Here is a 51,318-nt window from a genome sequence, read left to right as displayed (position 1 = left end):
TTTTTAAATGCTGTGAATTTTATACTATTATTATTTAATATTCCATTATCATTAATAAATCTATATGCAATCATATAATCAGTACGGTAAAACCTTTGAAAAAACTTTAACATAACTATCTCCCTCTAAAGAACAATTATGTGTTTCAACCATTCTATACTAGAATTTTTTAAGTACTAGCTAACCTTTGTTAAATCATATATTTTTTTCATTATCACTTCTGGACTGTAATTTTTTAGAACATCACTTTTTTCCTTTTTCAAAAGGTTATAAAGTTTTTCATCCTCTATTAAAGATACAATCCCTTTATATAATCCTTCTGGAGTTGGATCTACGAGTAAACCATTTACTTCGTGCCGAATAAACTCCATTGGTCCCATAGACTTTGCAACGATAACGGGCGTATTTAAAGCTAGTGCTTCTAATACCGAAATCGATAATGACTCAACAATTGATGGATGAACATATATATAGGCATTTTTAATATATGGATAGGGATTTGAGATAGCACCTAATAGAAAGAGATGATTTTCTAAGTGATATTCTTTTATATATCTTTCCATTTTTCTACGCTGTGTACCTTCTCCTATGAGATACCATTTCACGAAATATCCATTGTCAACCAACTTCTTACAAGCATGAACACAATTAATCATACCTTTTTCAGGTGATAATCTGCCTACACTCACTAGCGTTAGATTATGATTAAATTTAATGTCATAACTGATTCCTTCAATTGATTTGTCCCTAATTTCATCAACGTTAATAATATTGGGTATTGTCAGGACTTTATTATGGATTCCATGAATATTGTTTATTAGTAATTCTTTGCTGCTATCCGAAACAGCAATTATCTTGTTAAATTTCTTGTAAACTTTCATCCAACGTTTTGTTTCATTTTCTGAATAATCGTATGACCCATGATGCCACCAAGTGATCTTTTTTTTACTGTTAATGATATATCCAACAAAATCTGTGCAAAATCCTATACGGTATGCAATGGCACAATCATAATTTTTATGCAGATTAAAAAGTGGCTTTGCAAAAGTTAAGGCCTTAACCCCAATTATTTTCTCTAGTAGGAAAATTAGTCTGAGACATACCGCGAACCAATTCCTTTTCCTTATGGACGCTAAAATACTCTGGATGATCGGTCCATATGCTTTTGATAAATCGAAGTAAATAATATTTACTTCTTTAGGAACTTCCTTTGCATAATCCCCAAGTCCTTCAAATAAGATCAAATCAACTTCATAATAGTTAAAATCTATACCTTTTAGCACGTTTATAAGTGAGTTCTCAACTCCGCCTACCATTAAATGACCATTTACAAACAATACTTTCTTTTTCAAAATATAACCTCACAATCAACCAATGATTTTGAATTTATTGTGGTTTTTTCAATAATTCGTCAGTAAAATGTAATGTGTTTAGTCTTCTTTTATTCAGTACAAATAAGCTGTATAATCTAACAAATTTAAACTTTATAAGAAGGATAGCAACTTTCATCTTCCAAGAAACATTCGGTAATTTAAAGTCTTCAAATATTTCCGTAACTTTCGGGTGAAGAATTATCTTTTGAATCCTACTCAACCTTTCTTTGCTATCGTACCCGGAATATTTCAATTGCCCTAACGTATTTAGTGTAAAATACAGCATATTAATTTTTATTTGTCTTGTGAAATCATATTCAAAAGTATTTCCAAAGTATATTTTTAATCTTTCATTTATTTTAAGGTAAGCATTCCACTTATTTTCATTATATGTATTCGTTGTTGAAGCAGGATTGTAAAAGTAATTGTAATAATAATGATTTTTAAAATAGTAGAAACTTGCTGCATGATACATAATCTTCGAGCCTAGAATTGAATCTTCACAGTAGTGTATATCCTCGTCATAGTATAAATTGTTTCTTTTAAGGAATTTTATATTAAATAAACAAACCCAGTTTGATATAGTTGGTGGAAATTCGATATTTTCAAACATGATTAAACATCGGAACAGCTCATTCTTTATGTCATCTTTTGAATAATACCCTTCTCGAATAGGCTGTGTTCGTTTATATTCATAATTGTTTGATTTTTTTTTGTAATCACACATAATAACATCAAGATTTAACTCCTCAGCTTTGTTAACCATCACCTGATACATCTCAGGTTCAATCCAATCATCTGAGTCAATAAAACTTAAGTATTTTCCTTTTGCTATTTTAATGCCATCGTTCCTGGCTGCTGAAACCCTGGCATTTTTTTTGTGGATAACTTTTATTCGTTTATCCTTTTGTGCATATTCATCACATATTTGGCCAGAATTATCTTTTGAACCATCGTTTATTAATATAATTTCAAAATCTTGAAATGTTTGATTTAGTATACTATCAACACACCGTTGTAAATAACTTTCAACATTATAGACCGGTATTACCACACTGACTTTTGGAAGCATCTTTTGCCTCCTTTCTAAATTATTTTGGTTCTTACATCGACTGTCTAAGTTTATTATCAGCTGATATTAATTTTCCTTTATCCACTTTAAAAACAATGTCGCAATTATCAATTGTACTTAATCTATGAGCAATAATAATTAACGTCTTTTCTCCTTTAAGGCCGTCTATTGCTTTCATAATCTCTTTTTCTGTCTCGTTATCTAAAGCAGATGTTGCTTCATCTAAAATAATAATTTCCGGGTTATGATACAATGCTCTGGCAATTCCAATACGTTGACGTTGTCCTCCTGAAAGCCTAACTCCTCTTTCCCCTACGACAGTATTTATTCCTTCTGGGAGAGTATCAATAAAATCCTTTAACTGTGCATCTTCAATTGCCTTTTGAACAGCAAACTCATCAATGTCCTGATCGTTTATTCCAAAAGCCACATTGTTCCGAATGGTTTCATCTGATAGATAAATGGATTGAGGGATGTAGCCAATCTTATTTTTCCATATTGGCATCAGTTCATTTAAATCTTTCCCATCAACTACTAAGCGGCCCTTCTCGGGTTCGAATAACCCTAATATGATATCAACAATAGTTGTTTTGCCAGCGCCAGAAGTTCCAACGAAAGCAACAGAATGCCCAATCGGAATGGTTAAGGACAAATTTCTAATGGAACACTCTTTTTGATTTGGATAACGAAAATAAACATTTTCTAATTTAATAGAATTACGAAATATTTTTTCACCTTTATTTTGCTTTTCATGTTTTAGCTCCATGGTTGCATCTTCTTGAATTGGACTTTTTCCGTTATTATCTTTAATTAAATCATCATAGACTACCGTCAATGCCGGCTGACTAAATCGAATGGAGGTTATTGTGGCGACTATTCTATTAATAGAAGGCATTAATCGAAATGCAGCCATGGCAAATAGTGACATGGTGGCCACTAATGTAGATTTCTCAGTACCTTGGAATACAATAATGACCATCGTAATAAGGACAACTGATACTAATAAAGTCTCGATAAAAAGTCTAGGAATTTGATCGAGCGTATTTTTATAAATAGTATTATTTGCCATGATCTGACTTTGCTTAGCATACGATTTCACAAAGTAACTTTCTTTTCCCGAAACCTTGATTTCTTTACTTGCCCCTAATCCTTGATTTACCCACTTAATCATCTCACGACTAACTTTTTGATTTTCTATTCCTAAATGAGTAATTTTTTTCCGAAAGATCTTAAAGAATAATAGAACACTCCCGCCCAATAAAATACCAGACGTTAACGTGGCTAATGGCGCAGTAATAATTAGTAACGAAAGTATAAAAGTCATGATTAATATCTCTGTTAGCAATTGAAAACTTGCTAATAAAATACCATCAAATACCTTCCCTACTTCTCCGTTTACATTCCTTAATAATTCAGCAGAATTTCGCTGCAGGTGAAATGTATAAGGTTTTGTTAAATACAACTTGAACATCGTTCTGGAAAGTTTTACTTTTTGATTTAAGATGACTCTATATTGTACCGAATAAAAAAATAATAAATAAGCATTTTTAACAATATAAACGATCAGTAAGCAGACAACAGCAAACAAAATAAACGTGTTGGTTGATTGAAAGTTTAAAAATTTGTATACGTTTGATAAAAATGATTGCTTCTGAATAATTGTAGGATTTGTTACAATTCCGACAAAAGGAACGATTAAACCAATTCCTACTGTTTCAAATATGGCTGCAAGGATCATCATAAAAAAAAGCAATAATAATTTTTTCTTATCCTTTTTAGTTAATAGAACCCCTAGTTTTTTTATCGTGTCCCTCAATTTGTTCACACCTTAAAATATTATTTATATGAATTAACCAACATGTAGTAACTCAGATGATAAGATTTGTTTTCAACTTCTTCACTAACAGCCTCGTTCATTATAATGAACATTTTTACTAAAAAATTTTTGATTAGTTTTTGTTCACTACTTTTTTAATCTTTTTTTACATTATAACTTACGATTATTTCTTTTTAAAGAACAACCCTTCGACATAAATCTACAGCATACAACGTCCTACATAATTTGTTCAATTCATCTTATTTTTCTAACTAATGATTTTATAAAGCTTATCTAGTTCATAACTATTGCTATAATCTTTATTACTAATGTTTTTCATTAATATATTTTTCATTTCTTGATTTCTATAAAACTCCTCTATCGCTCTCGCTAAGCCTGGAACACTTAGATCACAAATCAGGCCTTCAACTCCATTCTCAATTTGACTAGGCGCTGTTGGATAATTTGTTATTAGAATAGGCTTCCCAAGTATTTTTGCTTCAGAAACAGTTACTGCTTTCCCTTCATATCTAGACGGTTGAACATAGAGGTCACAATTTTTTATATAAGGATAGGGATTAGTTTTTTTGCCTAAAAGGACAAAACTATCCTCTAAATTATGCTTAGATATTAAATCCTTCATTTCTTTCTCATATCCACCGTAGCCAATAATGTACCACTTGATATTAGTTAACCCTTTCATATGAAGGAGTTTAAGAGCCTCTATCGCCAGATCAAACCCTTTAACATAGGATAGTCTGCCTACAGAGACTAGATTAAAAGTTTGAGATTCTTCTTGATAAAATGTCAACTCTTCCCCCGCCATTTTTTTTATAAAAATAGGTGAAGTGATATTTTCTACAACTAATACTTTTTCTTTCAATGTTGGATAGGTAGTTAGAAAGGCATCCCTACAAGCATCCGATACTGCAGCAATATTATCAAATTGATTCCAAACTTTAAGGTCCAGCTTATTATCAATTTCCAACTTACTATAATCGGTATGAACCCATGCAATTTTTTTCTTAGCTTTCACCTTGTTTGCGATTATATCGTGTGGCCAAGCATAGCTGATTGCTACATCATATTCCTTTTCAAATTTTGGTAATAAAAAGGAGGAGTATTTTTGTGTTAGCTGCATTTGTATATACCCAGCACCCTCTTCTAAGTTTCTAGACTTTGATTTTATTTCTGCCATATACTTCGAAAGAACCCTAATAAAAGCTAATGAATATTGTCTTTCTTTAAGGCAAAGAATCACTGGCTTTCGAAATACGGAATACTTTGCTACCTGTGGCAAAATATTCACCGACTTTGGAATCAAACTCATAAACTCGCCTACATGATGAAAGATTAGCAGATCAACATTGTATTTTTGATAATCAAAGCATTCCAGCATATTTATTAAACTTCGCTCAATGCCTCCAATTTCCATATTATAAACAGAAATTAAAATATTCTTTTTCATCCTCTATCCTCACCTAAAAGAAGTATTAAACACTAAACTGCACGACCTTGTCTTTACCTTTATATGGTTTAAGTTCTGTCTCTCTTTTATTTAAAAATATTGTATTAGGTGGTACGATTCCTTTAACTACACTTCCAGCCGCAACCACCACATTATCACCAATATGGGTATCCCTTAAAATGACGACATTTGACCCTATCCAAACGTTATCACCAATACTAACTTCCCCTCTAATTAAATGGTCAGAGGTATTCTTTTTATAATTATGATCATGATCGTTAATACAAACATTGGGAGCTATTTTGGTGTTTTTTCCAATCGTAATTCGATTGACACAATTAATATTACAATTATCATTAATAAAAACATGATTACCTATATTTAGAACTCCATCAAAATCAATCCGAATGCTCGCATTCTTCCTTACAAAAACAAATTTACCAATAATAATATTTGCCTTATTATTGAAGATTTCTATTTTACTATTGGCTTGAAGAGAATAGATAGAGGATTTAATGTTATTAAAATATAAAATCTTATAAAACAAACCCCTTAAAATACCAACCAAATGAGAGAGATTCATAAGAATGGTAATAAAAATACCACGTTTTTTGCTTTCGGAAATAAAAGTCATAACTATTTTCATCCCTGTGTTAAACATACTCAATCCCCTTGCAACAGCTTAATTTATCGATAAATTTTTCTTAATTTAGCAATATTGTGACCACCAATAAGTTTTGATAAAACAAATTTCACTTTTCCTTTTATTCGTTTCCTTAGGGGCAGCCAACTTTTATAAAAAAGATGGATGGTATAAGTATTTTCGGTAATAAATGATTGGCAATTTATATAATCATAGGGAGAAAAGTAAGTCTGGGGGTAAAAGACACCTAGATCATTAATTTCCTGGTATTGACCATTTGATTTTAATCCCTTATCCTCCAGTAACTTCGTAATAATGGCCACATTAGTTAATTGATTAAAGGTGCCATCATTATTAATGAACTTTTTCATACTATACGAATCTAAAAATTCTTTTATTAAAGAATTTCCCTTTTCTGCTCCAATCGTGCTGGTTGCAATAAAGTTTTCTTGTTCAAATCCCCAAAAGGAAGGATGTTTCAGCAAATCATTAAAGGGTTTATATACCTCAACATCTGTATCTAAATAAATCCCACCGTAATTATAGAGAGCGTAAACGCGAACATAATCGCTAACAAATGCAAATTTCCCCGCATTATAAGCTTCTCTCACATAGGAATTTATTTCGATATTAAAATTACTTTCATTCCATTCAATAATTTCATATTCTGAAAGATGCTTTTTCCAGGTTTCCATACATTCTTTTACAATCCTAGGTTTCTCTTTTCCACCAAACCAACAATAATGAATTATTTTAGGAATTTTTATATACTCCATATCATGACCTCATGCTTTCTCAACACTAGCCTTTTGATGCTGCCACTTAATAAATTCAATTAATGTTCTGTAATCCTTGATTTGTTCTTTTTCAATTCCTGTTTCTTTTAATTCTTTTACTAGATCCAGCAAATCCTGATCTATTTCTTGTTGATTATTGATATTCTTCCCTGTATCAAAAAAATCGTCTAATTCCACACCTAAGACAGCAGCAATTCTATTTACTACTTGAATAGAAGGATTTTGATTCAGGTTACGTTCAATATTACTTAGGTAAGATTTTGATACTTTTGCCCGTTTGGCTAATTCGGACAATGTCAACCCCTTTTGCTTTCGTATTTCATGTATAATTTTCCCTATCACGATTCATACCCCGTTTTCATAAAATAAAGTATTATTACTTACACATATCCCGCTCGTTCCTTCCTTTATTAACTGTTTGTTTAATATGGTCAATAACAGTTTCTATGTCGATATCCGTCATATTTGATCCTGATGGTAAGCACACCCCATTATTAAAGAGTGTTTCTGAAACACTTTCTTGCTCGCTATGTTGAAAATATCTCAGACCATTGAAAACTGGCTGAAGATGAAGCGGCTTCCAAACTGGCCGTGCTTCAATGTTTTCCTTACTTAATGCACTCAATATCTGTGAGACAGATATTCCCGCCTCTTTCTCATTAATAGTTAATGCTGTTAGCCACCGATTAGACAAGGTATCTGTTAATTCAGGCATAAAGGTGAAACCAGGTAGGTCGGAAAGTTCCTTAAAATAATATTGGAAAATTGCCCTTCTAGCAGCAACCCGTTCATCCAATACCTCTAATTGCGCCCTTCCAATACCGGCTAAGATGTTACTTAATCTATAATTGAATCCGATTTGACTATGTTGGTAGTGTGGGGCCACATCCCTTGCTTGTGTGGCTAAGAATCTTGCCTTTTGTAAAGCTTCACAATCATCTGAAACCAGCATTCCTCCCCCAGAGGTAGTAATAATCTTGTTCCCATTAAAGGAGAAGACCCCAAATTTTCCAAACGTTCCACTTGCTTTTCCTTTATACATTGCCCCAAGTGACTCTGCTGCATCTTCAATAATAGGAACTCCATAGTAATTGCATATAGCAGTTATTTCCTCCATTTTGGCACTTTGACCATAAAGATTTACAACAATTACTGCCTTCGGAAGAGTTTTATTCTTTAATGCAGCACTAAACGCTCGTTCTAATGCTTGTGGGGACATATTCCAGGTTTCAGGTTCGGAATCAATAAAGACTGGTTCAGCTCCCTGATAAATAATTGGATTGGCACTCGCTATAAAGGTAAGACTCGAGCAAAATACCTGATCACCCTTTCCCACTCCTAATAAGGAAAGAGCCAGATGAATGGCTGCCGTTCCTGAACTTACGGCCACCGCCTCACTGGCTCCCACGTATTGAGCTATTTCTGTTTCAAAAGCATCCACATTTGGTCCAAGAGGAGCAATCCAATTGGTTTCAAATGCTTCATTTATATATTTATGTTCATTCCCACTCATATGGGGAGAGGATAGAAAAATTCTTTTATTATAGGTTGCTTGCTCCAATATCTTCACCCCACATTCATTTTATTAATCATCTTCACCTTGGCAGGTGTTCCCATAGCTAAACAATTGGAGGGAACATGGTCAATTACTGTTGCTCCTGCACCAATCATTGTCCATTCACCGATACTTATATTGGGAATAATTGTTGCTCCGCTTCCCACACATGAACCCTCACCCATTTCCACCGTGCCTGCTATAGTACTATTAGGACAGAGGTGAACATAATCCTCTAGTCTACTATCGTGTTCAACTACAGAGCATGAATTAATGATGCAATGATCTCCAATAACCACATCTGCATTTATTACTGCCTGAGGCATGATAACCGTGCCATGCCCTATTTTTGCACTCGGGCTTATATATGCAGAGGGATGGAAAATTGTTATAAAATCACTTTTAGAATATCCAAGTTTTTCAACGACTGATTTCCTTACTTTGTTATCTCCAATAGCCATAACAAATTTTAGATTGTTATACTCTTGTTTAAGTTGATTTGCTGCTTCAACAGGTCCATATATGAAGTTATTCATAAGTTGAATTCTTTCATACTTATTATCTAGATATCCAATAAATTGTAGTTCCTTGTTTGCCCGTATAATATCAGAAACTACTTTACTATGACCTCCATGACCTATGACAACAACATTCATGGGTTCCCCCCTCCTACTGTTGAATTAGAACCTTTAAAGCTTTCTACAGTTGCATTGCCTGGTTGATTAATTCCATCCGATATAATAACTTTATAAGCAGTAAAAAAAAGAATTTTGATATCTAAGAAGAAAGATTGGTTCTTTACATACCATATATCAAACTTAAATTTTTCCTCCCATGAAATAGCATTCCTTCCATTCACTTGAGCCCAGCCCGTAATTCCCGGTCTTACGTTATGCCTTAATGATTGTTCTTTTGTATACAGCGATAGGTATTCAACGAGAAGGGGACGGGGGCCAACTAAACTCAAATCCCCTTTTATTACATTCCATAATTGAGGATATTCATCTAAGCTGTATTTACGTAGAAATCTTCCAAAAGACGTCAACCTGATATAATCTGGCAGCAATTGACCTTTTTCATCTTTCTCATCCGTCATAGTTCTAAACTTATACAAGCTAAAAGGTTTGCCATATAAGCCAGGACGTACCTGTTTAAAGATAATAGGAGAACCGAACTTTATTTTAACTAAAATGGCAATACAGATAAAAATAGGGGAAAGACAAACGAACAGAATCAAAGAAACCGTAAAGTCAAATAGCCGCTTCATATTTAACCTCCCATGCTATTTGGAATCAGCTAATAATTGTTTTTTTATTTCTTCGATTAAATCCTCGACTTGGATGTTTTTTGTCTCCATTCCACTTACATAAGTATTTATTAAAATTTCCTTTAATTTATGTTGGTTTAAACTTTCAGAAATAGCCATTTCATTTACCTCTCTTACGAAATTTCTTTCCTATAAAAAAGTCCCCACTTAGAATAATGTGAGGACCTTTTATATCTTTATTTTTTTCGTGACCGTGTTGATTTAGTTTGGTATCACCAAAGTCACAAGTTATTAAACCATTTAACCCAAGTAATTACTTTTATAGATAATATTTAAATTAAGGACACTTTCGTAGAAATAATAGGCAAAGTAACATAATAATATTGCATAATATACAATCTTTTGGTCCTTTTTTCTAAAGACCTTGACTATCCACGAGATTAAGATGATTTGGTAAAGTTCAAAATAAATATTAAATCTAGCAAAAATCCAATTTCCCATAGAAATAATCATAAACATTAAACCAATAATTGCCATATTTACAAAAATGTCACTTTCTGGATATAATTCTCTCAGTTTGTCTCTGCCAAAAAATGCAATTACCAACGGAATAGCAAACACTATTACCCTAATAATATTCGCGCCCCCTTCATTAAATTGGCTATATACACCGTATTGACTATTCTCAAGGGCAGAGAATAATAACTTTGAAAACTGATTAAAACCTAAAACAATGATTATTGAAGAAAGTAATAGGAGTAAAGTGGCCTTTGACCAAGCCTTATATCTTACTAAAAAATAAATAGGAATTAGTATTAAAGCACTTTGGTGGAAAAGAGATGCAAAAATTGCTACTAACAGATATCTAAACCAATTGCCCTCAATTAAATATTTAGTAGCAGTAAATATAATTGCTGTTGCTAAACATTGTCTAATCCCATTCATGGTGACTATAAATAAGCCTCCTGTTATATAAACATAGACACTTAATTCAAATAATCTTGAATACTTATATAAACCAATTATTATCAGTACATTAGTTATTAAAGCAGTTGTAAATATTAATATTTGTGGATCGGTTGAATATCTTTTTAATATCATTTGAAGCACTGCAAAGCCAATTTCATCTTGAGATTTAACTAACTCCCAAGTAAAATCAGTAATATTGTAGGTATGTATATAGAAGGGGGTATCTCCTATATTATTCCGAAGCCCAGAAACTAAAACAAAGGAAATCATAGCACAAAAGGCAAATAATTTATTGGGTTTTATTTGCACCAGGGAACCATTTAATACTAAAGTTTTTGAAAAGTATCGTGAAAAAAGTGAAAATAAAAATACTATAGCAAGATTAATCCAGAGGATCGTCATACAATAGTTCCTTTCAGATTATTATAAAAATTAATACCACACTTAGTCTAATAGAATTACTGCTCGATTTATTTCGGAATAATTTTTACAAGCACGCTGCAAGGTGTCACTAAATTAATTACCATGCAATCCCTTATACTGGGACAGATAATTTTTTATTTTTAACTATTTTATTGTTTGCCAAATAAAGAAGCTTTTCCCTTATTTCTTCATTATTCAAATTGGAATATGTGGAAATTAGCGTATCAATCTCCTGAATAAAAAGCTCCGATGTTTTTCCAATGTAAATCTTCGGATATATCTGAGTTTCTTGGACCTCATCCTCTTTTAATAATTCCTCAAACAGCTTTTCTCCAGGACGAACCCCTGTATATTCAATACCGATTTCATCTATTGAATTCCCAGATAGTTTTATAAGATTCTTTGCTAAATCAACTATTTTTACAGGATCACCCATATCTAGCACAAAAATCTCTCCTCCTTTTGCAAGAGACCCTGCTTGGAGAACAAGTCTTGAGGCTTCTGGAATGGTCATAAAATAACGAACCATATCAGGGTGAGTAACTGTCACAGGCCCCCCCTTCTCAATTTGATTTTTAAAACGTGGAATAACACTACCCCTACTCCCTAAAACATTGCCAAAGCGAACCGCAACAAATTTGGTGTCACTTCCTTTGTCCATATGCTGTACAATCATTTCTGCCAATCTCTTTGCTGCTCCCATCACACTTGTGGGGTTAACTGCTTTATCCGTTGATATCATGACGAAGGTTTTGACTCCATTCCAGCTAGCCGCATTAGCAAGATTCATTGTTCCAATGATATTGTTTTTAATCGCTTCTTCTGGGTTTGACTCCATTAGAGGAACATGCTTATGGGCGGCAGCATGATAGACCATGTCAGGTTGGTAGGTGCTCATTATCGCCATGAGCTTCTTTGCATCCTGAATATCCGCTATGACTGGTATAAATTCAATCTTTGAATTCCGAAAAGTCTCTTTTAATTCCATTTCAATTGAATAAATGCTATTTTCTCCATGTCCTAATAATATAAGCGTTTTTGGGTTAAAATGGGCTATCTGACGGCAAACCTCAGACCCAATTGATCCCCCTGCACCAGTAACTAAGACTACTTTATCAGTTATATTTTCCGAAATGCTTTCAATATCGAGTTGAACAGGTTCTCTACCAAGCAAATCTTCTACCTGAACATCACGGAATTGATTGACAGAAACCTTACCTGTCATTAAATCCTCTAACATCGGTAAGATTTGTGTTTTTGCATTCGTTTTGGCACACTCTTGGAATATCCGATTTAACTCTCTTTTATTTAAAGAGGGGATCGCAATCACAATGTTGTCGATTTCATACTTTTTTACCGCATCTTCTAATTTGGATATTCCACCAATGACTGGTATTCCTAGAATATCTAGCTTTTTCTTTTTCTCATCATCATCAATAAAGGCAACTGGAAGTAAATCGGATTGGAAACTATTTAACAACTGTCTTACGACCATGGTTCCGGCAGAACCAGCACCAATAATCAAAATCCTTTTTTTATTCTCAATTGGACTAAGATGGGCATCACGGTACATTCTCCAGGAAAAACGAGACCCACCTATTAGTGACATATTCAAAAGCCAGGTAACAACCAATAAGCGGAAGGTGATTTCTTTTATTAATAATTCTTGAAAAACACCTGCAATTATGACCGAAAATGTAACAGTTTTTAATATGCTTAGCAATTCTCCAACACTAGCATACTGCCATACTCTACGATATAAATGGAATTTAAAGGAAAGAATATGATGACTAATAATCATTACAATTGAAGTAATTATCATCCTACCCGTTATTACCTGTAACGTTCCATCCACAAAGAATTTACTTAAGTAGATAGCCACTAATACAATACATGAGTCGATTAAAACAAAAAATGAAAGTCGTTGCCGATATGTCATAACTATCCCCTTTCTTCCTTTAATCGACTCTTTTATGTCGTATCTTGATGGCACTGTCGATTATTTTCTTAATTTCTACTATTTGCTCCTTTGACGCTTCTTGTTTAATGTATCTTACAGCCTTTTTTATTGATTTCGGAAAATAATCAATATTATTATTCATCCCTTCAACCCCTTAAAAAAGATAAATATGGGCAATATTATTTCTATAACCCATATTTATCCTTTCTAATGAAATTGGGCATCCAACCCATCCTCACATCACACTCTCGACGACAAGCGTCTAAGGCCTTTTACCCACAGCATGACCGAGTGCCCCCATTGATAATGGAAAGGAGACATCTCCAACATAGTAAGTCCTTTACTTTGTTCTGAATTAAGAACAGTTTGATTAAAAAAAGAAGCTATCGATAGCTATTGATTTAAAATAACACCTATAAGTTTTGCTTTTGAGAATTCAATCATCTTTTTAGCCTCAGTAGCACTCTGAAGCTTTGTTTTTCCGTTTTTAACTACCAAAAGGACACCATCACATAGGCTTGCCAATAACTTTGTATCCGGAAGTTTTAGAAGAGCCGTAGAGTCTAGTAGAATAACATCATAAGATTCTTTTACTTTTATTAACAAATCCTTCATCATACTTGAACCTAATAACTCAAATGGATTTATTGGAATTGAACCACTTGCCAGTAAGTCAAGTCTCCATATCTCGGTATGATAAACAGCTTCATTAAAGGACATCCTTCCAGTTAGTACATCTGTCAAACCAGATGAATTCGTAGTATGAAAGAAGTCATGTAATGCAGGAGTTCTTAAATTGGTATCTATTACGAGAACCTTCTTTTTCTGCTGCGCCATTGATACAGCTATATTTGCCAACAATATCGATTTTCCATCTCCCTCATCAGGAGAGGTAATCATAAGAGTTTGGGTCATTTTTTCAGACATAAGAAAATTAATATTTGTTTGAATCATTTGGAATTGATCTGCTAATGCAGATTCGGGGTAATAGTAAGTAACAAAGGGGTTTTTTCTTTTTTTTTGCTTAGATATTCGTTTATTTATAATCAATTGTCTCACCCCTCATTTTTACTTCAAATTTTGTTTTATTCCCTGGTTTTTTCATATTTTTCCTGTTAATCTTTGGTATTTTTCCTAACACGGGGATATCTAATATTTCTTCAATTTCTTTTTTAGAGCGGATTCTATCATCGAATGATTCTAAAAAGAATGCTAATGCTATCCCAATCACCAAACCTCCTATTATTCCATACACCACCTTATTATTTGTCTTAGGATTAATTGGGACTGGGTTTACCTTTGCCTTGGATAAAATCTGAATATAGTCCTTCCCGACAATTTTTGGAACTTCCTCTTTAAAGGTCACCGCCGTGGTATCAGCAATTTTAGCTGCCCTTTCCGGTTCAGAGTCCACGATACTTATACTTACCACCTGAGAGTCCTCTAAACTTGCTACAGAAATTTGATTTGCCAATTGATCCGCTGTTTCTTTTAAATCCAATTTCTTTATAACTATGTCTAGAATTGAAGAATCTCTAACAATAACCTGTAGAGTCTTTCTAAATTCTCCGTCAGCACCAATAATGATTCGGGATGAAGACTGATATAACGGGACTACCGTTGCTTGGTTTAGGACATATCCTGCCACTCCACCTATGAGGGTTACCAATGCAATGACCAAGGCACGTCTTTTTAGCAAGAGGAATAATTCTTTCAAATTCATTTCTTTTGCTCGTTTTTGATTTCCTTGATTTACTTTACGAAAACTATCCATATAACCACCTTTTTCTCAAGAATTTTTCAAGAAAAACGTTTCTTTATAAAGAACAATAAAAGAAAGATAAGTTTATAACTTAAGAAAACATCTAGTAAAAACTTAAAATTACATATTATACATCTTATATTAGTTCATTATAAAGAACGAGTCAATTCATATTTTCTAGAAAAACTTACATCCTAAGAAAATAGAATACTAACCTAACCTAATTGCTTTTTAAGTAAATGACTTAACATTCCTTTCTTTTCATTAGCGAGCTGGTTGAACTGCCCGTGTTGGATAACTTTACCTTGATCTAATACTACAACCTGATCTGCATTTCTTATGGTTGATAGGCGGTGTGCAATAACAATAATGGTCATTGTTCCCTTAAGTCCTTCAAGTGCTTCTTGAATCAAAGACTCATTTTCTGTGTCTAAGGCGCTTGTTGCTTCATCTAAAATTAGAATGGATGGTTTTCGTAAAATTGCTCGTGCTAGAACAAGTCTTTGCCTCTCCCCTCCAGAAAGCTTTATTCCCCTATCGCCGATGAGTGTATCAAGTCCATTAGGTAACTTTCTAACAAAACCAGCTCCTGCTGCAAATTCTAGTGCTTCCCAAATTTGTATCTCACTAGCATTTTGATCGATAAGCAATAAATTTTCTCGTATTGTAGCATTAAATAGAAATGGATCCTGGGGTACATAACTGATTGAACGTCTCAATTCAAGTATATTTTCATTTGTTAAAGTTTTCCCATCAATTAAAACTTCACCCGTTTCAGGCTGATTAAGCCCCATTAAAAGATCTATTAATGTACTTTTACCTGCACCTGATGGGCCAACAATGGCTGTCATCTGATTAGTCGGAAATTGTATGTTAACATTCTGTAATGCAAAAGTTTGCTCTGCTCTATTATATTTAAAATATACGTTTTTACACTCTAATCCGTGTTTTATAATAATTGGCTTTACCATTTTAATCATTTTTTCATTAAGTTCCTGCTCTTCTAGACATTCCTTTTGCAGATTTAGGAGTTTTTTAAATGCAGGAAATACTGAACCTAACTGTTCTAAATTTGACTGGATCCCAGTAATCCTAGGCCATAATCGAGAAAATATGATAAGAATTAGGAATAATGAGGCTGATTGGCCTTTGAACATTTTTATAGAAATAAATATAAAAATACCCATCAAAAGTGCTGAAACTACTTTATAGATAAAGTTTGATTTTGTTTTTAAATCCACTGATTTAATTACGTTATTTTCCATTTTCAAGTTAAGATTTTGGAACCAGGAAATATGATGTTCTTCTAGGTTATTACTTTTTATATCTTTTATACCGTTGAAATGATCGGTTATACCTGCCATATATGTTTGTCCTAGTTCAATATTATCCTTACCTAATTTACTTGTTTGTTTAATGAACTTGCGCGTAAAAAAAACCAATAACAATCCAAATGTAGTAACAAATACGGTCATCTTTATTGACAATAAACAGGCAATCCCAACTTGAATTAATGTAAATACAATGGAAGAGATAAAATTAAAAAACAGATTTACTCCACCACTAACTCGACCTGTTTCCGTAATCATAGAGTTAATAAGATCAGACTTCCTATTTTTAAGGAAAAATCCCCATTTAGCTAATAATATTAATTTATACGTTTCTTCCCTTAAATAACGGGCAAAGCCTTGTTGTATTCTTGTATTCAATATCGTTTGATTTCTTTGAAAGAAACTTTGCCCTATTATTACTAAAATGAAGATAACCAAGATTATTGAAAAGCTTGTTGTTTGGGACATCCCTTGGAAAAGGAAAAAAAACTTATTATTTAAATAACTATCATTTATATTTAGATTTACGATTTTTGTTAAATTAATTAAGGGAAGAAGCAAAAAAATACTTACGCCTTCAAATAGGCTAATTAATATCATTGCAAAAAGGTTGATATATAGAATTTTCCCTGAAAAGGAATGGATTAGCTTTACAAAATGCAATGCATCTTTCATTTCGGATCCTCCAAGGATAGTTCATGCTTTCTAGGCTCTTTGGCAAACTTACAAACAACAACAAATCTTCCCATTTCCTCAGCACCTGTCAAATAAATCGGACCACTTCTTAACCATGCATGGGCAATCATTTCTCCCATCTCATTCTTGGCAGTTCCTAAATAGAGTGTACTATCTATTTGACGCCTTTCCAGCATTCTCATCGAAGCGATTGCCTTTACCAAACATTGACTTTCCCAAAAGGTGTATTTACTCATAATATGGATTGAGTGTGAAATTTGTTTGACTATTTTTATGTTAACCGGATCAATTTCAAATGACGTTTCACTCATTTGAGAGCCAAGATAAGGAGAAACTCTGCTGAAAGGAATGGCTTTTAATACGCGTGCCCAGGCTAATAGAAGATAGGCTTCAATTAATAATTTTTTCAATTGAACCTCAGAGGTGAAGAATAACCATATCTTTTTCACTTTTCACGAATCCTTCCACACAATCTATTCAATTTTGATTTAAATACTTTTTTCAATCATAATTAATCTTTCGTTTAATAACTGCTCTAGAAAAGGGATTACTTCTTTCTGGCACTCACTAATTTCCACATTAAACTCGCTAGTTAATTTTGAGATTAAATCACCAATAGTAATAGGTATAGATAGATTTTTCCAAACAGCCCCTCCGATTTCACCTAAATTGTAGTATTTTCCGTTTTCAATACTCATCATGACAGTTTCTCCATCCATATCACTGATAATATTTCCTGGACGTTGAACGATTGTAGTTTCCATTGTGAGTTTATCTACATTTAATATTTTCATCTTTCATTCTCCTTCTTTATGCAACTTAGAATTTGTAAAACCAACTCATTCGCTGTAAATTTTTTTTTCGGTCTTTGTAACTGATACATATTTATCTGATTAACAATTTTTGTTGAATTTGTAAAATGCCAGTTGGTAAGCCCTAGATTTTTGATAAGCAGATTCCTGTAAGTATGAATTAAAAGTGTCTGTAAACGATACAGACCTTCTATTTGCTTAAGCTCTACGTCTTCCTTTTCAGTTATTACTAATTCGAATAATCCACTAAGAGGTAATGGGATAGATGAGAATTGGTTTTTAATTGGAATGGCAAACTTAGTTTCTCTCTGATAAATAGGTCTGAGTTCCCTGTTGTTTATTCCGAATTCATCTAAACTATTCTGCCAAAGTTTCTGTTGGGGATAGGATGGAATCACCATAGGTTCATTTTCTTTCGTAAAATATATACCTATTACATCATCTGTTAATAATTGATAACCTTTATGTAGAAATGCGGATGCCAGAGTAGATTTCCCGGCTCCGGAATCACCAATAATAGCGTAAGCTTTTCCATTAATTGCAACTGCGCTCCCATGTAGCGGAAGGATTCCTCTTTGCATCAAGACAGCACCCATGCAGCTTCCTAATAAATAGAGACGTATGATATCTTCTTTATATTGATTTATTGGTGAAACAGTAATTCGTTTACCCTTTTCAATAAGAAAAATTGCAGTATCAGCAACCTTAAACATGACTAGCATTTCGTTCATTACAAGTGTGCTTTTCGAGTCAGATAGTTCTAACCATAAATTTGATAAATCCTTTAATTCTATCTCTATATCTATAGAGTCACTATTGTTTTCGACTATTAATAATTCAGGGAAAGATATTTTACTTCTCACCGAAAACCCAAAAGCCTTATAGATCACTTCATTTGCTACTGTCTCCATCGTATTCACCCCAATAATCCCTGATTATATAAAAGGCCCCTATATCATCCTCTATATAAGGGCACTTTTTTTAGCCAAACAATACTTGTCAATGTACTCTAATGATAAAATTTTAAACAGATTTATTGCATCCTTTACAAAACTACTAACTTTTAGCATCCATATGCTGACCAGTAATTGGGTCTGTTGGTATAGTCTCACCATCAGCATAGTGAGAATCATAAAAATTCCCAGCAGTATTGTGCATTGTCAACTTCACATCCAACATTGTTAATACCGGTTTTCTCCATTCTCTTTTCATCTAATCACCCCCTTTCAAAGTATTTTTTTAGTAAACGAAAGACTATTACTGCTCTCATTAGAATTCTGTAGTCTGGGTCAGACATACTTTCTGTATTTAGACCCTTTTCGCTTTTGATGAGTGCCGACCTTATTACCTCTTCATTAAAAAAGTCTATCATCCTAGGCTCTTTGAGAAGGTTATTAACCTCTTTAATAAGCATATTCCAATGTGGAACCATACGATGGAGCCAATCTGCAGCTTGAATACCTCTAACTTTTTGATTTAACCTAATTTGATCTGGCAGCACATGTTCTGTTGCTCTTCGGATTAGCGCTCGATCTACCCCATTTTGAACAAATTGGTCTTCTGGAACTGAAAAACAATAGCGAACGACTCGAATATCATTAGTGGGATCACGCTTCCAGAGTTTATATCGTAAGGACAACTTAGCATCAAGTGTATTCCCAGAATTCCAAGTGGCTATATTTTCAAAAACAATTCTTCTTTGTTCGTAAATATTTTGTGAGGTTAACCAGCCAGTCTGATCAATTCCATACTCTTTTAACTTTGAAAATACACCAGTACTCCTTGCAAGTTCTCGGTTAATTAGAGTCGGAGGGTTAAACCCATTGTCATTTGCTTTAATTTGATTAATAAGTGGAAATCCTTTTCTAACTATTTGCGGCAATAACCGAAATCTAGCACCACCAGTATTTATACTGTATTTATGTAATTCAGTAATAAGACGTAGCCATTTCATCTGCTTTAACAGAATCGCATAATAATGTAACGCAGAGCCCCAAGAGATTGTCGAATTACCTTTATCTCCATTTAGCAGGATTCCAACGCCTTTTTCATTTGCCTTTTCAAAAACGCCCCTAAACCAGAAAGAATTTTCAGCAAATTTGTACGGCATTTCCATCACTTCAAGAAAGTCATCGATTTCACTATAAGAACTTCGCCCATCAAAATCATAATAATGGTCAGAGATTCCACCAACATGTTCAACGGTTTTCTTAATATATGGCCGTTCGTCAGGCATTAATTTTCTATGGGTAAAATCAACAAAGTCCTTTGGTGGAATATAACTAAAAGTATGAAGCATTCTATTCTCTTTTCGCAGTTCTTTTGCTGCAAATCCGACAACTGCTCCCGAATCCAGCCCACCGCTTAATTGAGAACCTACTCCTTGAAAAGTCCTTAACCTACAGTTTACCGCCTTCTGAAAAACGTCTTGAAAAGCTTCAACATATTCTTCATTTGACTTAAGTATTAACTGTTTATCGGAATAGAAACTACCGTATCTATTAATCATTTTTTTATCTCTAGTTATCTTAATTGAATGAAATGGAGGTACTTGTTCAATATTTTTAAAGGGAGTGATCCGAGCATCCACTGTATCAATCATTCCTGTAATTGCTAGAAACTCAGCAATATAATGTTCATTTAGCTCCTTTTCAATATATGGTAAAGCTAACAATGGCTCTATAGTTGTACAAAATGCAAATCTTGATGGATTTTGGTAATAATAAAGCATCCGATAACCTGAGGGATCTCTAGCACCAAAGAATTGGTTTTTCCTCTCATCCCAAATCATAAACGCAAAATCACCAACTAGATATTTCGGAGAGTCTTCTCCCCATTTATGATAAGAAAGTAAAATAAGTTCACTGTCAGTGATTTTTTTTCTATCCCTTTTATCCACTTGTAATTTCTCGAACAATTCATCCCGATTATCAATGATTGCATCGGCTGTAATGGCTAACTCCCTTTCATGATCATAGTAAGGAAGTTTTTCACCCCGAGACTCCGGGGTTATCCATTGCGCGTGGCAGCCAAGAAAGACTTTGTCATTATGCCAGGTTAAAATATCATCTGCCGGATATTTTTCTAGTTTCTTCATTATTCGATTTCCATGCTCTAAATTGATAGGTTCATCGTTGAAATGATAAATACCGGCAATTGCACTCATTCTTTCCTCCTGCTATGTTAAAAAAGTTTCAATGCAGTTCACTAAATAGAACACCTAAACCATGCTTAAATATAGGAAATTATTCAAAATCTAAATTCCCCTTTTTTTACTCATAAAACAGCTTAAATCTAGCTAATAATATAACTTTTCACCTATGTAATACACAATTGGTTCTTTATCAAGAACAACTTATAAATCCATAATAAATCCTTCAACTATTAGTGTCAATGTATTTTCTTCAAAACAAAGTGATTATTCTTTCTATTATATAAACCTAACCAAAAAATATTTGACACTCTCATTAATTTGTAGTAAATTTTATAAATAATCTAAATATTAATTTTCTTATCAAGAGAGGTTGAGGGAAGGGCCCGAAGACACCTCAGCAACCATCAATGGTGATATTCATTGAAAAGGTGCTAAGTCCTGCAAATTACCTGCTAATTTGCAAGATAAGAAGAATGACTTTTTGGTCGCACTTACAAAAGCCTTCTTCTTATGAAAAAGGCTTTTTTTATTTATCCGACATTAACTGGCAGTAAAAGCCCGATTGGTTCAACTAACCATCAGGTGGGGATGGAACCCCCCACTGATGGAAGTTTCACTTTATTATTTTTTATACAACACAAGGAGTGGTCGTTATGTACAAAATTGATACGAAACTTGCCCAAATAGGAAACCGCAGTGAAACAACAACAGGAACAGTGAATCCACCAGTATACTTTTCAACGGCCTTCCGGCACGAGGGTATTGGGCAATCCACCGGATTTGACTATACACGAACAGGAAATCCAACACGCCAGCTCCTTGAGAAAACAATCGCTGATTTAGAAAATGCTAACCAGGGATTTGCATGCAGCTCTGGTATGGCTGCGATTCAACTGATTCTTGCTCTATTTGAATCTGGTGACGAATGGATTGTTAGTGAAGATTTATATGGAGGGACCTACCGCTTATTAGAAAAGGGCTATAAAAAATGGGGCTTAACAACTCAATATGTGAATACCTGTTGTCCGGAAGAAATTGAAAAGAAAATCACCCCGCAAACAAAAGCCGTTTTCTTAGAAACACCAACCAATCCGCTTATGCAAGAATCTGATATTGCGGCAGTTTCAAAGATTGCAAAACAACACGGATTAATATTAATTGTGGATAACACTTTCTATACACCACTCCTGCAGCAGCCGATTACCCTTGGCGCAGATATTGTCATCCATAGTGCAACGAAATACCTGGGAGGACATAATGATGTCCTAGCCGGTCTGGTTGTGGCAAAAGGAAAAGAACTTTGTGAAGCATTGGCCTTCCACCATAACGGTGCTGGAGCTGTGCTAAGTCCATTCGACTCGTGGTTATTAATGCGCGGAATGAAAACATTGTCCCTTCGAATGGAACGACATGAACAAAATGCAAAGGCTGCGGTCGAATTTCTATCCCAGCACGATGCTGTTACCGATGTCCTCTACCCCGGCCGAGGCGGAATGGTATCTTTTAGGATTAAGGACGAAGCATGGGTGAATCCATTTTTACAAGGCTTACAACTAATCAGCTTTGCGGAAAGTTTAGGTGGGACGGAAAGTTTCATTACGTATCCTGCAACGCAAACACACGCAGATATCCCGGAGGAAATACGGATTCAAGCAGGTGTCTGTAATCGATTATTGCGTTTTTCCGTTGGAATTGAAGATTCACACGATATTATTTCAGACCTTGAGCAAGCCTTTGCGAAAGTAAAAGAAGGAGTGATTGCATAATGGAAAAAAAAGATTATACCTTTGAAACCAGGCTCCTTCATAATAAGCATAAAATTGATCCGACAACCGGGGCAGTCAGTGTACCGATTCAACATGCATCCACCTTCCATCAGGCTGATTTTGACCAGTTTGGTAAGTACGATTATGGCCGCAGTTTAAATCCAACAAGAGAAGCCTTGGAGGATGTGATTGCCGAACTCGAAGGCGGAATTAAAGGATTTGCTTTCTCATCTGGTATGGCTGCTATTTCAACAGCATTTCTACTCCTTTCTACTGGTGACCATATTGTGATTACAGAGGATGTCTATGGCGGGACGTTTCGGATGGTCACTCAGGTTCTGACTCGGCTCGGAATTGAACACACCTTTGTCGATATGACTAATTTAGCTGAAGTAAAACATGCCATTCAGCCCAATACCAAGGCTTTTTATGTAGAAACTCCTTCCAATCCGTTAATGAAAGTAACTGATATTCGCGAGATTAGCAGACTTGCTAAGGAGACAGGAGCGTTAACCTTCGTTGATAATACCTTCCTCACACCTTCCCATCAAAAGCCGTTGGAGTTAGGTGCCGATGTTGTTCTGCATAGCGCGACGAAATTTTTATCCGGTCATAGTGATGTCGTTGCGGGACTTGCCGTTGTCAATGATGAAGATTTGGCAAAAAGATTAGGCTTTTTGCAAAATGGGTTTGGAGCGATCCTCGGTGTTCAAGATGCATGGCTCGTTTTAAGAGGAATTAAGACGTTACATGTTCGTTTAGAACAATCACAAAAGTCAGCTATTAAACTAGCAGAGTTTTTAGATTCTCATCCGCTCGTTGAAAAGGTCCATTATCCTGGGCTCAAAAGTCACCCGCAATATCAAATTCAGAAGGATCAGGCGGCCGGACCTGGAGCAGTTCTATCCTTTGAATTAGCGAATGAAGATACGCTCCGAACCTTTCTTGCAAACGTAGAAATCCCTGTGTTTGCTGTCAGCCTTGGAGCAGTTGAATCGATTCTTTCCTACCCTGCAAAAATGTCCCATGCAGCTATGCCTCAAGATGAGAGAGAAAAGCGTGGGATTACCAATAGCCTTGTTCGTTTGTCGGTTGGACTTGAAAATCCTGACGATTTGATTAAGGATTTTTCGCAAGCTTTAGAACATGTTCGCAAGAATCAATTGGTTTTACAGCAAGGAGAATGACCATGAGCTTTTTAGAAAAATTAAAAAATCAAATCTTAATAGCGGATGGCGCGATGGGAACTCTGTTGTATTCCTACGGAAAGGATAGCTGTTTAGAGGAATTGAATCTATCCCAGCCAGAACACATCCAATCGATCCATAAAGCCTATATTGCTGCCGGGGCGGATGTCATTCAAACGAATACCTATGCAGCCAACTACTTAAAACTGCAAAGGTATGGTTTAGAGGATTCCGTAAAAGAAATTACCAGTGCGGCTGTCCAATTAGCTAAACAGGCTGCTGCAAAAACCAATACGTACGTTCTTGGAACCATTGGCGGTAATCGCGGAATTAAACCTGATTCTATATCTATTGAAGAATTAAAACGCAGTTTCCGTGAACAATTGTATTGCCTCCTTCTTGAAGGTGTTGATGGCTTATTACTCGAAACCTTCTATGATTTTGAAGAGCTTGAGACCATTCTTACGATTGCTAAAAAGGAAACAAACCTGCCAATTATTGCCCAAGTCTCTCATCAAGAGCCTGGATTTTTACAAGATCGTACTCCTGTCAATGACGCCTTAAAACGACTCGAAAGTCTTGGGGCTGATGTCGTCGGTCTTAATTGCCGTCTTGGTCCCCATCATATGTTAGTCGCTTTGGAACAGATTGAATTGCCTGAGCATGCTTTCCTATCTGCTTATCCCAATGCTAGTCTCCCGGCTTATACGGACGGTAAATTTCATTATGAAGGGGATGCTGATTATTTTCGAAATTCAGCAAGAGCCTTCCGAAGCCAAGGGGTCCGTTTACTTGGGGGATGCTGCGGGACAACGCCGGAACATATAAAAGCCTTTGCGGCTGAATTAAAGAATAGTGTCCCAATAACTGAAAAAATAGTAAAATTAAAACCAAAGAAGATCATAATTGACTCGCTTTCTCCTATAAGGGAGTTCGCTCCCCTTCATGAGATCGTGAAAGAAAGACCATCGGTGATTGTCGAATTAGATCCTCCTCGAAAACTAGATACCACTAAGTTCTTCGAAGGTGCTAAAGCCCTAAAAGAAGCTGGAATCGATTCGATTACCTTAGCGGATAATTCTCTTGCCACCGTGCGGATTTCTAACGAATCTTTAGGTTATTTAGTGAAAGAAAAGTTAGGAATGCGGCCGCTCATTCATGTTGCCTGCCGTGACCGTAATATTATTGGCTTACAATCCCATTTAATGGGCTTGCACACTCTTGGGATGAATGATGTCTTAGCGATCACAGGCGATCCTGCAAGAGTAGGCGATTTCCCTGGAGCTTCGTCTGTTTACGATGTTTCTTCTTTTGAACTAATTCAAATGATTAAGCAATTAAATGAAGGTTTATCTTTTTCCGGAAAGGATTTGGGACAAAAAACGGCTTTTAGTATCGCTGCCGCCTTTAACCCTAATGTCCGCTCGGTTGAAAAAGCGGTCAAGCGATTGGAGAAGAAGGTACAATACGGAGCAGATTATTTTATCTCCCAGCCGGTTTTTTCAGAGGAAAAGTTAATTGAAGTCTATGAAAATACGAAACATCTTAAGGCACCAATTTATATTGGCCTGATGCCGCTGACAAGCAGTAAAAATGCCGAGTTTCTTCATAATGAAGTGCCAGGGATTAAAATTGCCGATTCGATCCGTAACCGAATGGCAATTTTGAACGATAATCCGCTGCAGGCAGCGCGAGAAGGAATTGAAATTACTAAATCATTAATCGATACCGCTCTTGATTTATTTAACGGGATTTATTTAATCACACCATTTTTACGCTATGAATTAACTGCTGAATTGGCATTATATGCTCGTCAGCGTGCAAGTGAATTGAGGGGGAGCACCTATGCCGAAAACACCATTTACTGAACAACTCAAACAACGAATCCTCGTCATGGACGGGGCAATGGGAACAATGATCCAGCAAGCAAACCTAACAGCAGATGATTTTGGCGGAGAGCAATTTGAAGGCTGTAACGAAAACTTAGTGCTAACCGCACCCTCTGTTATTGCTAATATTCATCGTCAATATTTAGAGGCTGGGGCAGATATCATTGAAACCAATACATTCGGCGCGACAAGTCTAGTTCTCGATGAATATGATCTAGGATTTAAAGCTTATGAGATAAATAAAATAGCTGCCTTTCTCGCTGTGAAAGAAGCCTACAAATTTTCAACCGATGAGTGGCCACGGTATGTAGCAGGCTCGATGGGACCGACCACCAAAACACTAAGTGTCACCGGTGGAACAACCTTTGATGCATTAGCAGCAGCCTATGAGGAACAAGCAATCGGCCTCATTGATGGCGGGGTCGATTTACTTCTACTTGAAACAAGTCAAGATATGTTGAATGTGAAAGCTGGCTATGTTGGGATTGAAAGGGCGTTCGAAAAAACAGGTAAAACCCTGCCGCTGTTTATTTCAGGGACCATTGAACCGATGGGCACAACTCTTGCTGGACAATCAATTGAATCATTTTTTATCTCCGTTGAACATATGAATCCTGTTGCAGTGGGACTTAACTGTGCTACTGGCCCAGAGTTCATGCAGGACCATGTTCGTTCATTAGCAAATTTGGCCTCAACAGCTGTCAGCTGTTATCCAAATGCCGGTTTGCCTGATGAAGAAGGTCATTATCATGAAACACCAGAGACCTTAGCTAAAAAGCTGTCTGATTTCGCTGCCCATGGCTGGCTGAATATTGTTGGCGGCTGCTGTGGAACCACCCCTGACCATATTAAGGCGATTGCCGATGCAATGAAGGAATTCCAACCAAGAGAATTTAAGCCAAACGCGGTCCATATGGTATCCGGGATTGAACCATTTATCTATGATGATCCGACGCTACGGCCAATCATGGTTGGCGAACGGACAAATGTCATTGGCTCACGCAAATTTAAACGTTTAATCACGGAAGGAAAATTTGAGGAAGCAGCAGAAATTGCCCGTGCCCAAGTTAAAGGCGGCGCCCATGTGATTGACCTTTGCCTTGCCGACCCTGACCGTGAAGAAATGGTCGACATGGAAAATTTTATTAAAGAAGTCGTTAAGAAAGTAAAGGCGCCGCTTGTCATTGACTCAACAGATGAAAAGGTCATTGAGAGGGCCCTTAAATATTCTCAAGGTAAAGCAATTATTAATTCGATTAATCTGGAAGATGGCGAAGAGCGGTTTGAAGCGGTTGTTCCATTAATCCATCGCTACGGTGCAGCTGTGGTTGTCGGGACAATCGATGAAAAAGGCATGGGAGTAACTGCACAGCAAAAACTCGCAATTGCAAAACGTTCTTATGACCTGCTTGTCAATAAATATCGTTTAAAACCACAGGATCTCATTTTTGATCCGCTTGTCTTTCCTGTTGGGACGGGTGATGAACAGTACATTGGTTCTGCAAAGGCTACAGTAGAAGGGATTAGATTAATTAAGGAGCAATTTCCAGAAGTACAGACCATTCTTGGCATTAGTAATGTCTCCTTCGGCCTCCCACCAGTCGGCAGAGAAGTGCTAAATTCAGTTTTTCTCTATCACTGTACCCAGGCCGGGCTTGATTATGCGATTGTCAATACGGAAAAATTAGAGCGGTTTGCTTCTATTTCTAAGGAAGAAGTTCAGTTAGCGGAGGCGCTTCTTTTTAATACAACAGATGAGACGTTAGCCACCTTTACGGAATTTTATCGCGGTAAAAAGAAAGAATCGAAATCCACTGTTCCAAATATGAGTCTAGAAGAACGACTTGCCTATTATGTGGTGGAGGGTACGAAAGAAGGCTTGCTTCCAGATTTAGACCTTGCTCTTGAAACTTACCCTGCACCACTTGATATTATTAATGGACCGTTAATGGACGGGATGAAAGAGGTTGGTCGTCTTTTTAACGACAATCAGCTCATCGTTGCCGAAGTACTCCAAAGCGCAGAAGTTATGAAAGCCTCTGTAGCGCATTTAGAGCCACATATGGAAAAAGGCGATGTATCTTCAACAAAAGGGAAAGTCATTTTAGCTACCGTCAAAGGAGATGTACATGATATCGGGAAGAACCTCGTTGATATCATCCTTAGTAATAATGGCTATGAGGTAATCGACCTTGGAATTAAAGTCAATCCAACTGATTTAGTCCAGGCCATTCAGCGTGAAAAACCAGATATGGTTGGCTTATCCGGTTTACTGGTGAAATCTGCACAGCAAATGGTGTTAACAGCTCAAGATATGAAGGAATCCGGTATTGCCGTACCTATCCTCGTTGGTGGGGCAGCGTTATCGCGGAAATTCACCGATACGAAGATTGCCAAGGAGTATGATGGCCTTGTCCTTTATGCTAAGGATGCAATGACAGGTCTAGCGCTAGCCAATCAGTTGAATTCGGAAGAGGAAGTCCAGAAATTAATGCTGGAGAAAAATGAAAAATTAGCCTCTTTAAATGTGCCGAGGGAGTATGAGCGTCCTTCTACTGTTTCCGTTGCGGTAAAATCGAAGCCAGCAGTATCGACAAAAGCTCCTGTCTTTACGCCAATGGATACAAAGCGACATATCCTGAAAACATACTCGCTTTCCCATATTGAACCGTATATCAATATGCAAATGTTAATTGGCCACCATCTTGGTGTCAAAGGGAAAATTGCCAAATTATTAGCTGAAAAGGATGAAAAAGCAGTTAAGGTGAAAGAAGTAGTTGACCAATTATTAACTGATGCTCGTGTGAACGGCTGGATTTCTCCTGCGGCTGTTTATCAATTCTTCCCAGCACAGGCGGATGGTAATAAAGTGCTGATATTCAACCCAGAAAATCCAGACGAGGTCATCGAAACATTTGACTTCCCGCGTCAGGAATCGGCACCACATCTTTGTTTAGCTGATTTCCTTAAGTCAGTGGACAGTGGTGAGAAAGATTATGTAGGATTCTTTACGGTTACAGCTGGCAAAGGAATCCGTGAAAAAGCGGAGCAATTTAAGCAGGAAGGGCGCTTTTTAGAGTGCCATGCCCTCCAAGCACTTGCTTTGGAAACGGCCGAAGGATTTGCCGAGCTAATTCACCGGCAAATGCGTGACCGCTGGGGCTTCCCGGATCCACTCGATTTCAGCATGCAGGATCGTTTTGCGGCTCATTATCAAGGACAGCGTTTTTCATTCGGCTACCCAGCATGCCCTGAACTTGAGGATCAAAAGAAGTTGTTTCAATTAATTCAACCGGAGGAAATCGGAATTCAGTTAACTGAAGGCTGTATGATGGAGCCTGAGGCTTCTGTTTCGGCTATCGTCTTTGCTCATCCGGAAGCTCGGTATTTCAATGTTTTAAGATAATTTGTGGTTCCGCGGAAGGATTGTTTCCTTCCGCGGAATCTTTTTGTATGTGAACATTCCTTGACAATTTTAAATAAATCCACTATAGTTACCTAGGTAACTATTTTATATTGAGGTGTGCTACATATATGAATAGCCACGAATTATTCCATACGCTTCATCAACTCTCACGCCAGTTAACCAATTCACTTAATGAGGCATTGAAACCTCTAGGACTGTACGGATCCCAATGGTCCGTCATTTTTGTTTTACAAACAAAAGGCTCTTTAACACAAAAAGAACTTTGTGATTACTTATTTGTTGAAGCACCACCCATGACACGAACGATACAAAGGCTGGTTAAACAAGGCTACGTACGCCAGGTTCAAGGCAAAGACAAACGGGAAAAACTTATTCAATTAACAGATTTGGCATTACAGTTGTATCCTGAGTGGGAAAAAACCGTCTTTGAAACCAATCAGACATTATTGAAGCATCTTCCCGAAACCTCACAGGAAGAGCTTTTTCATTTGCAAAAGAGCTGGTTACAACAGCTTTTATAAAAAGGAGCGATTACATGAATAAACCTAAATTGTGGACAAAAAGCTTCATAAGTATATCTCTAAGTAACTTCTTTCTGTTTTTAACCTTTTATGTGTTACTCGTCACCCTGCCTATCTATGCTATTCAGGAGTTCCACAGTAATGCATCTGAGGCTGGCTTAATGACAACTGTCTTTTTATTTTCAGCGATTCTCTCCCGTCCGCTTGCTGGTCAATGGCTGGAAAAAGCGGGTCATAAAAAGGTCCTGCTTGTTGCCCTGCTTGTTTTCTCAGGTGCCTCTTTATTTTACTTTTTTCCAAAATCAATCCTTGGTTTCTTGGTGATTCGTTTATTACATGGTGTTGGCTTTGGGATGGCGACTACCGCCGTTGGGGCAATCGTTGCAGATCTTATCCCAATTTCGCGCCGTGGTGAAGGAATGGGCTATTTTATTATGTCAACAAACATGGCGATGGTGCTCGGACCCTTTATCGGTTTAACCGCCATTCAACAATGGGGCCCGAAAACCCTGTTTATCATTAGTGTCATAGTTGCCGTCGGGGCCTTAATCACTGGCTTAAGTGTGAAAGTGAAAGAGACAGAGCCAATTGTCCATCCGATTGTACATTCTGCTTTTTCATTTAGAAACTTAATTGAGCCTTCAGCGGTCCCTATTGCAATCGTCGGCTGCTTTCTTGCGATTGTTTATTCTGCCCTCCTTTCTTTCGTTTCGGTGTTTGCGACAGAAATACATGTTTCGGAGGTTTCTAGTCTTTTCTTTGTGGTTTATGCAATAGTCTTATTGATTTCTAGACCTTTTACTGGAAAATGGCTCGACCTGTACGGATCCAATGTCATCGTTTTTCCGTCAATTGTCTTGTTTGCAATTGGTATGTTTACATTAAGTCAAAGTAGCGGCGTAGTCAGCTTTCTTCTTTCAGCGGGTATGATTGGTTTAGGATGGGGAACACTTTTCCCAACCTTCCAAACCATCGCCATTCAAGACGCTGCCCCACGAAAAAGAGGTTTAGCTACCGCTACCTTCCTATCAATCTATGATATTGGGATAGCACTAGGCTCTTTTGTGGTGGGCTTAGCAGCTGCAAAAATGAACTATAGCTCACTTTACTTTTTATCATCCTTTTATGTGCTCTTTGGAGCTGTACTTTATTATTTCCTTCATACTCGTAAGCAAGCATCGTTTAAAGAACAGAATCAAACAGAGTTAAAAAACGTTAACTCATAAGAAAACCTTAAACAAAGAACCATCACTCCAAAACCGGAAATGATGGTTCTTTTATTTTGCTGCCAGTGCCAATCGTTTTAATAAGGACTGTCGCTCTACATATAACCTCTGTGATTCCTCAAGAGATACTTGTGAAAACTTGATCACGGTGCCAGGTACCGCTCGTGCTACTTTTGAGATATCGACCGATATAACGGTAGCAATTCTTGTATAACCGCCGGTGGTTTGATGATCTGCCATTAAAATGATTGGCTGTCCGCTCGCTGGTACCTGGATGCCTCCTAGAGGAATGGGGTCGGAAATGATATCAGGTCCATTGGTATGTTCAAGCCTTGTTCCATTCAGTTGATAGCCCATTCGATTTGATTGAGGAGAGATGCGATATTCCTCTGATAAAAATTGCCTCAAACTCTGTGCAGTAAACAGTTGGTGATGCGGTCCAAGGATTACTCGGACTTCAAGCTGTTTATAGTGCTCCGGGATCAAATCAGACCCTACTGATTTATAAGGCTTGCGGATTTCAGGAAAACCGAATAATGTATCGTTCTTTTTTAAGGCTCGGCCTTCATGTCCTCCCATGCATCCATTCAAAAAGGTTGATTTACTACCTAAAACGGTTGGGACATCAATTCCTCCAGCAATTGCAAGATAGGTCCGAGCGCCCTGTTTGCATTGACCTACCGAGACTACCTGTCCCTTTTTTAAAAGGAAGCTTCTCCATGTCTGAACTGGCTGTCCATCCACTGTTGGTGAAAAATCACCGCCGCAAATCGAGACCACCATATCACTTAATGCCTCTAAAGATGGTCCGGTAAACGAAACCTCCAGTACGGCTTCCTCTCGAACATTCCCAACTAATATATTGGCTATTTGCATGGAGTAAGAGTCCATGGCACCTGCAGGACTAACGCCAAATTGCTGATATCCGAATCTTCCAAAGTCCTGAACGGTTGTTTGTAATCCAGGTTTGATGACCCTAAAAATTGGACTATTCATGATTTACTCCAACTTTTTCTTAATGAAATATCGGCTGCAATGAGTGCTTGCTTTAATTCAGTTACAAACTCCAATGCCTTTGGACCGTCTCCGTGAACACAAATCGTATCTGCCTTAATGACCAAATCCGCTCCATCAACGGTGGCTACTCTTCCTTCCTTAATCATCCGGATTACCCTGTTAACTGCAACTTGAGTGTCATGAATCAATGCATTCTCATTCATCCGTGATGTCAGGGTCGCATCAGCCTGATAGGTACGGTCAGCAAATACCTCCTGGGCAACAATCAACCCCTTCGCCTCTCCGGCCTTCACCAATTCACTCCCTGCGAGGCCAAACAACACTAGACGAGGATCGAAATCTGCCATTGCAGCTGCAATGGCTTTTGCCATCTCTCGATTCTTAGCAGCCATATTATATAAGGCACCGTGTGGTTTGACATGTGATAGAGTGATTCCGTTTACCTTACAGACTGCAGCTAACGAGCCGATTTGATAAATAATAAGATTGTAAATCTCGCGGGATGAGAGCTTCATTTCTCTTCTTCCAAAACCAGCTATGTCTGGAAGCCCAGGATGTGCGCCAATGTTCACACCAAACCTTTTCGCAAGCTGTACCGTTTCAAACATGACATTATGGTCACCTGCATGATAACCACAAGCAATATTAGCAGAAGAAATGTATTTTAATATCTCTTGATCATTTCCGATGGTGAACGCTCCATAACTCTCACCAAGATCACTATTTAAATCAACGATATCCATTGTTCATTCCTCCTCTTTCACATATTTTGTTATGCTGTATTCCTTTTCGTCTACTAAATTCTTGATTCGTAAATACTCATGCCAATCGATTGGGAAAAATTTAATATAGTTTCCTGCCGAAAATAAAAAAGGACTCGGATTATCAACCTCAAATAGCTTAATAGGAGTTCTGCCAATGATTCGCCATCCTGACGGAACCTCTGACGGGTAAATACCTGTTTGGTCTCCTCCGATACCGACCGAGCCCGCCGGCACCCTTGGACGTGGATGCTCGAGCCTTGGTATCGCCAACTGTGGGGCAAGTCCCCCAAGATAGGGAAATCCCGGTACAAAGCCTACCATATAAATTAAGTACTCCTTATCTGAATGAAGAGAAATAACCTTCTCCTCACTTATTTTGTGATACTGTGCTATATATGGAAGATCCTGACCTGATTCGCCACCATAATATACTGGAATCTCATATACAATTGGTTGGAATGATTCAACCGATTGTGAATCGTAATCCATCCGTTCCACTGTTTCCACTAGCTTTTTATAGCTGATGATTTCTGGCCTGTAATAAATGGCGACCGAATGATAGGCAGGCACCCATTCTATGATTCCAGGGATATGCGCAAGCTGAAGCATTGAAGTAAAATGTTGAACTCGCTGATAAATCGTTTTATTGATTCCTTCACCAAAAGATATCAGAATCGCTGCATCTCCTAATGGCTGAATATCCATTCCTATCGATCACCTCTTTTTTCTGCTTATTTAAGCGTAATTTGTTTATTAAAAAAATTCAAATTTTTATTACAAATTATGGGCAGTTGATTTTACTTATCATTCAAATTGCGCTAATCTTATTTTGAAATCAAATTTTTAGTATTTTGGAGGTAATTAATATGTATGATATTTTAATTGTTGGCGCTGGTCCTACTGGCGCAAGTGCAGCTCTTTTTACTGCCAAAGCCGGGAAAAAGACTTTGGTAATTGATAACGATAAAAGTGTAACCAAACGTGCATGGATTGAGAACCATTATGGGGTTGCAGAAATTACTGGACCTGATCTTGTTGAAATTGGAAAAAAACAAGCAAGCAAGTTTGGTGCAGAAATTGTCCAAGCTACTGTTTCTAATATCAGTAAAACGGAGACTGGTTTTAAAGTAGAGTCCGACCAAGGGGAATATGAAGCAAAACACGTCATCTTGGCAACAGGCTTGTCAGTGGATCTTGCTGAAACCGTTGGATTAACCACGAAGCCCGGAACAGAACCAAGAATCAAAACAGTACTAGACGTCAATGCTTCAGGGAAAACCAATATTGACGGTATCTGGGCGGCAGGAACTGTTGCCGGAGTGAGTATGCACACCATCATTACTGCAGGCGACGGTGCTAAAGTGGCCATCAATGTGATCAGTGAAATCAACGGTGAACGCTATGTTGACCATGATGTGTTAAAAGCATAATAAGGTACATAAAGGGGGATCACAAATGGCAGTTAAAAAAATGGACCATGTCGGGGTCATGGTAAATGACCTCGATGCCTCACTACGTTTTTATCAAGAAGTGGTTGGGATGGAGTTAAAAGACCAATTTACGATAGCAAATGGTACCAGAACGTTAGCCTTCCTTGGATTCAACGGTTCCGATGAAACAGAATTAGAATTAGTATTTGGTGGCAATGGAGACCTTCCAGCAGAGGGAAAAGTTAATCACATTGCTTTCTTAGTTGATGATATTGAAGAGGAATTTAAGCGTTTAAAGGGCTTAAACATCGTTTTTATTAGTGACGAGGTTGTCACCCTTCCCAACGGTTATCGTAATTTCTTTGTGCAAGGCCCTGATGGTGAGAAGGTTGAGTTTTTCAAAAGATAGATATAGTTGTGAAAAGGGACTTGGGAACGCTGAGTCCCTTTCCTTATGCCCTTTACATAATAATTGACAGTCTACATCCTTCCTTTTAAAATTGGTGTACTAAATATTTTAAATACATAGAAGGAGCGTTTACAATACTTATCATAATACTAGAGTAAGGGGCAATTTTATGATTAAACAGGATACAAATATTAAACCCGTCGTCGCTGGTTTGCTGTTGGGGATTTTGATGGCTGCCATGGACAATACCATTGTCGCCACGGCGATGGCCACGATTGTATCGGACCTTGGTGGGTTTGATAAATTTATTTGGGTTACCTCCGCATATATGGTCGCGGTAATGGCTGGAATGCCAATCTTCGGTAAACTTTCTGATATGTACGGACGGAAGCGCTTTTTTATCTTTGGACTGGTCGTTTTCCTAATTGGCTCTGCGTTATGTGGTGTTGCCCAGGATATCATTCAGCTTAGTATTTACCGTGCCATACAAGGAATTGGTGGTGGGGCTCTAATGCCAATTGCCTTTACCATCGTTTTTGATATATTTCCGCCAGAAAACCGTGGAAAAATGACAGGGTTGCTTGGTGCCGTTTTTGGCGCATCCAGTGTATTAGGACCATTATTAGGTGCATATATTACCGATTATATAAGTTGGCATTGGGTGTTTTATGTGAATGTTCCGATTGGAATTGTATCGATTTTTTTAATTGTTCGTTATTACCATGAATCATTACAGCATTCCAAGCAAAAGGTTGATTGGCTTGGTGCGATTACCTTGGTTATTTCTGTAGTTAGCCTCATGTTTGCCCTTGAGCTTGGCGGGAAGGAATACGATTGGGATTCAACTCCAATCATCAGTTTATTCGCAAGTTTCGTTGTCTTTTTTGTCGCCTTTTTCATTGCTGAAATAAAGGCGGCAGAACCAATTTTACCGCTTTGGCTATTCAAAAGGCGCTTATTTGCCACCTCACAAATCTTGTCGTTTTTATATGGCGGAACGTTTATTATCTTAACCGTTTTTATCCCTATCTTTGTACAGGCGGTTTACGGTGGTTCGGCTAAGAATGCTGGATTGATTTTGACGCCAATGATGCTCGGTTCTGTTGCGGGGAGTTCTGTTGGGGGGATTTTCTTAACAAAAACTTCGTATCGTAATTTGATGATTGTTTCGATCATTTCATATGTACTAGGCATGTACTTCCTCGGTACCTTAACCGTCGATACAGCGCGTTGGCTGCTGACAATTTATATGATATTGGTTGGCTTCGGGGTCGGATTTTCATTTTCGTTACTACCAACTGCCTCCATGCACAATTTGGAACCGCAATACCGTGGGACAGCCAACTCTACGAACTCTTTTTTACGTTCTTTTGGCATGACACTTGGGGTAACAATTTATGGCTCGCTTCAAAACAACCTGTTTACGGATAAACTGAAAGAAGCGTTCAAAGGCATGCAGGGAGCAGGAAATTTTAAAATGGGCGATCCGCGCCAGATTTTCCAAGCAAGTGAACGCTCCAAAATTCCAGATTTTATTTTAAATAAAATTGTGCATGCCATGTCCGAATCGATTACACATACCTTTTTGTTAACAATGATACCGATCGCGATTGCGGCGATCACAATCTTTTTCATGGGCAATGCTCGTGTAGAGGTACGAAAGAAACCGGCTAAAAGCTAAAAACTAAGCACTTGGGGGCTCTCAAGTGCTTTGTTTTGTTTTATTCTGCAATATTGTTGCGTTTGTCTTGGCGAATTTTTAGTCTAAAAATAGGATTCGCCCATTGAGTGGTGTGATTCGCCCATTGGACGTGGAAATTCGCCCATTGAACGTTGAAATTCGCTCATAAGCAACAAATTGCACCTCAAAATCCCCACATTATGTACAAATTCCCATCCAAAACAATAAAGGACACCTAATTTAGGTGTCCCCAACGATAACTTTTACAGAAATAGACGTAATATCAAATTTTAAACTTCTAGATCCTTACCTGCCTCTACGACATGGAATAAGAGATGTGCTAGATGGTGAATTGGACCATATTCTTCTTGGTCCTCATCGTCCGGTTCTTCATTGAATTCCATGTCATTTAAGAACAAGGCCATAAATTCGTAAAAATCCTTCAATTGGAAAGAATAACAGCCGACCGGATCTTCATTGTCCTCCTCATATTGCAATACCATGTAGGAGAGGTCTCCGTCCACATCTTCTGCATCGAAAAACACAAAAAGGCCGATGTTGGTGTCGAGCTCAAATAAGTGCCTTGTCCCTCCTTCAGTTGCCTTCGTAAAATCTTCCTGGCTTAGCTTTTGAACTTGCATGCTATCTACATTATCTTCCTGATGGAATCCAACAATAAATGATTTCATAATATCCTCCTTCAAACTATACCTTGTAAAAAACACATACTTTTAGCATGCCCTACTTTCAGCAGGTTTCATTCCTTCTATTCTCAAAAAAACACAATTAATCACAGTGCTTATCTTCGCCCTGGACATATTCATTTAGGTAGGAATTTTCACTTGGAGCGAAGTTAACGGACTGTAAACTTATTTCTGGCTCGAGTCCATAAAGATCCTGGATGGATTTATTTTTATCTTTCCCGCTCAGGGTTTTCTCCCAAATTTCTGTTTCTTTCATTTTAAGCACCTCATTTTCAAAGTCATTTCCCCTATTGTCTGCCTTTTTTCAGATAACATTCCAAACGACAAAAAAATCCCTGATAGTTTCAGGGATTTACACATCAGCCTATTGGGGGTTGAATCGGATGGTTTGTTATATCGTCAGTTGAACTTGCTGCTACAGTCATTGACGTTGACACTTTTACATCCTTTGTTGTGGTGCAAGGTACAATCAGTGAGATTGAAAACAATAGGATAACAAACTTTTTCATAAGAAGCCTCCTTAAAATTAGATTAATTTATTTAAGTATTTTACAGCATCATTGACCATACCCTTTTGATTGTAATAGTCTGCAAGCATTTTATAAAAATGGGTTAAGTCTTCACTATGTTCATTTTCTTCTTCAAAGTAGGGAATCACCTTCGCCTCCAGATATTTAAATGCTTTAACAGGAGATGCTAGGAGGAAAAGATAAAAGTCTGCCAAGAGTCGATATTTTTTAACAGATAACTCTTTAGACAGTAGGTTAACTTCTTGGAAACATAGTTTTGCCTTCTCAAATGATTTAAGAGAATGATGAAGCTCCCCAATTGCATACAAAGTAACAAGGTAGTGCTGGTTTTTGTTTGGCTGCAGGGCTAAACTCTTTTCATAATAGTAAAGTGCTTCTTTTGCATTCTTCATTTTAAATTGCAAATGGCCCATATTATGATAAATTTGGGGCAGTAGTTTTTCTTTTCTTAATAATTCAGCATTGCGGATTAAATGTTGAAAACACTCCTGTGCCTCTTCATAAATATTGGAATGGGTATAATTAATTCCCAGCAGCATAAGGGTGTGAAGAATTCTAATGAAGTTGTGCTGGTTCATAAATAATTGCAGAGCCATCTTTCCAAAATGAATGGCATGTCCTGAATGCTCTAGAGAACTTTTTACAAGTGATCGATGGTAAAGAAATTCCCCACTGGTGGTTTCTTTATTATTTTCTGTATGTAAGGTATCGAGAATCTCATCTGCAGTTTGAAATTGACCCTTCCACATTAAGAATATCGCATTATAATAACGAAATAAATAGTCCTCATGTTGGGAAAAATTTTTCTTTTGCTTATATAAAAGTGCTCTTTGACTATCTGCTTCATCAACTTGTCCCTTAAAAATTAAGTAACGAAACTTGTATAGCTCGTAGATATAAATATATTTTGAGAATGGAATCAGTTGTTCAATTTCCACGAGTTTTTGATAATTTTCTTCTATTTCATTTCTAAGAAAAAAATTAATCGTATGGTCTAGATTTTTTAGTAAGCTTTTAATTTCCTCTTCTTGCTCCTCCATCTCACCAAGGTCGATATTTAAACGCTTCAGTAAAAGAGAGAGGGTCGCTTCATTTGCTTCCTTGGAGTTGTTCTCAATTTTACTCAAATGAGGAACAGAGCAAATTCCCTTCGAAAGCTCGGCTTGCGTAATCCCTCTTTGCGTTCGGTAGAATTTAATTAGGGCTCCAAATTCCATATTACCACCAGACTAACCTTTCTTTTTTACCTATTTTACCTCAAATGGCATTTTACTAACAGCACTTTTCCGACTATTATGAGAATTTAGACTTCTAAAGAAGTCATCAGGCACAAAACCTGATGACCTCAAAAGAATTACTTAACCCTTGGAAAACCAAAGCCTGATGCGTAATCATCACCTGCCGCTGAACCAGTCCCGCCCAATATGTCATTACTCTTGGCACGATTTTGAAGTTCTGTTCGAAGCTGGACATTTGATAAGGATGTATTTGCTGCCCAAATTTTTGCTGCAAGCCCTGACACATGTGGTGTCGCCATCGACGTTCCACTAATGGTGTTGTATCCACCGTCATTCCACGTCGACTCAATGGCCCTGCCAGGTGCAGAAACCTCTACATCACGCTCTTGAATTATATAGTCGCCAGCTGTACTTGGATTCCCTCGAGAAGAAAAATCAGCTACACGATAGCTGCCATTTTCCTGAACATTCTCTAATGCTGCAACGGCTACCGCATTCACCAATGCCCCGGGATAGCCAATCGTGTTGGTACCAGGACCATCATTTCCTGCTGCAGCGATAATTAAAACACCCTTGCCATACGCATAATCAACTGCACTTGAAATGAGCGAATCCTTTGTGCTTGATCCAAGCGACATCGAAATAATCACGTGTGCTCCAGTACTAGTTGCTTCGTCGGCTACCCTCCGAATGGCGGCGGCAATATCATCAGAATAACCGCTTCCCCGGTTATTTAACACTTTATAAGACCAAAGTTTTGCTTGTGGTGCAACCCCGTATATTCCCTTGCCGCTTATTCCACCGTTAGCAAGGACCGTTCCAGATACATGTGTTCCATGGCCATTGCCATCAGAGCAGCTACCTTCAACCAAAGAGACCTTAGTTTGGGAAAAATCCTTACATTGCTCCACATTGCTTGTTAAATCAGGATGATTAGCATTGACACCCGTATCAAGGACTGCAACCTTAATCCCGCTTCCACCTGATGTGCTTGCAATCGTTGAATCGTTATAGATTGCCTGAATGCCCCATGGTGTTTGGTCACTTGGTCCTGAACTGGTTGTTCCGCCAGGTTTGGCAGCTAGATTGGCGGTAGTGATAAACTGCAATTCTGGTAATCTTTCGACCGTTAAGTTCTTGTTGTTTAATAGCGCTTGATATTGTTGGGCATTAACCGTGGTTGTAAATCCTTTGCTGTCAAAATCCCAGCGGACCCCAAAGCTCGCTTTTGCTTTAGCCTTTTCGGAGGTTGGGCCATGAATTAACACCCGATAAGTTTCCTGATTGCTCGTTTGCTGCCCGAATGCTGCCGTTGCAAACATAGAAATACCCATTACAAAGCTTAGAAGTGCCGATCCAATAACTCTTCTTTTTTTCATCAAGAAACTCCCCTCAACAATTAATACAGCCCATGCGCTGATATTTAATCCTATTTTAAAAATCAAGATTTAATTTCAATTATAGGTTGACTATTGTTGGGAAAATTTTTATAAATGTAAAATTAAATAAAAAAAACCAGTCCGATAAGAGGACTGGTTTCTAGAAATATTTCTTTTTCCAAAAAATAAAAGCTGTTAAACTCGTTAAAAAAGCTGAGATTACTAGTGGTATGGCATACGAATGGGTAGCATGCTGGAAAGGGATATCCACATTCATCCCGTAAAAGCTGGCCACCATCGTTGGGAAGGACAAGATAATGGTAATTGAAGTTAAGAACTTCATGACGATATTTAGGTTATTTGAAATAATTGAAGCGAAGGCATTCATCATTCCTGTTAAAATGGACCGATAGGTTTCAGCCATTTCAATCGCCTGTGTTTTTTCAATAATAACGTCTTCTAATAAATCCTTGTCTTCTTCATACATTTTTAAATAATTAAATCGCAAAATTTTATCAAGGACAACCTTATTTGACTTTAAGGAAGTTGTAAAATAAACCAAACTTTTCTCTAACGCTAAAAAGGCAAACAACTCTTTATTTTTCAATGACTGATGAACGACATGTTCAATTTCATTGGTCTTTTTGTTAATTTGTTTTAAATAACGAAGGTAATATGAAGAAATGACGAATAAAATTTGCAGGGCAAAACGAGTCTTTTTAAACGTAAAAAACTCTTTGACTCTGTTTTTCCGAAATTCTTCTAAAATCGGTGTATCTTTCAAAGAAACAGTAATGATACAATCATCTGTTAAAATAATACCAATTGGAATGGTTTCATATCCTGCAAAACCATTTTCATCTTGAACGATATAGGGAAAGTCGACAATAATATAGACTCGGCCATCGTCTCGTTCAATCCTCGGACGCTCCTCATCATCAAGCGCGTCTCTAATAATATCCACATCAATTTGCGCATCTTGAGATACCTTATTAATTTCTTCTTGGGTGGGGGAGTACATATTGACCCAGCACCCTTTCGAAATGATATCTACCTTTTCTAAAACTTTTGTTTCCGTACTTTTAAAAATTTCCAACATAACATAACCTCCTCACTACTTTGTTCGAGGAAGCCAACAACCTTTTCTAGAGTTGATATTCTTGATATCGGGTTCAATCCATTCAAAGATCACATTGACTTCCCCTCGCCTACTACTTGGGTCTGGGTCTACGGAATAACTCAAAAATATCAACTCCCATCAACTTTTTATATTACCTATCCTATCATAAACCCAAAACCCCTAAAGTACAAAGGGGTTTTTTTATGAATTTATTCATCTTCTGTAAAATATGGATTTAAATGAATTAAAACCTCTTGAATATTATCATTTTTTTCCATTAGTTTTTGTTTAATTGATTTGGCGAGATCATGCCCCTGCTTAATTGTCTTAGAGTGTTCGATTGATATCCTTAGATCCACTAAAACATAATGACCAAGCTCTCTTGCTCTAATCCGATCAATTCGTTTCACCTCACTGAATTCATTGACAATTGCGATGTACTCCTGAAGGGTCTCGGTATTAATGTTACGCTCCAATAGGATATCAAATGCCTCTGTTAACATTTCCTTAGCGATTTTAAAAATTAAATAAGCAACAAAAATACTGGCTGCTTTATCGCCATATAGTAAAAAATGAATATCAAAGCGGCTGCCGGCAATAGAAAGCAACACCCCAATGGCAGCTGCGATTGATGCAACGATATCTGCTTTATGGTCGAATGCAATGGCTTCAACGGCCTTACTCTTATTTTGTTTGGCAACCTTTAATGAACTTCGATACAAAATAACCTTGGTTACATATGAAAATAAGGCGACCCAAACAGCCAGTAAACTTGGTGATTCCACTTCATGGAAGAAACCACTAATCCCTTCGTAAACGACATAAATGGCGACAAGAAAAAGTAAAATCCCAATAATCCCAGAAACAATCACTTCAGCTTTGCCATGTCCATAAGGGTGTTCTTTATCAGCAGGCTTATTAGCAATTTTTATCACCAATAGGACAATTACTGATGCAAAGACATCTGCAGCAGAATGGATTCCATCTGCGAAGACGGCATCACTATTTCCAACCCAGCCAATGATTATTTTCCCTAATGTAAGAATAATGTTACTGATTACACTAATCCAGGCCACTTTCTTAGCCAAAGTTTCTCTCATTTCCATAAGTAAACCACCTTTAAAAAATACCTCTAGAAATCATAGCAAACAGAACAAGAATAGGTCTAGAGAAAAAATCTTCCCCACTTCAAGCTTTGTTGGAGTCATGCAAATATGTAAAAACCTATCCCTCATGACCTTCGATTTCCTCTTTAACCATTTCAACCTCTTCGACCACGGATATTTTATTAATTTGGTCATGGAGAAAATGAAACGCCTCATCTAGTTCTTCTCGAGTTGGAAACTCATTTTTTTTGTTCATAGGTTTACCTCCTTCCTGATATTTATTTTTTTGTAGGAGTAATCCTCATGAAAATAGAAAAAAATACCTTTGTATCAACCAATAAAAGGGAGGAATACTGGATGGACAATAAAAATCAAAAAGCAAATCCAAAGAAAGAATTAGCTGGCAGTTTCTATCATCCGAGTTATTATCAAGAAACGGATGACTTGTCTGCAGGAATAGCGATGGCACATGAGCAAGCAAGTGATGCGTATACTGAAGGTGAAATTGGCGCCGTTATTGATGATGTAAATGGTGAAGATATCCCCATTCCTCAAAAAGGCTACGACAAATAAAGAAAAGCGCAATCGCCCTGGAGCTAGACAATCAAATTAGAGAAAACAGCTCTCACTCGAAAGCTGTTTTCTTTTTTTTGGTACTATTATTTATCATCATTGTCCACGTAAGGGTCATGTTCAAAGGCTGGTAAGTCACCAAAGCTGGTCATGATTCCCTCTTCATCAAGTGCATCTTCATAATGCTCATGCTGCGGATTGGGATAAACCTTGATATTATTTCCATACATGTCATTACCGACAAAATTTTCATAATCCTCTACATACCCTATATTTTCATCGGCTTCCGTGTAAATATCATTATAATCATCTTGAGGAAAGGCTAAATCCGATGGGGTATCGGATGTGCCCCATGCCGCAACAGTCTGCCAAGAGTCCTCCGCATCAAAAGCTACGTTCTCATTTTTTTCATCCATATCGAATTTGCCAAATGGCGGCATCAACACTCCTTCTTCAATAGGCCGATCGTGTGATGTCACCTGATCTGGACTGTGCTCAATGCAGTAAGTGGTATTCGGGAGTGCTTGGAGACGCTCGATGGGGATTTCCTTCCCACATATTTCACACTTACCATACGAACCATTTTCCATTGCTTCTAACGCACGATTAATATTTGATAATTGTAATTTATAATGCTCTAATAAAGCGTTGTCTTTCTCACGTTCATACAAGTCTGTTCCTTCATCAGCCGGATGGTTATCATAACTGGATAACTCCCCCATTGATTCGTGATAGTGACCCCGTTCAAAACCGAAATGATCATTCTGGTCTAAACGTTCCTCTACATCACTTCTTTCCTGCAATAATTGTAACCTTAACTCGGATAGCTGCTGTGTCGATAACATGGTGCTAAACCCCTTTCCTTGAAAAGCTCATTCTTGATTTATTTCACATTAAGTTATTTGTATTTATAGTTTCCTTTCTATTTTCAATTTTTTCATGGTTGATTATGTACTGAAAATTTAATTCCATCAAAAAACCAACTTGGGTATAAATGATTAACTGTATAAGAATTGAACGGGCGAGTATCTTAAGGAATATCAAACCTAAGAGAAAAGAGGAGATACTGTGGTTAATGAAAATTTTGACAAATTCAGACAAGAGCAAAAAGAACATCGTTCCGAATATTTAGGCGGGAACAGAAAGCAAAAGCCCGGACTCAATGATGCGGAATACAATAATCAGGATAATACAGACAAATCGCCAGGTGCAACTGGACGTGATCTTTAGATTAAAGGAGAGTTATTATGAGTAAATCGAAAACCAGCGGGGGCGAGAAAAACGACATGAAATGGTGGCAGCTCTCTTTATTTGGAGTGGGCTGTACAATAGGGACAGGTTTTTTCCTTGGCTCAGGTTTAGCGATTAAGATGACTGGTCCTTCTATTTTAGTTGCGTTTATGATTGCGGCACTTGGTACCTATTTTGTCTATGATGCCCTTTCAAAAATGACCTCTCAAGAACCGTTACAGGGCGGGTTTAGATCGTATGCGAAGAAAGCCTATGGGAGGTGGGCAGGGTTTAGCAGCGGGTGGGTGTACTGGTCATCCGAAGTCCTAATTATGGGCAGCCAAATGACGGCGCTGTCGATTTTTTCCCAGTTCTGGCTGCCTAAAATTCCATTATGGATATTTGCCACTATTTATGCGGTTCTGGGATTAGTGGTGATTTTAATCGGTGTTAAGGTACTTAACAAGCTAGAAAATATTCTTGCGATATTAAAAATTTCAGCCATATTAATGTTTATCGTCATTGCTTTACTGGCCATTTTCGGAGTCATCGATGGTGATCGTGCCATTGACTACCCGAATACTAAAAAAGAGATTCTTCCCCATGGCTTTAAAGGTTTGTGGTCAGCGGTTATCTTTGCATTTTATGCCTTTGGGGGCATTGAGATCTTAGGATTAATGGCGACCAAATTAAAAGATCCAAAGGAAGCGCCCAAAGCCGGAAAAGTAATGCTGTTTACCTTGATGGTAATATACGTTGTATCAATTGGCCTTGCTGTCATCATTGTGTCATGGAATCACTTTAACACAAAGGAAAGTACTTTTGTTGTCGCCTTAAATGCTTATCAGCTTACGTTTGTTCCTCATTTTTTTAATGCAACACTAATTATTGCGGGATTTTCAACAATGACCGCCTCGCTTTATGGGGTGACCAGCGTCCTTGTTACACTCGGAGAAGAAGGAGATGCTCCTGCCAGTTTTTCTAAAAAAGGAAAACTAAAAGTTCCCCTTGCCGCACTGATGATTACGGTTTTGGGAATTACAGCTTCAGTTGTATCGGCTTTGGTACTCCCAAATAAAATTTACGAGTGGGTGACTACTGGTGCAGCTTTAATGCTACTTTATAATTGGCTCTTTATCCTTGCTTCCTCTAGAAAAATTTTAGAGTTAAAGGTGAAGGAAAAGATTATGTATTCAATCGGGGCCCTGTTTATATTAGTTGCTGTAAGTGGTACCCTATTTCACGAAACAAGCAGACCTGGATTTTTCATTAGCTTAGCTTTCCTTGGGATTATTGGAGTAATTACCTTAATCATGCAAATGAAGTGGAAGAAATCTAAGAAAAAAGTGCTTAGTCCATGGCCTACAGCGTAAAGTAACCAGCGAAACTTTTTCGCTGGTTTTTTTACCCAAATAACACATGAAAAGCCTGCATTCCAAAATAAATTCCAAAGCCTATTAATGAGAGTCCAGACAGGCAAGAGATGGATACAAGTAATTGGGGGGTTAAGAATTTACGGAAACTGCTTGAGACACTTGCCATTGCAATATCCCAAATCAACAGACCCATAAAAATCGCACTGCTATATAGTACTAATTGACCTGGATTATAGGTTGCCGCTGTTTTCGCAAGGACAGACCCGTATATGCCCAACCAGAATAAAATCGTTAATGGATTAGAGATGGACATAAGAAATCCTGAAAAGAATGATCTGAACAGTGATTCCTTCCCATTGGAATGCTCCAAATTTATCTTTCCCGCATTCATAAAGGTTTCTATACCTGTATACATCAGCACAAAACAGCCGAAAAACCAAAGAAAAGTCTGCATAAAGGCCGTTTCAAGAAACTGAACAACTCCTATGTAAACAACTAGCATGTACACGCCATCTGCAATGACTGCCCCTACCCCAATCAGCCACGAATTCATAAAACCGTTTCTTATGCCCCTGTCAATTTGGGCAGCATTAATCGGACCAATTGGTGCCGCAAGCGATAATCCTAACAGAATATAACTTAGAAATACATTCATCCATATCTCTCCCTAATTAATGAATAGAAGCCTGTCTATAATTTTTATTCAGAGAAATAGGTTTGTACCACTAAAAAATAAAAAGACAACATTAGATGTTTTCCAGTATTTACATAAGTTCACTAGCCGTTAGGCGCTGGAGCTAGACTGTAATCTATGTAAAAATAAACCTTCCGGATTATCGGAAGGTTTTAATGTTGTGGGTCTATATTAATTTTTTTCAGAATTATAATAGACATTTAATAGAGAATCGAGCTTTTGGCTGCATTTTACTACATTCGGATTAGAGTAACCGTAAAGATGAGCTAATTGGACCATTTCTAATCTGGTTTTTTCAATAGTTAATAATAACGTATTTATCCCCATCCTCAACCCTCTTTCTAGGTAGTAACTGTATTAATGTTATTAACCATAATTTATAAGTTTTAGGCATTAAAAACAAGTAGATTCGAGAAAAATATTAGTAAACTTTGTGAACATCGACCTATAATACAAATAATTAATAAGTCCTTATTAGACCAATCCTTTTTCGTCCATAATAGGAATATCTATTTAGGGGTTTCTTTGTAATTCAGTAATAACCAAAGAAAAGAGGTGACGATTATGCCAAACAGAGTCTATATAAGCTTTTTGCGTCTGCCGCTCCTCGTTCGAATATTATTAATTGCCATTCTTGTATTTCTCTCATTTGGAATTTCTATTCATTTATTAGAACCTGATACATTCCCGTCTATTTTTGATGGTATCTGGTGGGCGATTATAACTGCTTCAACGGTAGGATACGGTGACTATGTCCCACATTCCATCTTAGGCAGAATAACTGCCCTCGTCTTAATCCTATTAGGAGTGGGTTTTGTTTCCTCGTATTTTGGTACTTTGGCAGCGGCAGCTGTAACAAAACAAGATGCATTTTCAGAAGGTAGAATTGCTTTTAAAGGTGAGGGGCATATCATCATTATCGGCTGGAATGAGCGATCGAAAGAACTAATTGGTAAACTTACTGATACAAAATCCCCGCAAATGATTGTTTTAATTGATGAGACTCTCGAGGCAAATCCAGTAAAATCAAGGTTTGTCCATTTTATTCAAGGAAAAGGACATGTCGATGAGACCATTCTCAAAAGTGATATCGCTCAAGCAGAAAAGGTGCTTATTACAGCTGATAGAGGAAATGATGAACTTCAGGCCGATATGAATAGTATTCTAACCCTATTAACTATTAAAGGGATATGTGCGCAGGTAAAATGTATCGTTGAAATTTTAACTGCAGAGCAAGTAATTAATGCCTATCGGGCCGGTGCAGATGAAGTGATTCAATCCAATAAATTAACTAGTGTATTTATGGTAAATAGCCTTCACTCAAATGGGGATGGACTTCTATCAAGCATTGTCCATGAGTTACAGGAAAGCAGGGTACTATCATATACCGCAGAGGAACAGGAAATTGGAAAGCACTTCGTTGATGTTTGCCATCTTCAATTAAAGAAAGGCTTCCTCTTGATTGGGATTCAAAGAGAGGATGAGACTTTTCTGAATCCATCCCACTCCTTGAAAATCAAAGAAAATGATCAACTATTAGTTGTTAAATAGTTAATCTGCGAGAAGAAGCATTTCTAATTCTTGTACTAAGGCTTTTCCATCATCAACATATTGCTGAGGAAAAGTTGCATCCTTATCGACAGGCTCCTGAAACTGATTTATGGTTCCTGAAAAGGTGCCTGTACTTGCTTCGTCATCTAATTCTGCCTCAAATACATGTGATAATAGAAACGGCCTGCCTAACTTAACTGTACAATTGTTTGCATCTAATTGCCCATCGATCGCTTGAAAAGGCAAACGTACAAACTGATAGCCTTCACTATCACTGCCATTTATTTTATAGTCAAACGCACCATGATCATAGTCCCAATTCCCGCCAATTGTATAGCCGATTGGTTTTAATTTTTGCTCAAGCTTGTACAAATCAAACTGCTTACCTTCCACCTTTGATGGTAACTCAATCATATTCATTAACCCCCTAAACTTGGATACAATTAGCTTCTCCAAATCGAGTCATTTCAATAAAAAAAAGAGAGCCGATGAAATTTAATCATCCTGCTCTCTTGTTTGTTATTTATAAACGTTTCTCTAATTCGGCTTTTTTCTCTTCGTATCCTGGTTTACCTAATAGGGCAAACATATTCACTTTATAAGCTTCCACACCCGGTTGATCGAAAGGATTCACCCCAAGTAAATAACCGCTCATTGCACAGGATTTTTCAAAGAAATAGACAAGGTATCCTAATGTATACTCATCCATCGCAGGAATCGTGACAATTAAGTTCGGCACCCCTCCATCTGTGTGGGCAAGCATTGTCCCTTGAAATGCCTTGTTATTAACAAAATCAACCGTTTGACCTGCTAGGTAATTTAAACCGTCCAAATCATTCTCTTCGGCTTCAATTTTAAGCTCATGGCGTGGCTTTTCTACCTTTATGATGGTTTCAAACAAATCACGGCGGCCCTCTTGAACATATTGTCCAAGTGAGTGGAGATCCGTTGAGAAATTAGCTGAGGAAGGATAAATCCCTTTTTGATCTTTCCCTTCACTTTCGCCAAACAGCTGCTTCCACCACTCCGAAAAATATTGCAATCCTGGCTCATAATTAATCAGCATTTCAATTGTTTTGCCTTTATTGTAAAGCACATTTCGAACGACCGCATATTGATAAGCAGCATTCTCTTCAAGTTCGGAATGACCAAAGTCTGCTTGCGCCTGTTGGGCACCTTCCATGATTGTCTCTATGTTTGCCCCGCTCACGGCGATTGGAAGCAATCCGACGGCAGTTAAAACCGAATAACGTCCGCCAATATCATCAGCAATCACGAATGTTTCATAGCCCTCTTCTGTAGCTAAGGTCTTTAGGGCGCCTCGTGCCTTGTCTGTTGTTGCATAAATTCGTTTGCGTGCCTCTTCTTGACCGTATTTTTCTTCAAGTAGCTTTCGGAAAATGCGGAAAGCAATCGCTGGTTCGGTTGTCGTTCCTGATTTCGAAATAACGTTAATAGAGAAGTCCTTGCCGTCAAGGAGATCGATTAAATCTCTCATATAAGTAGAGCTGATATTATTTCCCACAAAAATAATTTGAGGTGTTTTGCGTTTTTCTTTAGCTAGTGCGTTATAAAAACTATGCTGGAGCATTTCAATTGCTGCTCTTGCTCCAAGGTAAGAACCACCGATTCCAATGACAAGCAGGATATCTGAATCAGCTTTAATTTTTTCAGCAGATTTTTGAATCCGTGAAAACTCTTCTTTGTCATAGTTTGTCGGAAGGTCAATCCATCCTAAAAAGTCACTTCCTGCCCCTGTTTGCTCATGAAGTGAATGGTGCGCCACTTTTACCGCATCACGTAGATATGTAAGTTCATGTTCTCCGAAAAAGCTTAATGCCTTTGAGTAATCAAAACGAACGTGTGTCATGCATGATCCTCCAGAATTTTATTTTCATAACCCACTTTATCGAATGTCGAACCAATAATCAAGGAAGGTCCCTTAGTGAAAGCGTACCCATATTCGACAAATTTCTTTCATTTTAGAGCGATGCTCGATAAATGGCTAAAACATCTTCACGATTTAACTTGGTAAAATTTCCAAACTCTCCATTTTCCATTGCTCTGTCAGCCATAAGCTCAAGTTTCGAATCATCAATATTATAATCGGCTAACCGAGAAGGTGCTTCGATGCTATTCCAGAATTCACGAAGCTTTTGAATACCCTCGAGTCCTACTTCTTCTGCACTCCTGCTGTCAGCATTCACACCAAACACCCGAACAGCAAGCTTTTTAAAGCGTTCCGGCTTCACTGCTAAATTATGGCGCATCCAATGCGGGAATAGGATAGCAAGGCCTCCTCCATGCGGGATATCATAAACAGCTGATACGGCATGTTCAAGATTATGCGTGGCCCAATCGCCGCGATAGCCCATATTTAAAATACCATTGAGGGCCATTGTGCCGCAGTAGAGTATCGTTGCACGATGCTGGTAATTTTCTAGGTCTGAAAGTAGCTTCGGTGCTGTTTCCATTACAGTAGTCAAAAGTGATTCACACATGCGGTCTTGAAATTCTGTATCTTCTTCAAGGTGAAAGTAATGCTCCAACGTATGCGACATCATATCAACGATTCCATAAATGGTTTGGTTCCTTGGTACAGTAAAGGTGTTAACAGGATCTAAGATGGAGAACTTAGGAAACGTAACGGGACTTCCCCAGCCATACTTTTCATTGGTTTCCCAATTCGTAATCACAGAACCCGCATTCATTTCTGAGCCTGTTGCCGCAAGTGTTAACACTGTTCCAAACGGAAGGGCCTCTTTGGCAAATGCCTTCTTAATAACAAGGTCCCAGGCATCGCCGTCATATTTGGCACCAGCAGCAATAAGCTTTGTACAATCAATGACACTGCCGCCGCCAACAGCTAACAAAAATTCAATTCCTTCCTGTTTACAAATTTCAACCCCTTTTCGCGCGGTTGAAATCCGCGGATTCGGTTCTACTCCTCCAAGTTCGAAAACCTCCGCACCGATTTCAGCTAGTAAGCTCTTTACATTTTCATACAAACCATTTCGTTTAATACTACCTCCGCCATATACAAGTAATACCTTTTTTCCATAACGGGGAACTAAAGTTTTTAATTGTTCCAATTGCCCTTTTCCAAAAATTAATTGGGTTGGATTATAAAAAGTAAAATTTTCCATATAATACACCATCCTTTACCTTTTACATTATTAGTTATTATCGTTTATTTTGCAAAAATTAGAACGCTGAGGTGCTAATATTCTCTACCTTCAAAGACTTATTATTTCTGAGTTATCAGCAAAAAATCCCTTGCATCGTAAAATGATGCAAGGGATTTTTTGAGATTAGAAAGTATTTTTTTTGAACTTAGGTTAATGTCTAGCTCCAGCGCCCTAGCTGCTAGTGTCCTTCGCTCTCCGCCCTACGATAAGTCAA

General features: G+C 37.4%; 52 protein-coding genes and 1 riboswitch. Of the genes, 13 read left to right on the top strand and 39 right to left on the bottom strand.

Features of this window, described 5'->3' with window-relative positions; genetic code table 11:
• Positions 1 to 176 precede the first annotated feature (176 nt).
• From V7121_RS10580 to V7121_RS10475, 22 genes are all read right to left on the bottom strand, one after another.
• Positions 177 to 1,352 (bottom strand): glycosyltransferase, encoded by a 1,176-nt coding sequence (locus V7121_RS10580; RefSeq protein WP_335503137.1) that lies wholly within the window; start codon positions 1,350 to 1,352, stop codon positions 177 to 179.
• A gap of 34 nt (positions 1,353 to 1,386) precedes the next feature.
• Positions 1,387 to 2,445, bottom strand: coding sequence for a glycosyltransferase family 2 protein (locus V7121_RS10575; protein WP_335503139.1), 1,059 nt, complete (start codon positions 2,443 to 2,445; stop codon positions 1,387 to 1,389).
• 31 nt (positions 2,446 to 2,476) lie between these two features.
• Entirely contained in the window at positions 2,477 to 4,270 is a 1,794-nt protein-coding gene (locus tag V7121_RS10570; RefSeq protein WP_335546529.1) for an ABC transporter ATP-binding protein, read from the bottom strand.
• 259 nt (positions 4,271 to 4,529) lie between these two features.
• A complete protein-coding gene (locus V7121_RS10565) occupies positions 4,530 to 5,729 on the bottom strand; it encodes a glycosyltransferase (RefSeq protein WP_335546527.1) in 1,200 nt (399 codons plus the stop codon).
• A 25-nt stretch (positions 5,730 to 5,754) separates the two neighbouring features.
• Positions 5,755 to 6,390: an acyltransferase gene (locus tag V7121_RS10560; RefSeq protein ID WP_335503147.1), complete on the bottom strand. Its 636-nt coding sequence runs from the start codon at positions 6,388 to 6,390 to the stop codon at positions 5,755 to 5,757.
• A gap of 26 nt (positions 6,391 to 6,416) precedes the next feature.
• Positions 6,417 to 7,148 (bottom strand): glycosyltransferase family 32 protein, encoded by a 732-nt coding sequence (locus tag V7121_RS10555; RefSeq protein WP_335503150.1) that lies wholly within the window; start codon positions 7,146 to 7,148, stop codon positions 6,417 to 6,419.
• 9 nt (positions 7,149 to 7,157) lie between these two features.
• A complete protein-coding gene (locus tag V7121_RS10550; RefSeq protein ID WP_335503152.1) occupies positions 7,158 to 7,511 on the bottom strand; it encodes a helix-turn-helix domain-containing protein in 354 nt (117 codons plus the stop codon).
• 34 nt (positions 7,512 to 7,545) lie between these two features.
• On the bottom strand, positions 7,546 to 8,682 hold the full coding sequence (locus V7121_RS10545; RefSeq protein ID WP_335503156.1) for a DegT/DnrJ/EryC1/StrS family aminotransferase: 1,137 nt from the start codon (positions 8,680 to 8,682) through the stop codon (positions 7,546 to 7,548).
• Positions 8,683 to 8,735: 53 nt separating this feature from the next.
• Positions 8,736 to 9,380 (bottom strand): acetyltransferase, encoded by a 645-nt coding sequence (locus V7121_RS10540; protein ID WP_335503159.1) that lies wholly within the window; start codon positions 9,378 to 9,380, stop codon positions 8,736 to 8,738.
• Positions 9,377 to 9,991 carry a sugar transferase gene (locus V7121_RS10535; protein WP_335503161.1) on the bottom strand — a complete coding sequence of 205 codons (615 nt, stop codon included), beginning with the start codon at positions 9,989 to 9,991 and terminating at the stop codon, positions 9,377 to 9,379. The genes V7121_RS10540 and V7121_RS10535 overlap by 4 nt, the downstream gene beginning before the upstream one ends.
• A 15-nt stretch (positions 9,992 to 10,006) precedes the next feature.
• Positions 10,007 to 10,150, bottom strand: coding sequence for a hypothetical protein (locus V7121_RS10530; RefSeq protein ID WP_335503163.1), 144 nt, complete (start codon positions 10,148 to 10,150; stop codon positions 10,007 to 10,009).
• A 141-nt stretch (positions 10,151 to 10,291) separates the two neighbouring features.
• Positions 10,292 to 11,362, bottom strand: coding sequence for an EpsG family protein (locus tag V7121_RS10525; protein WP_335503165.1), 1,071 nt, complete (start codon positions 11,360 to 11,362; stop codon positions 10,292 to 10,294).
• Between the two features lie 133 nt (positions 11,363 to 11,495).
• Positions 11,496 to 13,322, bottom strand: a complete 1,827-nt coding sequence (locus V7121_RS10520) for a polysaccharide biosynthesis protein (protein ID WP_335546525.1) — start codon at positions 13,320 to 13,322, stop codon at positions 11,496 to 11,498.
• A 19-nt stretch (positions 13,323 to 13,341) separates the two neighbouring features.
• Positions 13,342 to 13,485, bottom strand: coding sequence for a hypothetical protein (locus V7121_RS10515; RefSeq protein WP_335546522.1), 144 nt, complete (start codon positions 13,483 to 13,485; stop codon positions 13,342 to 13,344).
• 251 nt (positions 13,486 to 13,736) lie between these two features.
• Complete coding sequence (locus V7121_RS10510) at positions 13,737 to 14,393, bottom strand: CpsD/CapB family tyrosine-protein kinase (protein ID WP_335546520.1); 657 nt, start codon at positions 14,391 to 14,393, stop codon at positions 13,737 to 13,739.
• Positions 14,380 to 15,117, bottom strand: a complete 738-nt coding sequence (locus tag V7121_RS10505) for a YveK family protein (protein ID WP_335503172.1) — start codon at positions 15,115 to 15,117, stop codon at positions 14,380 to 14,382. Before V7121_RS10505 ends, V7121_RS10510 begins: the two co-directional genes overlap by 14 nt.
• A gap of 203 nt (positions 15,118 to 15,320) precedes the next feature.
• Positions 15,321 to 17,111, bottom strand: a complete 1,791-nt coding sequence (locus V7121_RS10500; RefSeq protein ID WP_335502208.1) for an ABC transporter ATP-binding protein — start codon at positions 17,109 to 17,111, stop codon at positions 15,321 to 15,323.
• Positions 17,108 to 17,581: a lasso peptide biosynthesis B2 protein gene (locus tag V7121_RS10495; protein WP_335502206.1), complete on the bottom strand. Its 474-nt coding sequence runs from the start codon at positions 17,579 to 17,581 to the stop codon at positions 17,108 to 17,110. The genes V7121_RS10500 and V7121_RS10495 overlap by 4 nt, the downstream gene beginning before the upstream one ends.
• A 39-nt stretch (positions 17,582 to 17,620) precedes the next feature.
• Entirely contained in the window at positions 17,621 to 17,926 is a 306-nt protein-coding gene (locus V7121_RS10490) for a lasso peptide biosynthesis PqqD family chaperone (RefSeq protein ID WP_335502204.1), read from the bottom strand.
• Complete coding sequence (locus V7121_RS10485; RefSeq protein WP_335502202.1) at positions 17,923 to 18,855, bottom strand: aldolase; 933 nt, start codon at positions 18,853 to 18,855, stop codon at positions 17,923 to 17,925. The genes V7121_RS10490 and V7121_RS10485 overlap by 4 nt, the downstream gene beginning before the upstream one ends.
• Before the next feature lie 145 nt (positions 18,856 to 19,000).
• Positions 19,001 to 19,156: a paeninodin family lasso peptide gene (locus tag V7121_RS10480; RefSeq protein WP_335502199.1), complete on the bottom strand. Its 156-nt coding sequence runs from the start codon at positions 19,154 to 19,156 to the stop codon at positions 19,001 to 19,003.
• Positions 19,157 to 19,160: 4 nt separating this feature from the next.
• The gene (locus V7121_RS10475) at positions 19,161 to 21,110 is read right to left on the bottom strand and encodes a lasso peptide isopeptide bond-forming cyclase (RefSeq protein WP_335502197.1); all 1,950 of its coding nucleotides are present in this window, start codon (positions 21,108 to 21,110) and stop codon (positions 19,161 to 19,163) included.
• Between the two features lie 342 nt (positions 21,111 to 21,452).
• Positions 21,453 to 21,569, top strand: a riboswitch (SAM riboswitch).
• Positions 21,570 to 21,751: 182 nt separating this feature from the next.
• Between V7121_RS10475 and V7121_RS10470 the strand changes: the two genes are divergently transcribed.
• From V7121_RS10470 to V7121_RS10445, 6 genes are all read left to right on the top strand, one after another.
• On the top strand, positions 21,752 to 22,864 hold the full coding sequence (locus V7121_RS10470; protein ID WP_335502195.1) for a methionine biosynthesis PLP-dependent protein: 1,113 nt from the start codon (positions 21,752 to 21,754) through the stop codon (positions 22,862 to 22,864).
• Positions 22,864 to 24,051, top strand: coding sequence for a cystathionine beta-lyase (metC, locus tag V7121_RS10465; protein ID WP_335546519.1), 1,188 nt, complete (start codon positions 22,864 to 22,866; stop codon positions 24,049 to 24,051). The genes V7121_RS10470 and metC overlap by 1 nt, the downstream gene beginning before the upstream one ends.
• A 2-nt stretch (positions 24,052 to 24,053) precedes the next feature.
• Positions 24,054 to 25,919, top strand: coding sequence for a bifunctional homocysteine S-methyltransferase/methylenetetrahydrofolate reductase (locus V7121_RS10460; protein ID WP_335502191.1), 1,866 nt, complete (start codon positions 24,054 to 24,056; stop codon positions 25,917 to 25,919).
• Positions 25,897 to 29,346, top strand: coding sequence for a methionine synthase (gene metH / locus V7121_RS10455; RefSeq protein WP_335502190.1), 3,450 nt, complete (start codon positions 25,897 to 25,899; stop codon positions 29,344 to 29,346). The genes V7121_RS10460 and metH overlap by 23 nt, the downstream gene beginning before the upstream one ends.
• A gap of 128 nt (positions 29,347 to 29,474) precedes the next feature.
• The gene (locus V7121_RS10450) at positions 29,475 to 29,888 is read left to right on the top strand and encodes a MarR family winged helix-turn-helix transcriptional regulator (RefSeq protein ID WP_335502188.1); all 414 of its coding nucleotides are present in this window, start codon (positions 29,475 to 29,477) and stop codon (positions 29,886 to 29,888) included.
• Between the two features lie 14 nt (positions 29,889 to 29,902).
• A complete protein-coding gene (locus V7121_RS10445) occupies positions 29,903 to 31,114 on the top strand; it encodes an MFS transporter (protein WP_335502186.1) in 1,212 nt (403 codons plus the stop codon).
• Positions 31,115 to 31,165: 51 nt separating this feature from the next.
• On the opposite strand, the gene V7121_RS10440 is transcribed toward V7121_RS10445, so the two are convergent.
• Genes V7121_RS10440 through pxpB form a run of 3 tightly spaced genes read right to left on the bottom strand, consistent with a single transcriptional unit; the run spans position 31,166 to position 33,600 of the window.
• Positions 31,166 to 32,110 carry a biotin-dependent carboxyltransferase family protein gene (locus tag V7121_RS10440; RefSeq protein WP_335502184.1) on the bottom strand — a complete coding sequence of 315 codons (945 nt, stop codon included), beginning with the start codon at positions 32,108 to 32,110 and terminating at the stop codon, positions 31,166 to 31,168.
• Complete coding sequence (locus tag V7121_RS10435; protein WP_335546517.1) at positions 32,107 to 32,874, bottom strand: LamB/YcsF family protein; 768 nt, start codon at positions 32,872 to 32,874, stop codon at positions 32,107 to 32,109. Before V7121_RS10435 ends, V7121_RS10440 begins: the two co-directional genes overlap by 4 nt.
• 3 nt (positions 32,875 to 32,877) lie before the next feature.
• Positions 32,878 to 33,600, bottom strand: a complete 723-nt coding sequence (gene pxpB, locus V7121_RS10430) for a 5-oxoprolinase subunit PxpB (protein WP_335546516.1) — start codon at positions 33,598 to 33,600, stop codon at positions 32,878 to 32,880.
• Between the two features lie 161 nt (positions 33,601 to 33,761).
• Here pxpB and V7121_RS10425 point away from each other — a divergent pair, with 161 nt between their 5' ends.
• The 3 genes from V7121_RS10425 (at position 33,762) to V7121_RS10415 (ending at position 36,415) form a co-directional block, all read left to right on the top strand.
• On the top strand, positions 33,762 to 34,325 hold the full coding sequence (locus tag V7121_RS10425) for an NAD(P)/FAD-dependent oxidoreductase (RefSeq protein ID WP_335546514.1): 564 nt from the start codon (positions 33,762 to 33,764) through the stop codon (positions 34,323 to 34,325).
• Between the two features lie 25 nt (positions 34,326 to 34,350).
• Complete coding sequence (locus V7121_RS10420) at positions 34,351 to 34,734, top strand: VOC family protein (RefSeq protein WP_335502176.1); 384 nt, start codon at positions 34,351 to 34,353, stop codon at positions 34,732 to 34,734.
• A gap of 169 nt (positions 34,735 to 34,903) precedes the next feature.
• A complete protein-coding gene (locus V7121_RS10415) occupies positions 34,904 to 36,415 on the top strand; it encodes an MDR family MFS transporter (RefSeq protein ID WP_335546512.1) in 1,512 nt (503 codons plus the stop codon).
• A 290-nt stretch (positions 36,416 to 36,705) separates the two neighbouring features.
• Here V7121_RS10415 and V7121_RS10410 read toward each other — a convergent pair whose 3' ends face one another.
• The 8 genes from V7121_RS10410 to V7121_RS10375 all read right to left on the bottom strand — a co-directional run bounded on the left by V7121_RS10410 (position 36,706) and on the right by V7121_RS10375 (position 42,748).
• Positions 36,706 to 37,104: a cytosolic protein gene (locus tag V7121_RS10410; RefSeq protein WP_335502171.1), complete on the bottom strand. Its 399-nt coding sequence runs from the start codon at positions 37,102 to 37,104 to the stop codon at positions 36,706 to 36,708.
• A gap of 97 nt (positions 37,105 to 37,201) precedes the next feature.
• Positions 37,202 to 37,375: a hypothetical protein gene (locus tag V7121_RS10405; RefSeq protein WP_335546510.1), complete on the bottom strand. Its 174-nt coding sequence runs from the start codon at positions 37,373 to 37,375 to the stop codon at positions 37,202 to 37,204.
• Positions 37,376 to 37,478: 103 nt separating this feature from the next.
• A complete protein-coding gene (locus V7121_RS10400) occupies positions 37,479 to 37,628 on the bottom strand; it encodes a hypothetical protein (protein WP_335546507.1) in 150 nt (49 codons plus the stop codon).
• Positions 37,629 to 37,645: 17 nt separating this feature from the next.
• A complete protein-coding gene (locus V7121_RS10395; protein WP_335546505.1) occupies positions 37,646 to 38,866 on the bottom strand; it encodes a tetratricopeptide repeat protein in 1,221 nt (406 codons plus the stop codon).
• Positions 38,867 to 39,003: 137 nt separating this feature from the next.
• Positions 39,004 to 40,266: a S8 family peptidase gene (locus tag V7121_RS10390; protein WP_335546504.1), complete on the bottom strand. Its 1,263-nt coding sequence runs from the start codon at positions 40,264 to 40,266 to the stop codon at positions 39,004 to 39,006.
• 160 nt (positions 40,267 to 40,426) lie between these two features.
• Positions 40,427 to 41,365 (bottom strand): magnesium transporter CorA family protein, encoded by a 939-nt coding sequence (locus tag V7121_RS10385; protein WP_335502160.1) that lies wholly within the window; start codon positions 41,363 to 41,365, stop codon positions 40,427 to 40,429.
• 230 nt (positions 41,366 to 41,595) lie between these two features.
• Positions 41,596 to 42,492 carry a cation diffusion facilitator family transporter gene (locus V7121_RS10380; protein WP_335502157.1) on the bottom strand — a complete coding sequence of 299 codons (897 nt, stop codon included), beginning with the start codon at positions 42,490 to 42,492 and terminating at the stop codon, positions 41,596 to 41,598.
• Positions 42,493 to 42,610: 118 nt separating this feature from the next.
• On the bottom strand, positions 42,611 to 42,748 hold the full coding sequence (locus V7121_RS10375) for a hypothetical protein (RefSeq protein ID WP_335502155.1): 138 nt from the start codon (positions 42,746 to 42,748) through the stop codon (positions 42,611 to 42,613).
• Positions 42,749 to 42,795: 47 nt separating this feature from the next.
• On the opposite strand from V7121_RS10375, the gene V7121_RS10370 reads away from it, so the two are divergent.
• Positions 42,796 to 43,065: a YozQ family protein gene (locus tag V7121_RS10370; protein WP_335502153.1), complete on the top strand. Its 270-nt coding sequence runs from the start codon at positions 42,796 to 42,798 to the stop codon at positions 43,063 to 43,065.
• Positions 43,066 to 43,151: 86 nt separating this feature from the next.
• Here the strand turns inward: V7121_RS10370 and V7121_RS10365 are convergent, their stop codons facing one another.
• Positions 43,152 to 43,910 (bottom strand): TraR/DksA C4-type zinc finger protein, encoded by a 759-nt coding sequence (locus tag V7121_RS10365; RefSeq protein WP_335502152.1) that lies wholly within the window; start codon positions 43,908 to 43,910, stop codon positions 43,152 to 43,154.
• A gap of 223 nt (positions 43,911 to 44,133) precedes the next feature.
• On the opposite strand from V7121_RS10365, the gene V7121_RS10360 reads away from it, so the two are divergent.
• Positions 44,134 to 44,295 (top strand): hypothetical protein, encoded by a 162-nt coding sequence (locus tag V7121_RS10360; protein ID WP_335502150.1) that lies wholly within the window; start codon positions 44,134 to 44,136, stop codon positions 44,293 to 44,295.
• 17 nt (positions 44,296 to 44,312) lie between these two features.
• On the top strand, positions 44,313 to 45,668 hold the full coding sequence (locus V7121_RS10355) for an amino acid permease (protein ID WP_335502148.1): 1,356 nt from the start codon (positions 44,313 to 44,315) through the stop codon (positions 45,666 to 45,668).
• A 31-nt stretch (positions 45,669 to 45,699) separates the two neighbouring features.
• Here V7121_RS10355 and V7121_RS10350 read toward each other — a convergent pair whose 3' ends face one another.
• Entirely contained in the window at positions 45,700 to 46,326 is a 627-nt protein-coding gene (locus V7121_RS10350) for a LysE family transporter (protein ID WP_335502146.1), read from the bottom strand.
• A 210-nt stretch (positions 46,327 to 46,536) separates the two neighbouring features.
• On the bottom strand, positions 46,537 to 46,692 hold the full coding sequence (locus tag V7121_RS10345) for an aspartyl-phosphate phosphatase Spo0E family protein (RefSeq protein ID WP_335502145.1): 156 nt from the start codon (positions 46,690 to 46,692) through the stop codon (positions 46,537 to 46,539).
• A 237-nt stretch (positions 46,693 to 46,929) separates the two neighbouring features.
• Between V7121_RS10345 and V7121_RS10340 the strand changes: the two genes are divergently transcribed.
• Positions 46,930 to 47,916, top strand: coding sequence for a potassium channel family protein (locus V7121_RS10340; protein ID WP_335502143.1), 987 nt, complete (start codon positions 46,930 to 46,932; stop codon positions 47,914 to 47,916).
• Here V7121_RS10340 and V7121_RS10335 read toward each other — a convergent pair whose 3' ends face one another.
• From V7121_RS10335 to V7121_RS10325, 3 genes are all read right to left on the bottom strand, one after another.
• A complete protein-coding gene (locus V7121_RS10335) occupies positions 47,917 to 48,330 on the bottom strand; it encodes a YugN-like family protein (protein WP_335502141.1) in 414 nt (137 codons plus the stop codon). It abuts the gene before it with no gap.
• Positions 48,331 to 48,439: 109 nt separating this feature from the next.
• Positions 48,440 to 49,786: a glucose-6-phosphate isomerase gene (locus V7121_RS10330; RefSeq protein ID WP_335502139.1), complete on the bottom strand. Its 1,347-nt coding sequence runs from the start codon at positions 49,784 to 49,786 to the stop codon at positions 48,440 to 48,442.
• 112 nt (positions 49,787 to 49,898) lie between these two features.
• Positions 49,899 to 51,062: an iron-containing alcohol dehydrogenase gene (locus tag V7121_RS10325; protein WP_335502137.1), complete on the bottom strand. Its 1,164-nt coding sequence runs from the start codon at positions 51,060 to 51,062 to the stop codon at positions 49,899 to 49,901.
• Between the last annotated feature and the right edge of the window lie 256 nt (positions 51,063 to 51,318).

This window comes from Neobacillus drentensis (assembly GCF_036962125.1).
GTDB classification, from domain to species: domain Bacteria; phylum Bacillota; class Bacilli; order Bacillales; family Cytobacillaceae; genus Neobacillus; species Neobacillus drentensis_B.
This window is presented reverse-complemented; position numbering and strand designations above follow the sequence as displayed.

What these genes read in the sequence shown, in the direction of transcription:
- V7121_RS10575 (WP_335503139.1), bottom strand. Translation starts at nt 2,445, where the DNA reads ATGCTTCCAAAAGTCAGTGTGGTAATACCGGTCTATAATGTTGAAAGT.
- V7121_RS10565 (WP_335546527.1), bottom strand. Translation starts at nt 5,729, where the DNA reads ATGAAAAAGAATATTTTAATTTCTGTTTATAATATGGAAATTGGAGGC.
- V7121_RS10560 (WP_335503147.1), bottom strand. Translation starts at nt 6,390, where the DNA reads ATGTTTAACACAGGGATGAAAATAGTTATGACTTTTATTTCCGAAAGC.
- V7121_RS10555 (WP_335503150.1), bottom strand. Translation starts at nt 7,148, where the DNA reads ATGGAGTATATAAAAATTCCTAAAATAATTCATTATTGTTGGTTTGGT.
- V7121_RS10545 (WP_335503156.1), bottom strand. Translation starts at nt 8,682, where the DNA reads ATGAGTGGGAATGAACATAAATATATAAATGAAGCATTTGAAACCAAT.
- V7121_RS10540 (WP_335503159.1), bottom strand. Translation starts at nt 9,380, where the DNA reads ATGAATGTTGTTGTCATAGGTCATGGAGGTCATAGTAAAGTAGTTTCT.
- V7121_RS10535 (WP_335503161.1), bottom strand. Translation starts at nt 9,991, where the DNA reads ATGAAGCGGCTATTTGACTTTACGGTTTCTTTGATTCTGTTCGTTTGT.
- V7121_RS10530 (WP_335503163.1), bottom strand. Translation starts at nt 10,150, where the DNA reads ATGGCTATTTCTGAAAGTTTAAACCAACATAAATTAAAGGAAATTTTA.
- V7121_RS10525 (WP_335503165.1), bottom strand. Translation starts at nt 11,362, where the DNA reads ATGACGATCCTCTGGATTAATCTTGCTATAGTATTTTTATTTTCACTT.
- V7121_RS10520 (WP_335546525.1), bottom strand. Translation starts at nt 13,322, where the DNA reads ATGACATATCGGCAACGACTTTCATTTTTTGTTTTAATCGACTCATGT.
- V7121_RS10515 (WP_335546522.1), bottom strand. Translation starts at nt 13,485, where the DNA reads ATGAATAATAATATTGATTATTTTCCGAAATCAATAAAAAAGGCTGTA.
- V7121_RS10505 (WP_335503172.1), bottom strand. Translation starts at nt 15,117, where the DNA reads ATGGATAGTTTTCGTAAAGTAAATCAAGGAAATCAAAAACGAGCAAAA.
- V7121_RS10500 (WP_335502208.1), bottom strand. Translation starts at nt 17,111, where the DNA reads ATGAAAGATGCATTGCATTTTGTAAAGCTAATCCATTCCTTTTCAGGG.
- V7121_RS10490 (WP_335502204.1), bottom strand. Translation starts at nt 17,926, where the DNA reads ATGAAAATATTAAATGTAGATAAACTCACAATGGAAACTACAATCGTT.
- V7121_RS10485 (WP_335502202.1), bottom strand. Translation starts at nt 18,855, where the DNA reads ATGGAGACAGTAGCAAATGAAGTGATCTATAAGGCTTTTGGGTTTTCG.
- V7121_RS10480 (WP_335502199.1), bottom strand. Translation starts at nt 19,156, where the DNA reads ATGAAAAGAGAATGGAGAAAACCGGTATTAACAATGTTGGATGTGAAG.
- V7121_RS10475 (WP_335502197.1), bottom strand. Translation starts at nt 21,110, where the DNA reads ATGAGTGCAATTGCCGGTATTTATCATTTCAACGATGAACCTATCAAT.
- V7121_RS10470 (WP_335502195.1), top strand. Translation starts at nt 21,752, where the DNA reads ATGTACAAAATTGATACGAAACTTGCCCAAATAGGAAACCGCAGTGAA.
- metC (WP_335546519.1), top strand. Translation starts at nt 22,864, where the DNA reads ATGGAAAAAAAAGATTATACCTTTGAAACCAGGCTCCTTCATAATAAG.
- V7121_RS10460 (WP_335502191.1), top strand. Translation starts at nt 24,054, where the DNA reads ATGAGCTTTTTAGAAAAATTAAAAAATCAAATCTTAATAGCGGATGGC.
- metH (WP_335502190.1), top strand. Translation starts at nt 25,897, where the DNA reads ATGCCGAAAACACCATTTACTGAACAACTCAAACAACGAATCCTCGTC.
- V7121_RS10450 (WP_335502188.1), top strand. Translation starts at nt 29,475, where the DNA reads ATGAATAGCCACGAATTATTCCATACGCTTCATCAACTCTCACGCCAG.
- V7121_RS10445 (WP_335502186.1), top strand. Translation starts at nt 29,903, where the DNA reads ATGAATAAACCTAAATTGTGGACAAAAAGCTTCATAAGTATATCTCTA.
- V7121_RS10440 (WP_335502184.1), bottom strand. Translation starts at nt 32,110, where the DNA reads ATGAATAGTCCAATTTTTAGGGTCATCAAACCTGGATTACAAACAACC.
- V7121_RS10435 (WP_335546517.1), bottom strand. Translation starts at nt 32,874, where the DNA reads ATGGATATCGTTGATTTAAATAGTGATCTTGGTGAGAGTTATGGAGCG.
- pxpB (WP_335546516.1), bottom strand. Translation starts at nt 33,600, where the DNA reads ATGGATATTCAGCCATTAGGAGATGCAGCGATTCTGATATCTTTTGGT.
- V7121_RS10425 (WP_335546514.1), top strand. Translation starts at nt 33,762, where the DNA reads ATGTATGATATTTTAATTGTTGGCGCTGGTCCTACTGGCGCAAGTGCA.
- V7121_RS10420 (WP_335502176.1), top strand. Translation starts at nt 34,351, where the DNA reads ATGGCAGTTAAAAAAATGGACCATGTCGGGGTCATGGTAAATGACCTC.
- V7121_RS10415 (WP_335546512.1), top strand. Translation starts at nt 34,904, where the DNA reads ATGATTAAACAGGATACAAATATTAAACCCGTCGTCGCTGGTTTGCTG.
- V7121_RS10410 (WP_335502171.1), bottom strand. Translation starts at nt 37,104, where the DNA reads ATGAAATCATTTATTGTTGGATTCCATCAGGAAGATAATGTAGATAGC.
- V7121_RS10405 (WP_335546510.1), bottom strand. Translation starts at nt 37,375, where the DNA reads ATGAAAGAAACAGAAATTTGGGAGAAAACCCTGAGCGGGAAAGATAAA.
- V7121_RS10400 (WP_335546507.1), bottom strand. Translation starts at nt 37,628, where the DNA reads ATGAAAAAGTTTGTTATCCTATTGTTTTCAATCTCACTGATTGTACCT.
- V7121_RS10395 (WP_335546505.1), bottom strand. Translation starts at nt 38,866, where the DNA reads ATGGAATTTGGAGCCCTAATTAAATTCTACCGAACGCAAAGAGGGATT.
- V7121_RS10390 (WP_335546504.1), bottom strand. Translation starts at nt 40,266, where the DNA reads ATGAAAAAAAGAAGAGTTATTGGATCGGCACTTCTAAGCTTTGTAATG.
- V7121_RS10385 (WP_335502160.1), bottom strand. Translation starts at nt 41,365, where the DNA reads ATGTTGGAAATTTTTAAAAGTACGGAAACAAAAGTTTTAGAAAAGGTA.
- V7121_RS10380 (WP_335502157.1), bottom strand. Translation starts at nt 42,492, where the DNA reads ATGGAAATGAGAGAAACTTTGGCTAAGAAAGTGGCCTGGATTAGTGTA.
- V7121_RS10375 (WP_335502155.1), bottom strand. Translation starts at nt 42,748, where the DNA reads ATGAACAAAAAAAATGAGTTTCCAACTCGAGAAGAACTAGATGAGGCG.
- V7121_RS10370 (WP_335502153.1), top strand. Translation starts at nt 42,796, where the DNA reads ATGAAAATAGAAAAAAATACCTTTGTATCAACCAATAAAAGGGAGGAA.
- V7121_RS10365 (WP_335502152.1), bottom strand. Translation starts at nt 43,910, where the DNA reads ATGTTATCGACACAGCAGCTATCCGAGTTAAGGTTACAATTATTGCAG.
- V7121_RS10355 (WP_335502148.1), top strand. Translation starts at nt 44,313, where the DNA reads ATGAGTAAATCGAAAACCAGCGGGGGCGAGAAAAACGACATGAAATGG.
- V7121_RS10350 (WP_335502146.1), bottom strand. Translation starts at nt 46,326, where the DNA reads ATGAATGTATTTCTAAGTTATATTCTGTTAGGATTATCGCTTGCGGCA.
- V7121_RS10345 (WP_335502145.1), bottom strand. Translation starts at nt 46,692, where the DNA reads ATGGGGATAAATACGTTATTATTAACTATTGAAAAAACCAGATTAGAA.
- V7121_RS10340 (WP_335502143.1), top strand. Translation starts at nt 46,930, where the DNA reads ATGCCAAACAGAGTCTATATAAGCTTTTTGCGTCTGCCGCTCCTCGTT.
- V7121_RS10335 (WP_335502141.1), bottom strand. Translation starts at nt 48,330, where the DNA reads ATGATTGAGTTACCATCAAAGGTGGAAGGTAAGCAGTTTGATTTGTAC.
- V7121_RS10330 (WP_335502139.1), bottom strand. Translation starts at nt 49,786, where the DNA reads ATGACACACGTTCGTTTTGATTACTCAAAGGCATTAAGCTTTTTCGGA.
- V7121_RS10325 (WP_335502137.1), bottom strand. Translation starts at nt 51,062, where the DNA reads ATGGAAAATTTTACTTTTTATAATCCAACCCAATTAATTTTTGGAAAA.